The following is a 57,671-nucleotide window of genomic DNA, read 5'->3' on the forward strand; positions in this document are numbered from 1 at the left end:
ATCATCATCTCTGTATTCAGAAATCGCCAGACGTTGAATGTCGATGAGATCAGTCTCCTGAAACTATAAGTGTCGCGCACAAGCATGGATGCAAACTTTTATCTTTGGCTGATTCCGCTGGTCCCGCTGCTCGGCGCGGCCATCAATGGACTCACGGGAAAACAGCGGTCGGAACGCGGCGTCGCAGCGATTGCCGCTACGTCGGTTGCGATCTCACTGGCCCTGTCGCTGCGCGCTTTCTTTCTATATAGCGGCACACCGGTAGTCGAATCTCACATGCCATGGATTTATGCCGGTAATTTCCATGTCGATTTCAACTATTATTTCGATCCGCTCGCCGCGGTAATGACGCTGGTGGTTACGGGCGTCGGATTGTTGATCCACATCTACGCCGCCGGATACATGTCTGGAGACGCGGGCTTCTACCGTTTCTTTGCCTATCTGAATCTCTTTTTGTTTTTCATGCTGACGCTGGTGTTGGCAGGAAACTACTTATTGCTGTTGGTCGGATGGGAAGGCGTCGGACTCTGCTCATATCTGTTGATCGGCTACTACTTCCGCAAGCCGGAAGCCGCCGACGCGGGCAAGAAGGCATTTCTGGTTACACGGCTGGGGGATCTAGGAATCGTCGCCGCAGTGCTGCTGATCTTTAAGACCTTCGACTCTCTGAACTTTACTGAAGTCCTGCCCGCCGCCGCGCAGTTTGCCCCTGAGCACGGTGCGTGGGGACCGCTCACCATCATCGGCCTGTTATTTCTGCTGGGTGCAACAGGCAAGTCGGCTCAAGTCCCGCTCTACATCTGGCTACCGGACGCAATGGCTGGCCCCACGCCGGTCAGCGCGCTGATTCACGCCGCGACCATGGTAACGGCGGGCGTCTATCTGATGGCGCGCTCGTCCGCCATCTATTTGAATGCGCCTGACGCCCTAACCATGGTAGCGGTTATCGGAGCGGTCACGGCCCTCTATGCCGCCACCATCGCGGTAGTGCAGACCGACATTAAAAAAGTGCTCGCCTATTCCACTATCAGCCAGATTGGATATATGGTCATGGCCTGCGGTGTGGCGGCATTCAGCGCGGCGGTGTTTCATCTGATGACCCATGCGTTCTTTAAGGCGCTACTCTTCCTCGGCGCGGGCAGCGTCATCCACGGCATGGGCGGCGAGCAGGATATTAACAAGATGGGCGGCCTGCGCAAATTCATGCCATGGACGTCGATTACCTTTCTTATTGCCTGCCTGGCTATTGCCGCTCTGCCCCCGTTCGCGGGTTTCTTCAGTAAGGATCAAATTCTGTGGGAAGCGTACTCAAGCGAACACGGCGGCCTGGCCTTCTGGATCATCGGAGTAACCACTGCGGCATTTACGTCCTTCTATATGTTCCGGCTCTACTTCTTGACGTTTCACGGGCAGCCCAGATTTGAGGCAACCGCGGCGCGTGCCCAAGGAGCGCATGGAAATGGCCACGGGGGCCATGCACCGCATGAGTCTCCCGCGACTATGACCATACCGCTGATGATCCTCGCAGTGCTGTCAGTCGCCGGGGGCTGGATAGGCATCCCCGCATTGCTCGGCGGTGGCGACCAATGGAATCACTTCATGGCCCCGGTGTTTACACAAGCCGCTGACGTGAATCATGCTGCCGCGCATCATAAGGCTTCGACAGAGTATCTATTGATGGCTATTTCAGTTCTGATATCTCTGAGCGGAATTTCTCTGGCCTGGTGGTTCTATGGCCGCCAGCGGAGCCGCGATGAGGCCGCTGCGGATACTCCCGGAGCCCTGCGCACTCTGGTAGCAAACAAGTATTACGTCGATGAGGCCTATCAGTTTTTGTTCGTTCGCCCACTCGTTACTTTTTCACGCGACATACTCTGGCGCGCGGTGGACCAGTGGGTGATTGATGGCGCGGTGAACGGCGCGGCCACCGCCACTCGCGGTCTTGGCAGTGTCGCGCGCAAATTGCAATCAGGGAACATCCGGTCCTATGCCGGATGGGTAATCATCGGAGCGCTGTTGCTGATCGGATATATGGTGGGCTATTCGGGTTGAGATGGTTTGATATTTTCTAGTTGGGACATGGAACTGCTGGCGCATACATGAACTTTTTGCTCAATGTTGTTTTATTTCTTCCCGCCGCTGGCGCAGTCGCGCTTCTGGCAATTTCGCGCCGCCGTCCGAGAGCGGTCCGCATGGCGGCACTGGTCTTTTCGCTGCTGGCATTCGCTCTTTCAATCCCCCTGGCGCTGTTCTTTTCGCCCAGCACCAGCGGGATGCAGTTCGTCACGGACATGCCCTGGATCACCTCTCCATCCATTCGGTATCACATTGGGATGGACGGCCTCAGCTTGTTTCTGGTTTTGTTGACCACCTTCCTAACCGTGCTGTGCGTGCTGATCTCCTGGCGTTCCGTGAATGAGCACGTCAAAGAGTTCCACTTCTTTCTATTGTTTCTCGCGACTGCTGCGATGGGCGTCTTCGTGTCTCTTGATCTGTTCCTCTTCTACGTGTTTTGGGAAGCGGCGCTAGTGCCCATGTATTTCCTGGTGGGTGTCTGGGGACACGAGAATCGGATCTACGCCGCACAGAAGTTTTTCCTCTACACAGTCGCGGGATCGCTGCTGATGCTGGTAGGAATTTTGTGGCTCTACCAGCGCTTCGGCACATTCGATTACGAATACATTATGGCCGCCCTGACCAGCGGCGCGGTCCGCTTCAGCAACACCGAGGAACTGTGGCTCTTCCTGGCCTTCTTCATCGCATTCGCCATTAAAGTCCCCATGTTCCCGCTGCACACCTGGCTCCCTGACGCGCATGTGGAAGCGCCCACGGCGGGCTCCGTGATGCTCGCCGGCGTCATGCTCAAGATGGGCACATACGGCCTGATCCGCTTCTGTCTGCCGCTTTTCCCCAATGCGAGCCATAGCCTGGCTCCTGCCATCAACGCGCTGGCCATCATCGGGATACTCTACGGATCACTGGTTGCCCTGGTGCAGCCGGACATGAAGAAGCTGATTGCGTATTCATCGATCGCGCATTTAGGCTTTGTGGTTCTGGGGATTTTTTCTTTCAATCAGGCCGCGCTGGAAGGCGCGACTTATCAGATGGTCAACCATGGCGTATCCACCGGCGCGCTCTTCCTTCTGACCGGAATGCTTTATGACCGTGTGCATACGCGTCGCATCTCCGATCTGGGTGGACTCGCCACGCCGCTTCCCCTGCTCACGGCCATGTTCCTGGTGACCACTCTTTCCAGCATTGGCCTGCCACTGCTGAATAACTTCGTCGGTGAATTCCTGATTCTTGTCGGTGTATTTGACCAGCATGTTACTTCTGCAATCCTAGCTTCGGTGGGAGTATTTCTTTCCGCCGCATATATGCTCTGGATGTTCCAACGCGTATTTTATGGCGAGCCGAAACCGTCTTATTCCGGATTGCTCGATTTGGATCGACGCGAAAAATTAATCCTGTTGCCAACCGTTGCGCTGATGCTCTTTATGGGGATCGCCCCATCATTTTTCCTGCAGAAGATGGACCTGCCAGCCGCCAAATTGATGGATCGACTGGGCCAAGTCCAATTGGAAGTCCGCAAGGACTCATCGAGCAAGGATGCACCCGCGCCGGATCAGACCGGATACCAGATCGCCAAGGGGGAACATGACCGCCCTTGATCTGGCCGCCATACTGCCCATTGGAATTCTCACCATCACCGCCATCATCTGCATGATGATGGGAACCGTGCGCAGAGAAACCGCGGCTTCCCTGTGCAGCACGATTTCGCTGGCCGGACTGGCCGCCGCGTCAGCCGCAGTGATCTATCAGCGAAGTTACAGCGGCTTGGCCTTTGTGGACACTCTCTCCGTGGACCCCTACGCCAGATACTTTCAATTATTGTTCCTGGTGGTAGCCGCGCTGGTTGGATTGGCTTCCCGCGAATATCTGTGGCGCGAAGGCATGGCCATTGGGGAATACTATGCCCTGATGCTGTTTGCCACGGCGGGAATGTGCCTGATGGCGGCGGCCAACGACCTGATGGTTATCTTCATCGGCCTGGAAATTTCCTCATTATCGAGCTACATTCTTGTCGGCATGCGGCGCAACGATGCGGCTTCCAGCGAGTCGTCGCTCAAATATTTTCTGCTGGGATCATTCGCCACCGCCTTCTTCCTGTATGGTGTCGCGCTGCTATATGGCGTAAGCGGCTCCACAAAACTAACCGCGATTCGCGCCTTCCTCTATGGTGGACAGAACGCCATTCCCGCTTCCGCAGCCTTGGGGGAACATCCTGTACTGGAAACTGCTGCAATGCAAAGTCAGTTCGGATTCACCGGCTCAATGGATTTACTGCTCGGCGCTGCCATCGCCCTGATTTTTGTCGGACTGGCCTTCAAGATTTCTGCCGTCCCGTTTCAGGCCTGGACCCCTGACGTTTACCAGGGCGCGCCCGCGCCGGTGGCGGCCATGCTATCGACAGCGCCCAAAGCCGCCGCGTTCGCAGCCTTCATCCGCATCTTCATGGTGAGCCTGGGAGCCAGCGCGGCGCAGTGGTCGCATCTGCTGTGGGCGACCGCGCTGCTGACCATGACGGTGGGAAATCTGGCCGCTCTTTGGCAATCGAACCTCAAGCGCCTACTTGCCTACTCATCCATCGCTCATGCTGGGTACATGCTCGTGGCCTTCACCTCAGGCTCCACCGATGGTATCACCGCGATTCTTTTTTACCTGGTCGGCTACGCCTTCATGAACATCGGCGCATTTATTGTGATTACTCACGTGGCTGGTCCCGGGGAGCGGTTAACAGAGTTGGACGACTATGCCGGGTTGGGATTCCGTTCGCCTGCCCTGGCTGCCTTGCTGACGATATTCATGCTTTCACTCATCGGAATCCCGCTCACCGCAGGATTTTTCGGTAAGTTCTACATCTTCCGCGCTGCGCTGGATTCGGGTCTGCTTTGGCTAACCATATTCGGCGTGTTGAACAGCGCGGTAGCTGCCTATTATTATCTCCGTATACTCGTGGCCATGTATATGAAGCAGCCAACCGACTCCGCGGCCCCAGTCGCTGATATGCCAGCTGGCGTACGAACAGCGGTAATTGTCTGTGCGGCTGCTACTCTGCTAATTGGCGTACAACCGCGCGCGGTGTTGCGGATGGCTGAGTACGCCGCGCAATGGCTGCCGCAACTTTAATTCGTTTGTTTGAGGCCTGCGATGACTTCCAAGACCAACAAGAAACCTCGAAACATCTATCACGATCGCGCTGTCGAGATCATGCCTCGCAAGCAACTGGAGAAGCTACAGGACCGATTGTTGCGCAAGCTCCAGACAGTTTCGCTGCAGAGCAATCCCTTCTATCGGGCAAAGTTCAAAGCGGCGGGAGTTCGTACGCCCGTTCCCTTGAGCCGACTCTCCGATCTGCCCTTTACCACTAAGTCCGAGTTAATGGCGGATCAGCTTGCGCATCCGCCGTTTGGTTCGGACCTGGCCTACCCCGTGGCCGATTACACGCGCATGCACCAGACGTCTGGGACTACCGGCGCGCCCGTGCGCTGGCTGGACACCGCTGAGAGTTGGGGTGCCTTTGTCGAGCAGTGGTGCTTTGTCTATCGTGGAGCAGGCATCACGCGCGGCGACCGAGTTTTCGCAGCGTTCTCTTTCGGTCCCTTCAGCGGTTTCTGGACTGGTTTTGAGGCTTCCTATCGCATCGGAGCACTGGCCATTACCGGCGGGGGGCAAACCAGTGAGCAGCGGATAGCCACCATGCAGGCCACTCAACCAACGGTCCTGATCTGCACTCCAACCTACGCACTGCGCCTGGCTGAAGTGGCGGTCACGATGGGTGTGGACCCGGCAAAGTTGGGGTTGCGAGCCAGCATCCACGCTGGAGAACCTGGCGCAGGGATTCCATCCACTCGCCGAAAAATTGAGCAGACTTGGGGAGTTCGCGCCTACGACCACTGCGGCATGACTGAGATGGGAGCCGTGGGATTCGAGTGCCAACACCAACTCGGCCCGCACGTCAATGAAGCGCACTTCATCCTGGAAGTCATCGATCCAAAAACAGGCAAGCAAGTCGGCGCAGGCGAGCGGGGCGAAATAGTTCTGACTAATTTGCGGCGCGCAGAGTCTCCTCTCATTCGATATCGAACAGGAGACTTGGCCGAGGCGACCTATACCCGTTGCTCATGCCGGAGAACATTTGCCCTGCTGCGCGGCGGGCTACTCGGACGCGCCGATGACATGATCACGATTCGCGGGATTAACGTCTTCCCGGCCGCCATTGAGAACATCCTGCGGCGGTTTCCAGAGATCGTCGAATTCCAGGGAGAAGTCACGCGCGAGCGGGAGATGGCGGAACTGACATTGCATCTGGAAACGGATCGTCTGAAGGATGCGCAATTGCCGGCATTCGCAGAGAAGGTCATCTCCGCTCTGCACGTCAGCTTGAACCTGCGGCCTGCGGTGAAATTCGCAGCAAGCGGAACCCTGCCGCGTGCTGAGATGAAGTCGCGGCGCTTCCGCGTGACGCCTGCAAAGTCGTGAGCGATGCCGGAGCGGGCATGGCTGAAGTTTGTGGCCCTCGAATGGAATGCGCTACAATCAGCGCACGCGCTGCGCGTGGAGTGAACCGAGAGTTTTATCAGAGCGGATGGCGAATATGGCGGAAAAATCGAACCTGGAATTAACCTTTGAAGCTGGCCTGGATCGGCTGGAGACGATTGTGCGCGATCTGGAGCAGGGCGACCTTCAGCTCGAAAAGGCCCTCGCCCTTTTTGAAGAAGGGGTCCAAGTCTCCGGCCACTGCCGCAAGAAGCTGGAAGAAGCGGAAAGTCGCGTGGAAATCCTTCTCAAGAAAGGGGACGGTAAAGTTGTCGCAGAACCCTTCCGCCCCGGCGATAGTGACTCGCCCTCCTAGCGATCCGGCCAGCTTCGGCGCCGGCTTTGCTGCTTATTGGGATGAGCAGAAGAAGCGCGTGGAAGCGCGGCTGAATTTGCTGGTTCCATCCGCCGACACCGCCCCTCCCCGCATCCACAAAGCCATGCGCTACAGTCTGTTTGCTGGCGGAAAGCGGCTGCGGCCCTTCCTGTGCATGGAGGCCTCCCGAGTGGTCGCCGATCAGGCACAGCCGAATCCTGATATTGAAGCGATCAGTTCCACTCTTGAGCTGATCCACACCTATTCGCTCATCCATGACGACCTGCCTGCGCTGGACAACGATGACCTGAGACGGGGACGTCCTACGTGTCACGTTCAGTTCGACGAAGCCACGGCAATCCTGGCCGGCGACGCGCTTCTCACTCTTGCATTTCACGTTCTGGCTACGCTGCCCGCCTCGGATTCAGAGATTCGCGCAAGGCTGGTGGCTGTGTTGGCGACTGCCGCCGGAACCGTGGACGGCATGATTGGCGGGCAAGTGGCCGACCTGGAGGCCGTCAGCGCGCAACCCACTCCGGAGATGGTCCATTACATTCACCGTTCCAAGACTGCTGCGTTGATCACGGCAGCGGTGGTGATGGGCGCCATCGCTGAAAATGCGTCCTCCACCCAGATCGAAACCTTGCGCCGGTTCGGCTCACAGGCGGGCCTGGCCTTTCAAATCATCGATGATGTTCTGGACGTGGAAGGAACCAGCGCGGCGCTCGGCAAGACCGCAGGGAAAGATCAAGCGCAGCACAAGGCCACGTTCCCAGCAGTGTATGGAGTTGCGCGATCGCGGGCAATGGCCTACGAGCGGCTGAGTGAAGCGAAAGAAGCGTTGGCCACGTTTGGCGAGCGGGCGAGCACGTTAAGACAATTGGCCGACTCGCTGGTCATTCGTAACACCTAACTGAAGTATCAAGTAGCGGTATAACAGCGAGCGGGCACAATAACTGATTGGCTAGGCTGGCATTCCATCCAAGCATGGCAACCTCATCCCCAAAAACACGTTTGGATATCGCGCTGGTCGAGCGAGGCTTGGTAGAAACTCGCCAGAAGGCCCAGGCACTCATACTCGCCGGTAAAGTTCTGGTGAACAAGCAGAAGATTTCCAAAGCTGGAGCCGCCGTCGCCCAGGATTCCGTGGTGGAACTCATCGCGCCGCCCATGCCTTACGTGGGACGCGGCGGACTGAAGATGGCTGCGGCCCTCGATCATTGGCATATCGATCCTGGTGGGTGGGTAGCCCTCGACATCGGTTCGTCCACCGGCGGATTCACCGATTGTCTGCTGCAACGCGGCGCTGCCCGGGCGATCGCGGTGGATGCCGGTACAAACCAGTTGGATTGGCGCTTGCGCAACAACCCGCGAGTGCGAGTTCTCGAAAACACCAACGCGCGGTATCTTACATTCGAACAGATCGGTGAACAGGTGGACATTGTCGTAATCGATGTCTCGTTCATCTCGGTAAAGCGCATCTTGCCGGTGCTCCCCGCGTTCTGCAAGGATGGCACACAATTGCTGGTCCTGGTGAAGCCGCAGTTTGAGGCTGGCCGTGAGCAGGTTGGCAAGGGCGGGATCGTGCGCGATGAGGCGGTGCGGGACGCCGTCGTGGAGTCCGTCCGCCAAGCGGTTTCCGCCGAAGGTTTCCGCCATCTGGGCCACATTGCCTGTCCCGTTTTGGGTGCGGAAGGAAATCAGGAGTATTTGCTGCACGGAATATTTGTGCGCTCCGCTGCACTGACCACTGCCGCCACGCCCGCAATTGAGCGATAATTAACGATCAGCTAGGCCACATGTATTTATCAAGATTTTAGAGAACCGACCGAGACGAGCAGGAGTCCAAAGGCTGGAACGGAATGTCGATACGAACCGTAGGAATCATCTCCAAACCGCGCAAGCAAAACTTGGCTGAGATCATTCCGGCTCTGGTGGTGTGGCTGCGCGGCAAAGAGCTCAACCCATTATTCGACCGCGAAACGGCGGCCAGCCTGGACACTGATCTGCGCAACCAACTCGCCGTTCCGGTGATAGCCCGCAATGAGCTGGGGGCAGCATGTGATCTAGTACTGGTCTTAGGCGGCGATGGAACTCTTCTGGCTGCGGCCCGCGCGGTCCGCAAGGACAATGTCCCGATACTTGCGGTAAACCTCGGCAATCTGGGCTTTCTCACCGCTGTTACCATGAGCGAGCTTTACGTCAGCCTCGAACAAATATTGAAACAAGAACATCAAATAGAAAGACGCAAGATGCTCACAATAGAGGTTATCAGTGGAGAGGTTGTAGCGGCTACCTATCACGCGCTGAACGATGCAGTCATGAACAAGGGCGCCATATCGCGCATCCTGGATTTTGAGACTCGGGTGGATGGCCGATTCTTGAATCTATTCAAAGCAGACGGGCTGATCATATCCACACCCACCGGGTCCACAGCCTATTGTCTGGCCGCTGGCGGACCGATTGTGCATCCGTCCGTGGATGCCTTCATCATTACGCCAATTTGCTCGCACACGCTCAGTAACCGGCCGCTGGTAATTTCTGACCAGTCGGTGGTCGAAGTGATCGTTAAGACGGAAGCTGAGTCGGTTTTCCTTACCGTGGATGGCCAAGTCGGCCTAGCGTTACATGCCGAGGACCGTATCCGCTGCAGACTGTCTGAGAGCCACATCGAACTGGTCCGGCCGCCCAACAAGGATTTCTATGAAGTGCTGCGCAGCAAGCTGAAGTGGGGGGAGCGGTAGGAAGCTAAGCAGCCTCCCTCCGCCAACGTTTGCGCCGTCCAGCGTGCCTGAATTATTTATTGAGAATCTTCCTGAAACCTTTTTTACCGTTCCACCGTTATCTGTACATCCCCGTTACGAGGCGGGCGCTCACCCCAGCCCAATCAACAACCGAGCGCCCGCCTTTTTTGTTTCTACACCCCGCCACAAGCTAATTTCTGGCACATCTCTGATCCTCACTTCCGGCTCAGTACTCCATCCATTACGAATCACTTTGACCACTTTCTTTCTCCACTAAGCTTGACACCTGGCCTAAAGTGCAATAAAGTTTGGCCACATGCAGGTTTGGTCTATTTTTCAGGAGCTCGCAAGGAACATCGGGGGCCTTACGGCTCGTTTAGCAATCTGGACTGACAAAGGAGAAATGAAAATGACTGGGAATCGAAGCGCCATGAATAGTGGACATTGGGCATACGTCCTTGTTGTATTGATGCTGGCGGCCAGCACGGCCACAAGCCAGCTCCCGACAGCAACCATTCTGGGAACCGTGAAAGATACCAGCGGCGCAGTGATCCCCGGCGCTAATCTCACCGTCCACAACACGGAGACAGGACAGACACGCGCCAGTGTTTCCGGCGCAGATGGCGCTTATAGATTCTCCGCATTGCCGGTAGGCAGCTACGAGCTGCGTATCGAGAGCGCGGGCTTCCAGTCCGAAGTCCGCAGTGGTCTGACGTTGGCTGTGAGCCAGGAAGCTGTGATTAATGTGGCACTGCAAGTAGGCGCCATTGAGCAGACGGTTGAAGTAACCGGTGAGGCCCCCCTGGTGAATACCACCAGCGGCTCGCTCGGCGGACTGGTGGATGAGAAGAAAGTTGCCGAGCTACCGCTGAATGGTCGCAACTATGTGGACCTTGCCTTTCTGCAACCCGGTATTCAGCCGGAACGTCGGACGGGCGGGGGACCGGTGATGGCCGGGCAGTTCTTCAGCAGCAATGGAGCGCCGCCGCGCTCGAATAACTTCATGCTGGACGGCGCGATCATGCAATCCAGCAACGACACCAGCTCGGCCTCCAGCACCAACGCCACTCTTGGGGTAGAAGGCATTCGCGAGTTTCGCGTGGTCTCCAACGCCGCCAACGCCGAATATGGAATGCGCATGGGCAGCCAACTGGTGCTGGTCAGCAAGAGCGGCACCAACGATTTTCATGGCTCGGTGTTTGATTATCTTCGCAATAGCGCGCTGGATGCCCGCAACTTTTTCGATAAAGTGACGGCCCGCACCCCGCGCCGCCTGCCCGCGTTCACCCGCAACCAGTTCGGCGGCTCAGTCGGCGGGCCCATTAAGAGCGACAAGACTTTTTTCCACGCCGTATATGAAAGCCTGCGCGAGCGCACCGGCCAGACGCTGACTTTCACAACCATTCCGCAGTCCTGCCGCACGCAGGGTTCGCTATGCACAAGTACTCCCTCATTTGCCGTACCCGTTATCCCACCGGTCATTCGTCCGTTGCTGGATCTCTATCCTGTGTCCAACCTGCCCAATGATCAGGTCACCTTCCCGTTCAATCAGCCGAGCGACGAGCACTACGGCCAGGCGCGTGTGGACCAGAATTTTTCCTCCGACGACAGCTTGTTTGTCCGCTATACGGCGGACAGCGCCGAGCGTCTGCTGGCACCTGGATTGGACGGTTTTGCCAGCACCCGGCCAAGCCGCTCACAGTTCGGAACGATCTCCGAGACACACATCTTCTCGCCCGCCGTGTTGAACACCTTCCGCTACTCGTACAGCCGAACCAAGCTGGCATCAGAGAATCCGACCTCGGAGGGAGCGCAGTACGCCTTTGTCCCCGGACAAGGGTTGGGAACGATCAATCCCGGCTCTGGCGTGTCAACTATTGGCAACGGCACGGACGCCAGCACCACCATCCAGAATGTGTTCACATGGAGCGATGACTTGTTTTACGCTCGCGGCGCGCACTCATTCAAGTTTGGCACGCTGATCAACCGCTTTCAGCCCTGGCTCAAAACCGGAACCAATGTGCGCGGCGTGATCCGCTTCGCCAATCTGCAAACCTTCCTGCAAGGTAATACCAACAACGTAACTGCCGTGACGCCCGGTTCGATTGTGGACCGCACCTACCGTTACACCACGTATGGTTTCTACGCGCAGGATGACTGGCGCGCGACTTCCACGCTGACCTTGAACCTGGGATTGCGCTACGAGTTCCACTCCAACTTTGTCGAGCGCTTCAATCAGGGTGCGGCGCTGCGCGACCTGGTCTCCGACCGGGACACCACCGTGGGCGATGTTTTTATCAACCCGTCACTCAGGAATTTCAGCCCGCGCTTCGGCTTTGCCTGGGACGTGCGCGGCGATGGCAAGACAGCGGTGCGCGGCGGCTTCGGCTTGCTCTACGATGTCGCCGGCGGATTCATGGCGGGACTGAAGATCTCGACCGTGGCCACCCCACCGTTCTCCAGCCAGAGCACGGTAAGTGTTACGCAGCCGCTCACGCTGCCCCTGACCTACCCAGCCGATGCTGTGGGCCGCGGCCTGCGCCTTCAGGACTACCACATGCAGCAGCCGCATCTGCTCTCCTACAACCTCACGGTGGAGCGCCAACTGCCTTTCGGCATGGGAGTGACTGCCGCCTACGCCGCCTCGCGCGCCATCAACATCCTGCAAGCCAAGGAAGGCAACCCGACCGTGCCGCTAGGTGTTCCACAAGCTGGGGCCTGCGTTGCACGCCCGGCGGGCACCGCGTATGTTCTCAACTCACCGAAGTGCTGGCTGGGCATCGGCATTGATCCCAGAACCAATCCCAACTGGACCAACATCGAGTTGGTAACCGCGGGCACCAGTTCCTGGTACAACTCCTTGCAACTCTCTCTGCAGAAACGGCTCAGCCAGGGACTGCAATTCCAAAGTTCCTTTACCTGGTCGAAGGCGCTTGATGAAGGGCAGCAGGTGATCGTCGGCGACACCAGCGATTATCCTTCAGACCCCACCGATCGCCGTGTAGATAAAGGCCCTGCTGGCTTTGATATTCGCGGCAACTGGCGCTTCAATGCCATTTATCGGATTCCAGAGATCGCCAGCGGCTGGAAAGGCAAGCTGCTAAATGGCTGGTGGACCAGTGGCATCTGGAGCGTGCAGTCGGGCTTCGCGCTGACGCCGGACCTGACTTCCAACCGCTCGCGCTCCAACAACAACAACGCCTTTGGAGGACCGAGCGACCGGCCTGATATTCTCCCTGGGCGCAACAATGAAAACATCACCAGGGGAACGACCGCGGGCTGCACCGGTGTAGCCGCCGGACAGAAACTAGGCACCCCGGACCTTTACTTCGATCCCTGTGCTTTCGCGGTGCAGGCCGCGGGATTTCTGGGCAACTCCGGCAAGGGCATCCTGCGCGGACCGGGCACCAACAACCTGGATTTCTCACTGGTCAAGGACACCGCGCTAGGCTTGCTGGGCGAGTCGGGCAAACTGGAGTTCCGCACAGAGGTTTTCAATATCCTCAACCGCACCACCTTTGACCTGCCGGCCGTAACCCTCTTTGCCGGCAGCACGGCAGCGACAGGCACCGGGGCCAACCTGCTGGCAGGCGGTGAGTCCGCTCTGAGCACCGCGGGGCGTATCAACGGAACGCGCACCACGTCGCGGCAGATTCAACTGTCCCTGAAACTGCTGTTCTAGCTTTTGGTAGCGCGGATTAATCGGAAGGGCCCGTCGTGAGGCGGGTCCTTTTTTCGTTTCTGGAAGTCGCATTCAGGCTAACGGAAATTCACAATAAACGGCACCGGAACTGTTTCGCCTCCGCCCGGTTTTGGTGAGCTGACTACCAGCGAATAGGTTCCCGCGCGAGCGGTGTGCAATGGGGTGAGCGTAATTTGAAGCTCTGTGGCGCTGATGAATCGCGTGGCAAGCGGCGCGCCGGCAAATGTGACCACGGTACTCGGCACAAACCCTCGGCCAGTCAGACGGACAATCACTTCCTGACCTTCATCGGCCACCGGAGGCTGAGCATCACGCAACTGCGGCGCAGGATTATAGAGATGCTTGCTCTCGCCTCCATAACGCGGAAATGGAAACTGGTAATCGCTATGAAACGCGGTGTCGGCGATCTCGCCATTCTGAACCACTCTGTTGATCCGCTTCGTGTTGCGTATGTCCGCCAGCGGATTGGCATCCAGGATCACCAGGTCAGCCAGCTTCCCTTCCTCGATGCTCCCGAGCTGATCCTGCAGCCGAAGAATCTCCGCGCCCCATAGGGTGGCGGACATCAGCGATTGCATGGGGGTTAATCCGGCATCCACCAATAGCTCCATCTCCTGATGCATGCTCAGGCCCGGCGTCGTCGCGGCGGCGCTATCGGTGCCGGAATAAATTTTTCCGCCGGCTTTCACAAAGCGGCTTAGGAATTCCTGCACGCGACGGTACCCTTTGGCGTACTGCTCCTTCTCAGCAGACGATTTCTCATCCGCCCAATGGTATTGCCCCAGCGTAACCAGCCGCTCATCCAGCGGAACATACTGCAACTGGGGATTGCTCAACAAGCGAGTGTCTTCCAGTTCGTGCTCACGCGTGCGGGGGTTGATTCCCTTCCACTCGAAGTGTAGCGTCGGGTTGATGTACACGTTATTTTTCAAAAGATCGGCAATGAGCGGATCAAATGCAGATGGGTCCATCCACTGATAGAGCGTGCTGTTCTTGTGCCCGGCTTCGATATGCTTGCCTTCAAATAACTTTTTGCCCTCCGGGCTGGTCATGGTGGCAAAGCCGATACCCACCATATGTTCGATACCGTCGATCCCCCACCGGATGGAGTCACGAGCGTCCAGTGAATGCGCGATAATCGAAATGCCCTGGGCATCGGCCTCGTGGCCTAGCGCCGTGAAGTATTCGCCCTTGGTGTCCTCGCGCAACTTGATACAATCGGCCGACTGCTTCACCTGCGCGACAGCCTGCTTGGCATCGGCGGGGCTCTTCATTGTTACCAGAACACGTTTCTCAACCGTGGGAAGATTCTCCTCCGCCGTCGAGCCATCCGTGCCGCCGATGTCCCCGCAGAAGTAAAAGCGCGGGCCGCGAATCTTCCCGCTATTGAGGCCACGCTTGGTTGCCTCCAGCCAATAGAGCGGGTCTCCCAGATCATTCACCGTGGTAACACCATAGGCGAGGAACAGCTCGCCCATATAAGGCCGGTAATGAACGTGGGAATCAATCAGCCCGGGGATGACGAACTTCCCGCGAATATCGATGGCAATAGTGCCAGCGGGTAGACGCGGCACGGCTCCCGCATCACCCACCCACACCTTGCTGATGACGTTGCCTTCAATCAAAATATTTGCATTCACCTGCGCAGGCTTGCCCGTCCCGTCAATCAGCGTTCCGCCCTGAAGCAGAATGTTCTCCGCGCCGGCTGACTGGAGCGCTAGCGTAAGCACAACAATCATCAAACAAGGCATGGCCCTGGAAAACAAGACGGCCCAACGACAGCTTTCACAGAAGCTTCTGCTGAATCGGTTCACGGAATCCTCCACATTAACCGCAGTAGCGGGTTATTCCTTTACGGGCAACACATGGATCGCTTTGATCACCAGCAACACTTCGTCGCCCTTCTTGAGCTGCAACTCTTCCACCGACTCGGTGGTCAGTACGGAAGCCAACTCGCCTGGTTTCGATACCCTGAACTTCACCAGCGACATGATGTCGCCCTTCTTCACGGATGTAACTTTACCTTGCAGATTATTCCTTGCTCCAAACTTCATGTGATCCTCCTTCGCGCGATTCCATCGGTTCTCCAACAAAAATCATCAAACAAAATGATCCTCTCACCGTGGATTCATTGTAATGCGTTCCCGCAACAATCGTCCGCACCATTACAATACTATTGTTCCTTACTTGCCGCCACCGAGCGTAACGTCAAATTCCGAAAGGGCAGACCATTGGCAGTTCCTGGTCCATTGAACGAAGCATCCTCCGCAACGATTGCGTCTCGCAGCCCCGCGGTCCGATCCACGGACAGCGATTGTATTGTGGTGGGGGCAAGCTTTGCTGGGTTGGCTTGCGCTACGGCGCTGGCCACCGCTGGACATCGCGTTACGGTACTTGAACGCAAAGCGGACGTTGCTGAAAAGTTGCACACCACGGGAATTATCGTCAAGGAAGCGGCTGAAAACTCTCCGATACTTGAAGGGCTGCCCAGCGAGATGGTCCGACGAATCAACGGGGTCAGGCTCTACGCACCGAATCTGCGGCACATTGACTTGTCTTCACCGGGCTACTATTTTCTGGCCACCGATACCCCGGCAGTGCTGCGCTGGCTTGCCCACCGCGCAGAAGATGCGGGCGCGCGAATCGCCTATCGCAAGGCTTTCGACGGGGCGGAGCGCATCGCCGAAATATTCAGCTTGCCTCATGTCGGAACTACGCGCTACCTGATCGGCGCCGATGGTCCTCGATCAATCGTAGCCCGTGAATTTGGCCTGGGCAGGAGCAGTGAGTTCCTGCACGGACTCGAGTACGAGTACGACACGGCCGGCTGCAGGACACTGCGATGCTTCATTGCTTCATCAACCGCCAGATCGCGCCGGGTTATATCGGTTGGGTTGTCGCTGGGGTCGGCGTCGTGCAGGTTGGCTTGGCCCTCCGCATGAACAATTATCGGGGAACTCTCGTTGAAGCCATGGAGCAGTATCTCAAAACAATAGCGCCCGTATTTGACTTCCGCGATCGCAAGCCTGTCTCGGTGCGCGCCGGAGGAATTCCCTGCGGCGGTTTGGTGAGTCCGCTATCCGCGAGTGGAGTCCTACTGGTAGGCGATGCCGCTGGCATGGTGTCGCCCGTAACCGCTGGTGGAATCCACACGGCGCTTAAGCACGGGTGGGCAGCAGGAGAAGCGATCTCCGAATTTCTCTCTGGTCGCGCTGCCGACCCGGCGGGTTGGTTCGTAAATTCGTATCCACGGTTTCGCATGAAGCGTGTTCTCCGAGCAATGTTTGATACGTTTCAAAGCGACACACTCTTCAATTTGTTGCTGGGAACGCCGCTGATGCGCGCTGCGGCCGAGTTGGTTTATTTTCATCATCAAGGGGTATTCAGGAAGAAGTAGCGCATTACCAGGAAGCGATGGGAGAGCGAAGTGTGTCAGAAGCAGTCTTGAATGTCGGCAAATAAACGTGTACTCTGAGGCCCACTTGGTGGGGATCAGCTGAGGTTCCGATGATAATTTCCCCCAGTTGCTCTAACAGAGAAATTTTATTTCACGCAAGAAAGAGGATGACCATGAGAATGAAATTCGTGATATCAGCCGCTATGCTGGGTGCCGTGCTGTGGATGGCGGGAAGCGGAATGGCGCAAAGCGCCGGTGGACCGACCGCCCCAAAACACGAAACTGGATACGCATTGAAGAAACCGGTATTTGGCGGTGCGTGCCCGACCTGCCCGTGGGGAGAGATGGGGGAGATCGTGCGCGAAGCAATGAAGGGATATGGCTGGGACGTCCAAATCTGCTATGTCTGCGCTGGCGGGCCGCGCGAAACGCGCATGGTGTCTGGAGCGATGATGCCCGAGCCGCGCGGCACAGGCGCGGAACCTCTGCCCAAAGGCCCCGTGGATTTCGGCGCAACCGGCTCGCAGTTCCTGCAGTGGGCTTATCTCGGCATCCATGATTTTGCCAAGGACAAGGAAGGGCCACGCAAACATCTACGCGTGATCGCGCACATCCAAGAGCCGACGTATTACGTGGTCGCGGTGAAGGCCAGTTCCGGCATCAAGAATCTGAGCGAAATTGTGGAAAAGAAGTTGCCCGTGAAGGTGCTGGCCACCACCAGCATCGGCGGCGATATTACGCCCACCGTGCTTGAATTCTATGGTCTCTCGAAAGAGAAGATGGCTTCGCAGGGCGGCGAGTTGCGCACGGAGAGCGGCGCCGAGCATCGCCAGGGTCTTGAGGTCATCATCGGCTTCGGGTCGATGGTCAACGCTCCGGAATACAACTTCTGGTATGAGCTGACCCAGAAGGAAGATTTGGTTTATCTGGAGATCGCGCCGGCTTTGCGCGCCAAGCTGGCGAAGGAGTTCTACCTGGTCGAGAAGACCATGCCGCAGGGATACTTCCGCGGCATCAATCGCCCCATTCAAACACTGGGGCGCACGGGCACCGTCATTTACGGGCGCGACGACATGCCGGACGATTTTGCCTACACTATCGCCAAGGCCATGGACGAGCAGCAGGAATTATTGCAGTGGAGTTCGATGAATTTTTCATACAACTGGCGAAATGTCTGGAAGGCATTTGATGTGCCGCTGCATCCCGGTGCGGCCAAATATTATCGCGAAGTGCGCTACATGAAGTAGCCCTGAGTTTCATGTGAGTAAAAAGAGAAATAGGGTGGCGAATTGAATCGCCACCCCCTTGTTATTGTGATTGTTGTCAGGCCTAGTTGTCGCCCTGCTCGATGCGAGCGCGCCACGGAGTTGCATCCGAGGGGAACTGGAATCCCACTGCGGGCCTGTTCCACTTCTTGGCCATGTCCTGATGCAGAAAACGCGTTACGCCGCCCACCACGGTAAGCTGCGGAACGATGTCAGGAATCGCCGCGGTAGTAGCCGAGAAGAAATCCTTGTTCAGTACGGTAAAGTCAGCATACTTGCCCAGCTCCAGCGTGCCGATTTCCTTCTCCTTCAGCATGTATTGGCCCGCCCAAGTGGTAAACAACTTCAACACCACCACGCGGTCCAGCCTCTCTTCGGGCAGAACCACGCGCCCATTCACTTCGCGCGTGATCAGGTTGTTCATGGTGCTGCCCACGGCGCCGCCCTCGAAATGGCCGACTACGGTGAAACCGTTGTCCAGCCACTTCTTCACCGGCATCATGAAGGCTTCGGCTTTCGGCCCGTAGTCCTGAATGTATTCCTTCTCGCGGACCAGGCGCGGCGGATTGACGTTGATGATGATCCCGTATTCCTTGATCTTGGCCATCACGTCCGGCACGTAGCCAAGCGCTTCAACGTGCTCGATGGTGGGCCGCAGCGCGCGAATATCGGCGGCGGTCATGTTGGTTTCCTTGACGACCTTGTCCATCAACTGCGTGAAGCGGCGCACGCCGTCGCTGGCAAGACCATGCACGCCGGCCAGACGCCATCCAGCCTTGAGCGCGTTCTCCAGAACGTCCCAATAGAGGATGCCCGCCTTGGGGCACAGCTCACGCATCTTGATGACCGCCGGCGCGGGAAGATCAGGACCCAGACAGGATTGCGGAAAGCTCGAATCCCACAACTCGCTGGCCACGCCGTGAATCCACAGCGTATCGTCGCCCAAGCCGGTCAAATTGCCGGAGTAGCCGTAGAACTTGCGAACGAAAGCGGGATCTTCTGGCTTACGGTGAACTTCGTACAACGCGCCGAAGCGGATCGGCATATCCAGTTCGCGGCGGATATAAGTTACCGTGTCCATGATGCGCGGATTGTGAACACGCGAGGCAAACGTGGTGATGCCCTGCGAGATCAGTCGTTCCCATCCGCGGCGAACCACTTCGCCCAGCCGGCGCTGCGACTGATTGCGGTAGAAAACATTCCAAGTCAGCGCCGTCTGCTCTCCGACAGCGATAATGCCGCGCTGCACGGCTTCGGGCACGTCGGTGATCTCCGCCGCCGCATACTCATCAAAGTTCGGCATAAACTTTCGTGCGATCTCCCAACCCGCGTCATTCATGGTCGCGCGGCTGGCCTGCTGTACGATCACGGGATTTTTCGGGGCCAGACGATTCAGCCGCTCACGCGGCTCCAGCTCGCCGCGCACCACCCAGGAGAAGATGCGGTTCGAACTGATGTCTTCCTTGGAATTCGCCGTGATGCCGATGTGAATCCAGTCGCCGTCTTTGGATTTGGCAACCGAATCCGTGATGGCCTTCTCCACCACCATCCGAGTTGATTCAATGTCCTTGCCGGCCATTACATTCATCTGAATGCCATTGTCCGGCGAGCGCACGCCCATCTGTGCGGCCACGCCGCTGCCGAAGTTGTGATTGTGAGTGTCGATCAGGCCGGGAATCATGGTCATCCCCTCCAGATCGGTAACTACCGTCTTGGGACCGGCCAGGGTGCGAATGTAGGCAGAGGTATTGAGCCCTACAATGCGGCCGTTCTTCACTGCGATGCCTTCGTAGGTGTGTCCTACACTGGTGTTATAGCCGTGATCGTCCATGGTGACGATCTTGCCGTTGACGTAGATGGAATCGGCGTAACCGTGGTCAGCCACTTCTTGCGGCATGGCCATCTGCGCCGCCAACATGCCCGGCAGTGAGACCAGCACTGCCAGAATGGCGACTCCAAATTTGCTTGCGTACTTCTTTCTTTGGTTCATGAAATGGAAGCTCCTTTGCTCCGAATAAGATTGCCCCGTTCAAACTCTGCAAAACCGCACACGCCCAGCAGCCCGCCAGACGTCCAGTATTTCAAAACAAACCTTGTTGGAATGAATTCATCCGTAGAACGCCGTGGCGAATATGATATGACTTGCTTGCACGCGCGTCAATCGCCTATTGCACGCTCTACTGCCGCACACTCGACTACCGCACTCTTCGGCATCAATCTCCGCCGCGGCCCTTTTTCGCGTCCTCGGGAGTGCCGCGCAGCCAATATGACCGGTCCCCCTGATACCCAACCGTCGCAAGGCCCGCAGCCGTAGCAAAGGCAGGCTCGGTGTAAACGGGCTTGCCGCTCACCATTGTCAACACCGGGTCCAGTCGTCCGATCTCTGCCTCCGGCACCGTCAGGTAGTCCTTGTCGAGCACCACCAGATCGGCGTACTTGCCCACCTCAATAGAACCCAGCAACTTTTCCTTTAGCGTGTAGTCAGCGGCCCAACGCGTGTAAGCATAAAGAGCCTCGGTGCGATTGATGCGCTGCTGCGGCCCCCACAACTTGCCGGTAATGTCTACGCGGGTGACCGATGCCTGCAATGCCGTCATCGGATGGAAGGCGTGTTGATCCAGCTCCATCACCGTGCGCAGTCCCTGGTCTATCAACCGCCGCAGCGGCACCACCACGTCCTGCGCGATGTCGCCGAATATCTCCTTGAACGCGCCGATATCGCCGCGCTCCCCGGCATAGATATACTTCGGCCCGCAACTGAATTGGATGCCCAGCTTCTTGGCGCGCGCGGCGTGCTGGTCGCTCAAGTAGCGGCAATGGTCAATCGCCCAGCGGCGGCCGGGCAGGTCAGGATACTGCTTGGCGAGACTCTCGGCGATGTCGAAAAAATCGTCGATGCCCCGGTCTCCACCGGTGTGCATCCCCGCAATACGGAAGCCGTACTTTGCCGCGGCCTTCAACAGATCCGCGTCGCGGTAATTGGCATCGGTCAGACGGCAGAGGCCATTGGGCCCGTAGAACTGATAGCGCCACAGGAAGAAGTTCTTGGCTTCGCGCGGATAGGGCTTGCTCACGCAGCTTCCCGCCAAACCTGGCGTCGAATCAATACTGATCAGTGAAAGGCCGACGGTCCACAGCATGTCGTCGCCCGAACCCCACATGCGGTCGCCGCTCCCGCCCTGCAGGCCTACAATACGACTGACGATGGCGTCGGGCACCACGGAGCGCGCCGCCGTCTCCATGGTGTAGGCCATGCGGATGGGCATCTCGCCGCGCGCATGCAGCCAGCTATAGGCGGCCACCGAGTCTGGGTCCATACGCGCTGACACCGTGGTCAGTCCCTGTGCGGCCACTTCATTCATCTCCATCGCATAGTAAGGTCCGTACTCCGCTGGAACGGTTGGTGTGGCAAATTCATATTCAATGGTCTGGTCGGCGACGCCGCTGATCCATCCCGTGGGCACTCCCTTCGCGTCCTTGTGAATGCCCGGCAGGTCCGTGCCATAACGGTCGATGATCGGCTGCAGCGCCTTGGTGTTAACAAAGCTGTCGCCAGTGGGGCTGAAGAAGATGCGCGCGATGCGCAGTGGATGGTTGGGGACCACCTTGTCAAGATCAAAGCGGGTGATCTCGCCCTTCTGCACCGCAATCGGGAAGACCACCGCCGCCGGTGAACTAGCCCCGCCCGCGCTACCGCCACTCAACGAAGTCTTGATCCACTCGCCGGGCTTCTTGGTGCTGGCCAGCGCGCGCAGAGCCGACAATCCCTGATCGCGAGTAGGCCAGGCGATGGCCGCATCTTCGTCGGTGCGCCGGGTCGGGAAGAAGTGCGCCGCATACTCATTAATGTGGTCGTGCGTATCGATCAATCCGGGAATCACCGTGCGGCCCGCCAGGTCAATCCTCTTGGTAATCGTTCCCGCATACGCCAACGCTTCCTGGTTGGTGCCCACCACCTGGAACTTGCCGTTCCGAATAGCCACGGCTTGCACGGTGCGGTAGTTGCCGATGTTGTCGCTATCCATGGTGAGTATCTTGCCATTGGTCAGAATCAGATCGGCAAAGGGCTCCGCGGCACGCCCCACTGGCGGAAGCGCAACCAAGGTGGCTAGCGCCATCCCCAGGAACATAAATGGACAGAGTCTTGTCGATGTGGTCTGGCGCATTACGCGTTCCCCCTAAATCGAATCTCTCCGCCACGCAGGCGGACAAGATAGGACGAAGTACCCAAACAACTCGCCGCGCGCTTCCGGGCGCGACTATTATCACACAAAAGCAATGTCCAACATGCCGTGTAAATCATGTGGCCGACTACATAGAATGGAAGGCATTCGGGGAAGCGTGGACGATGCTATAATCACGCTCTTGCGTAGCGCAGGATTGATCCCTAAATTCGAGGCTGACTCCAGATGAAACTATCCGACAACTTCCAGATTTCCGAATTCACCCGCAATGATAAGGGGCTTGCCAACGACGCCCCCGGCGAAGTAATCCCGCTCCTGAAAGAATTTTGCAATGACGTGCTGGAGCCCATCCGCACGCGCTTTGGGAAGGTGCGCATCTCCAGTGGATTCCGTGGCGTGGAGCTGAATAAACTGATTGGCGGCACCGCAGACAGTTATCACTGCGCAACTTCAACACGGTGCGCCGCCGACATCCAGACGCCCGGCACGCAACTCCAGGAAGTATTCGATTGGATTCGCATGGAGTCCGGTATTCCCTTCGACAAAGTTATTCTGGAGCGCGGCAAAATCCAGTCATCTGAAACCGACGACTGTATTCATATCCAGTACCAAAAAGAGCCGCAGAGGCTAGCCTACAGCGGAGCGACGCAGGGCCAAAGCTCATACACGAAGGTTGACGTGGCTTAAGTTGGCCGACCGAGCTACCAGCCTACTCCGCGCCCAGGCGAGATCATCTGTTCGCAATCCACTCACTCCAAAAACAAAACGACCGGCACTCACCCTAATCTTGGTGAAGGCCGGTCGCCGGTTTGGCCGCGGACCGCGGCTGATTTACATTTGGAGACAGCGTTCCAGTGACTCGCTGTCTACCTGGACCCAATTACATCCTCAATTACATGGAGGTCCCGCCGGACGGGAAGTCTCCTGTCTTGGTGGTGAACTGAATCGGCGTCAGCGTGTTGGAATCCTCGAACGTCAGGATCTTCTCCGGCACGCCGTCCAGCCCCAGCTCCTTCCAGCGACTGGCGAGGTGATCGTACATCTCGCGCCGAATGCGGTTGCGCGCCGAGAACGTCTTCAGGAACTTGTGCTCCTTGCACGCATTGATCAGCGCCTTCGATCCCCAGGGCCGCTCCTCGGGAGGATTCTTGGTTGGATCAAGCCAGGTCGACCATGTCTCGCGCAGAATGTCGATGTCCTTCTCCATATTGCTGCGCGTGGCGATGGCCCACATCACCTGATGAATGTCCGTGCAGTCGATGTCGTCATCGACCACGATGATCAGCTTCGAGTAGTACGCGCCGCTGGGCAGTTGCGCCGCCAGCGCCGCCGTCTGCGCGGCGTGTCCAGCATAGCGCTGCTCAATCGACACCGCGGTGATGCCGAATCCGCCCGCACCCTCGGGGAAGCAGTAGACACCCTTCACGCCGGGCAGTCCCACCTTATCGAAGTCCGTCCAGATGGACGCGCTGCGCGCCAGCGCGTAGATGATGCCCAGCTCGTTCGCCGGATAGTCCGCCATCAACGCGCAGGTGAGGATGGGGTTCTTGCGCATGCGGATGCGCTCCACTTCAATGTACGGAGTGTGCGCTTCGGGACGGCCATAGTAGCCAGTGAACTCACCGAACGGACCTTCCACTCCAACCTTGCCCGGACGCATGAAGCCTTCCACAATAATCTCCGCGGAGGCAGGCAGCTCCAGCCCGGTCAGGTCGCTGATGAACGTCTTCACAGGCTCATTCCAAAGGCCTCCCGCGTAGTCGTACTCGCACTCCGTCTTGGGCATGGTGATGCAGCCCACGGCCAGCAGCGCGGGGTCGGGACCATACACCGCAGCCACCGGAAAGTCCTTGCCCTGGCTCCAGTAGCGCTCGCTCATCAGACGCGCGTCCTTGCCGGGCGACCAGTAGACGAACAGCTCGTTCTTCGACTTGATCATCTGTCGATAGGTGCCGAGGTTGATGTGGTCGTCCTCCAGATCGCGCGTTACCAGCACGTCCCATGTGCCCAGATAGCGGCCGCCATCGCGGGGCCACATCTTCGGCGCGGGGAAGTCGAACAGATTGATGTCCTTGCCCTCGAGGATAATCTCGTTGACTGGCGCCTGCTCCGGCTTCACCTGGACCGGGGGAATCTTCTTGCCGAACTTGGCCTTGCACAGCTCGATCAGCTCCTGCATGCTCTTGCCCACGGGCAGGCCCATGGCCATGGCCACGCGGTCCTGGCCGGTGCCGAACATGTTCATCAGCGCCGACGACCCGTGCTTGGAGTCCTTCACGTTGGTGAACCACAACGCCGGCGCGCCTTCCTTTTGCGCCACCATGTAGTTCAGCGCGCCCATCTCCTCATTCCAGTCGACCGGCGCAGTGATCTTCTTGAGCTGCCCCATCTTCTCGCACTCTTTTATAAAGTCCCGAGTTGTCTGCATTATTTCCTCCTGATCATTTCACCCTCGACGGGTCAAATTATGCCAAATCCCGAATGTCCATTCACGCCAAAATTGACCAAATTTGCGGCAGAGACCAAAGTGCACACTTTCACGGTTCTGACCAAAGAACGCCGCAATTCACGCGTGTCCCAGATACGCCATACGCGCCGTTTTTTCCGCCCCACAAAATCCGCGAAATCTGCGGATAATTCCGGGATGCGGTCGCGCCGCCAACCATCTTTATAATTGACTCCGCCGCAAAGCTCCAATACATTGTAAATTTAGTACTAATACTTTTTTCGTATTAATCGAATTTTGCCGCGCCTTCTGTCAGAGCCGCAACCGGGAGGGAGTGGTCGTTCAGGGGGCGACCCGGTCCCAGCAGCCACCGCTCCCTTCCGGTCGCGGCTCTGTTGCGATATGGAGATCACACACATGGAACTCCGCCAACTCCGCTACTTCCTCGCCGTCTCCGAAGAACTGCACTTCGGACGCGCCGCGCGGCGCCTGCACATGAGCCAGCCGCCGTTGAGCGCGCAGATCCGCCAGCTCGAGGAGGAGATGCGCATCCAGTTATTCTACCGCACCAAGCGCAAAGTGGAACTCACGGAAGCGGGCCGCGTCTTCGCGCGAGAAGCCCGCCTCATTTTGCAGCAGGTGGAGCTGGCCACGGGACTCGCCGCCGAGGCCAACCGCTCCAAGCAGAACCGCCTCGTAGTGGGATGCTCGCCGGCCAACAGCGAAGTGGTGGTGCGCATCCTGAGCGCGGTCGCGCGACGCAACCCGGCGCTTGCCATCACCGTGAAGAGCCTGCCCACGCCGCAGCAGATCGAGGCGCTGCGCAACAGCCAGATCGACCTCGGCTTCATCACCATCCCCGTGCCGCACGAGGGCCTCGCCGTGGAGCCGCTGTGGAAGGAGCCGCTGGTCGTCGCGCTGCCTCGCGCGCACGCACTGGCCTCGCGCGGCCGCATCGCATTGCGCGCGCTGGAGCGCGAGACACTCATCCTCTTCCCGCTATACATGAGTCCCGGCCGCTACGAGTCCATCGCAGACATGTGCCGCAAAGCCGGCTTCAGCCTGAACGCCGTGCATGAAGTGGACAACATCCACACCATGCTGGAGATGGTCAGCGCGGGAATGGGCGTGGCTCTGCTGCGCGCCTCCGCCCGCCTGATCGAAAACCCGCTGGGTCGTTCTCTGAAACACCCGCTTGGAAACCCGGTCGAAAAGAAGTCGCCGGGCAATCGCGGCATCGCCTTCCGCGACCTGCAACACTCCCCACTAGTCGAGACCGCCCTAGCCTACCGCCCCGACCACAAGATCGCCTCCCTGCCCGAGTTCGCCGCCATCGCCCGCCAGGTCAGCAGCCGATTCGCGTAGAACCAATCCCAGCAATTCAGCCAACACCCTAGGGTGTGCCCACTATTCCTTGATATGATACCTACTGGAAATCGACCAGAGGGAATTAGCCGAACCGTTAAATTACTTATGAGACTAGCAACACAAATGAAGCAAGCGCTGCTTTTTCCTGGCCTTGAAGATACGCCCACAAAAAAGACCGACACAACTTCCACTTTCCAAAGCAATTTAGCATTGCCGATTCATAGGTGGTTTCGGTATTCAGCCGGTTTTTCCGCAGCTTGGGCTAAAGAACTAATTGACAGAGAAAAGGCCAATGGAAGAAAGCGGGTTCTAGATCCATTCGCCGGTTCCGGAACGGTTTTGTTGGAAGGCGAGCAGAGCAATGTTTCAACCATCGGAGTGGAAGCACATCCTTTTGTCTCCCGAATCGCCAGAGCGAAACTACACTGGAGATAGAATCCGGAAACTTTTCGGAAATTTTCCCTTTCAATCCTTGAAGACGCCAAGAGGCAAAGCGCGCACATTGAGGCAATTCCCAAGCTCATCGAAAAATGTTTTCCTCCAGTGGCGATTGACCAACTATACTCACTGAAACGCGCATGGGTAGCCGCATCTGATAACTCCCCGCTCTCTGATCTCGCATGGTTAGCCATGATCTGCATCATCAGGTCGTGTTCACCAGTAGGGACGGCGCAATGGCAGTACGTGCTTCCCAACAAATCCAAGGCCAAGTCGCTCGAACCTTACGCCGCGTTTGAAGCCAAAGTATGGGAATTCTCAAACGACATGGCCATCCGCCAAAGTATGACCCACGGTCCCAAGGCAAAGCTCTATCACGAGGATGCTAGAAACAGTTCTTCTCTTCCTGACGGATGGGCCCAACTCGTTGTAACGTCTCCTCCGTATGCCAACAACTACGACTATGCAGATGCGACGAGACTCGAGATGACGCTGATGGGTGAGATTCAAGGTTGGGGGGACTTGCAAGATGCAGTCCGCAAATATCTGGTGCGTTCTTGCACACAGCACGTGGCCGAATTGAATGGGGAGACGAAGCCCATTCTGGAAGATCCAAACCTCGACCATATCCGGGAGGACTTGACGGTTGTCTGCGATTCGTTGGCAATCGAGCGGGAGATCCACGGCGGGAAAAAATCGTATCACACCATGATTGCCTCATACTTCAGCGACATGGCAAAAGTAATGCGAGCATTGCGTCGAGTGACGGCCAGCGGGGCGTTGGTCTGCTTCGTTGTCGGCGATTCGGCTCCTTATGGAATCTATGTTCCAGTGGAAAAATGGCTGGGGAAGCTTGCCGTCGCAGCCGGGTTTAAGTCTTATCATTTCGAGAAAACCAGAGATAGAAACGTGAAGTGGAAGAACCGCAAGCATCGCGTCCCGCTCCACGAAGGCCGCCTCTGGATAAATGGATAATATGGCGGAATCACCAGCCCATAAATTCGGACAGATAATCGGCGACTTAATAGAGGCGGCCGTTGAGCCTCTGTTGCGGCGGTTCGCCGAGGAACACAAACTCTTTCTCGATAAAAAGGGGCCTCGGCCGGCACGGAGCGGCAGCAAGTTGAGCTGGACCGACGCTCACGGCAATACCCACGATCTTGACTACGTCCTGGAAAGAAACGGTAGTCATGCAAAAACAGGTCAGCCAGTCGCGTTCATTGAAACCGCCTGGCGCCGCTACACGAAACACTCCCGCAACAAAGCGCAGGAGATTCAGGGCGCGCTGATACCCTTATTGGAGACGCACAAGCACCATGCTCCTTTTATCGGGACAATCCTCGGTGGAGTTTTTACCAAGGGCGCGTTGAGCCAACTCGAGTCACTGGGATTTTCCGTTGTCTACTTCTCGTATGAAAGTGTAATTTCGGCTTTCAAACGTGTCGGTATAGTTGCGTCTTTGATGAAAAAACTGCTGATGCTGAGTTTGCAAAAAAGATTAGGGCATGGAAATGGCTGAGTAAGGCCAAGCGCATGCGTGTAGCCACAACTCTGATTGAAATCAACGCAGAACAAGTTCAAAGCTTTGTGGATAAGCTCAACCGCGCGGTCACAAGAAAAATCAAATCAGTGCGCATCCTTCCACTTCACGGAGCAGCTGTGGAATGGAATTCCATTGAAAAGGCAATTGCTTTCGTCGAACAATACAACGAACTCTCAGCGCCTCAACCGATCGTGAAATACGAGGTCCAGATTCTGTACAGCAACGGAGACCGAATCGAAGGGCAATTCGCAGACAGAAAAGATGCTATCCAATTCCTCCGCGGCTACGCGCACGGCGCCTAAGGTTAGGCTGATCCATTTAGGATGAATAGCACTTTTCGGAGTACACCGAACACACTGGAACATCACGGCTGTCACGAATCCGCCGGATGCACTGGCGGGATACCTCTGCCAGCGCCCCGCATTATCCCTTCCCCAAAAATTTAAATACGGATATTGACAAGCGGCGGTGAAGTGAGCGAAACTGGTTATTCCTTATTGCAAGTCATTTGCAATAAGGAATCCTGCAAACAAATAGTGGGGCAAGGCGAACACGGAATATCGTACGGGGATAAACGCGCGGCCTTATTGCAACACATTTGCATTTAGATGCTGCGCGGAACAGAAGGAGAACGCAACCTATGAAGGCAGGTTTCAGCGCAGGGTTACAAGGTCAGCAGTTCCGAGTCATGACTTTTGGGGGAGTCTGGACGCGAGGCATCGTCTTAGCTGTCGTCCTGGCCGTCTCCACTCCGCTTCGGGGGCTGGGGGGACTGGCGGCGATGGCGCAGAATGCTCCGGACACTTCGGCCAACGCGGCGGATCGCGCCACGCTGCGCGACACTGAGGTGCGCGGCGTAACGCTGCGCGGAGTCGTACTGGATTCCTCTGGCGCGGCCATCGCTGGAGCAGCGATCACTGCCCGGCCTGAACAGTTCCCTGAATATGCCTCCGAAGAAGCCATCGAACCGAATGCTTCAGGCGCGAGCTCTACCGTCTCCGATAGCAACGGCGAATTCACGTTGCGGCTGGCTCCCGGCAGATACGCGTTGCGCGCCTCGGCGGAGGGCTTTCAGGAACATTCGCGGATCGTAGCAGTCACCGCAGTCGCCGCCGACAGCACCGGACTTTCCACGCCCACGGCCACGATTTCGGCCACGCCCGCGGCCGCGCTCGCGAATGAGCCTATAGTGGAGAATATGCTGGTGATTATTCTGGCGATTGCGCCGCACAGCGAGACCGTGCTGGTGAGCGAGATGACCGAGTACCTGTCGCCCACCATCGGCAGCGCGACCAAGACGCTCACGCCGCTGCGCGACGTTCCGCAGTCGATCACCGTGGTCACTCGCGAGCTGATTCGCGATCAGGCCATGCAGAACCTCGGCGACGTGGTGCGCTATGTGCCCGGCATCGCCTACCATCAGGGGGAGAACAATCGCGACGATGTGGTCATTCGCGGCAACCGCTCCTCGGCGGATTTCTTTGTCAACGGTATCCGCGACGATGTCCAGTATTACCGCGACCTTTACGATTTGGAGCGTGTTGAGGCGTTGAAGGGACCGAACGCGATGATCTTCGGTCGTGGCGGAGCGGGCGGAGTGATCAACCGCATCACCAAGGAAGCCGCCTTCGCCCCTCTGCACGAGATCACGCTGCAAGGCGGCTCGCATGGTAATAAACGCATGACGGCCGACTTCAATCAACCACTCGGGGATCAGCTCGCGCTGAGGATCAACGGCATGGCGGAGGATTCCGGCAGCTTTCGCAACTTTGTCGGACTCGCGCGCACCGGCATCAGTCCAGCGCTCGCCTACATGCCCAGCCAGCGCACCAAAATTACCTTTGGATACGAACATTTCCGCGACCGCCGCACCGCCGACCGCGGCATCACGTCGTTTGAGGGCCGTCCCGCCAACGTGCCCATCGAGACGTTCTACGGCGATCCGAAGCAAAGCAAAGTGCGCGCCACGATCAACCTGGGAACGGCGGCCATCGATCATCAGGCGGGGCGGCTCGGCATCCGCAACCGGATGCAGGCCGGCGGGTATGACCGCTTCTATCAGAACTACGTCCCCGGCACCGCCACCGCGGATAGGCAGTTCGTCGCGCTGACTGCTTACAACAACTCGACCGCGCGGTTTAATATTTTCAACCAGACCGACGTAACCTATCGCCTTTCGACCGGACCCATGCACCACACGCTGTTGGGAGGCACCGAGTTGGGACGGCAGGTAACCGACAACTTCCGCCAGTCGGGATTCTTCCACAACACCTCAAGCTCCATTCTCGCGCCCTTCTTCAATCCCACCATCGACACGCCGATCACCTTCCGCCAGAATTCGAGCGATGCGGATAATCACCTGCGGGCGCGCGTGACGGCGACTTATCTTCAGGATCAAATCGCGGTTTCCCGTTACGTGCAAGTCATTGCCGGGGTGCGCTTCGACCGCTTCGAGTTGCGTTATCAAAACAATCGCACCACCAATAGCAACAACGCCATTCTGGACCGTGTGGATCATCTGGTCTCGCCGCGCGCGGGAATTGTGGTGAAGCCCGTTGAGCCGCTCTCCCTCTACGGAAACTACAGCGTGTCGTATCTGCCCAGCTCCGGCGATCAATTTTCGGCACTGACGACAATTACCCAGCAGGTGAAGCCGGAGAAATTTACCAACTACGAAGCCGGCGCGAAGTGGGACATTCATCGCGCCTTGTCGCTCACCACGGCCGTCTATCGTCTGAACCGCACCAACACGCGCGCGACCGACTCGAATGACCCCACGCGCATTGTGCAGACCGGCAGCCAGCGCAGCAACGGTTTCGAGGTGGGGCTGGCGGGCAATGTCACGAGCAACTGGAAAATTGCGGGCGGGCTTGCCTGGCAGGATGCGTTCGTCACCAGCGCGACCACGGCGGCGCGCGCTGGCGCGCAAGTGGGGCAGGTGCCGCATCACACCTTTTCACTGTGGAACAACTACCGGATCATCCCGCGCATCGCAGTCGCCCTGGGCATCCACCATCGCGGCGACATGTTCGCGGCCATCGACAACACGGTGGTGCTGCCGGGCTACACGCGAGCCGATGGGGCCGTCTTCGTCTCGCTCACCGAGCGTGTGCGCCTGCAAACGAACATTGAGAACCTGTTCAACGCGGTCACCTTCGCCAACGCCGACAGCAACACCAACATCTCACCGGGCGCGCCTCGCGCCGTGCGCGTGGGACTGATCGCTCGCTTCTAAATCGTTTTCTGGTGTATCCGAGCCGCGCCAGTGATGAAGCGGCCACCATGCGGATAAGCCCGACCAAGTTGCCGTTGTAAGCAACGCCCCGCAAACGGGCACGGGTTTTCCAACCCATACCGAATCGCGTTACCTACATGGTGGCCGCTCCATTACTGGCGCGGCTCGGATCAGCGATTCGCCACGTCGAAGCGGCGGGTGGAGAGGAATTGCTGGATGCGCTGGTGGTCGGCGGCGGTGATGAGCGCTTCGGCGTGGTAGAAGTCCACAACGTCCTTCAACTGAAAAATGCTGTGCAGGTCGAAGCCTTCTTCGCGCAGGCCGTCGCCTTGGCCGCGGTCAAAGAAGACGATGATGCGCGTCAGCGGGACGCCTTCGGCGCGGAGCTTTGCGGCGGCGGCGCGTTTGGTGAGACCGCTGGCCACCACGTCGTCAATCAGGTTGTATTCGCGCTCGACGCAACTGTCACCGCCAGCAGGAGCATCGACTGGCGCAGATTCGCTTGCCCCTGGAATTGTGGCTGCGGGCCTCGTGGGCGCGCCCTGAACGCCATCAATATGGCGTTCAGTAGCGCGGCTCGGATCAGGCTTCGCCTGATGAGGGCCAATCCAGAAACTTTCTTCGTGGCCTGGATAGCGCTTGGCTTCCTTGCGCAGCAGCGCGAAGGTGATCTCCGGCGCCGCGGGATTCTGCCAGGCGTGGAGCGCGGTGGCCAGCGCCAGCGGCGTGGCCGTGTCGGGAATGCCGATGACTATTTGCGGTATCGGCTGCGGCGCGGGAGAGCCAGCGTCTCCCGGCGTGAGCGTGAGTTCTCCATCGGCCCGTTTGCTGACGCGCGCGGCACTGGCACTATCCTTGGCCCGCTCGCGAATCTTCCCCGCGAACGCGCCGCCGATGCGCCATAGCACCTCGGGATGCGCGTAGAGGTTCTCGCGCATGTTGATGTAGATGGGCGAGCGCAGGCCGACGCGTCGCTCGACTTCATCGCCTATCAGCACGCAGCCGGCGGCGAACAGATCGCGCAGCAGTGTGCGTTGATCAGCCGTGTACGGCGCGTTGGGCGTGGTGGCGTTCATGTTGGAAAAAACGGTGTTAGGTTGTTAGGGATTAGGTGTTAGGGATTGGGGAGTGCGGCAGCGCCTTAATCCCTAACAGCGAACCCCTAATCCCTATTTCTTAAAGAATCCACCCAGAATCGCTTCGTGCCACAGCAGCGCGCCGACGGGGGCGATGCCCAGCGGCAGGCCCTCTTCGGCGGCGGTGTAGCCGTGCGTGCCGGCGTCGAGCTGCACCAAACGAACTTTCGGCGCGGGCCTCATGGCGGCGTAGCTCGGCAGATAGACCTTCTCGTAAATCTGCGGGTCATGGTCGCGGCTGTTTTTGGCGATGTTCAGATAGAGCGGCGGCACGGGCTTGACGCCGGGGCCGGAGAGTTCCTTGAGATATCCGACGTAGCGATCGACCAGCTTTTTCGTCTCCGCCTCGCTCATCTTCAGACGCTTGGCGGCGGCGCGCGCGGCGTCGGCAAGCTGCGGCGGCGAATCGAAGTGGATGATGTTCTCGGCCTTGAACTGCGCCTCGTGCGTCTCCTTCTCCCAATCTTCGAGCACCTCTTCCATCACCATCGCCAGACGCTCCAGCGCCTTGGTGCCCTCGCGCTGGATCAGCTCATAGCCGTAGTAGCGCGCCGTATCGCGCCAACTGCGCACGCGCAGGCAGTGGAAGCCGGCCTCCCAGGTTTCAGCGATGCCCTGAATCTCGCGCGTCATCTTGCCGTAGAGCGCGCCAAAGGGCGAGCTTTCCATGCCCAGGATGCCGGCCATGTTGGGCACGCGCTGGCTGAAGATCATCGTGAAGGGGCCGCCGGTCGAGTGGCCATGCGCGTAGACGGAAAACTGCGCGGCGGGCAGGTGCTTAGCGAGCAGCGCGACGCCGCCGTCTTCAAACGCGGCGGGCCATCCGGCCATGCGGTCGTAGAATTCCGTGCCGGGCTTGGCGCAGGCCAGGAACAGCGTGCCCCAGCGGCGGCGGCGGGCCTCATCGCGATCCTGCACCACTTCATATTGGTCCTTGCTGATCTGCTGGCCGCGCAACCACATCGGCGTGCGCATGGTGCCGTCAGCGCCGATGGTGTCGCCGGGCCAGTCGTGATTAGCCACGTCGAGATTCAGCCGGCCGGGATAGGACATGTTGACAACCTTGTAGCCGAACTTGGTGGCCAGGAAGCGCGCGAACTTGTCCATCGAGCGATGGTCGCCCGAGCCGCCGTGCAGCATGAACACGCCGACCTTCTTGCCGTCGGCTCCGACGGTAATCTTCGCCGCGTCAGTGGGCTCGTAGATCACCGCCGCGATGTCCCAGTCGAGGCCCAGCGACTGGATGCGCAGCACTTCCTCGTGCGACTTGATAGCGATATCCGGCAGAGCCATGACGCGTTTGGAAATCTCGACCAGCTCGGGCCGCGCAATCGCGCCCCAGTCGGCGCCGGCGACGCTCTTGAAGCTCAGGTTCAGCGGCTCGGCGGCGCGGGCGGGGCCGGCGGCAAGCGCCGCGAACAAGGCAATGATCAGACGAGTGCTACGCATAAGAGCAAGTTCCTCCCACCACAAAAGTCAGTCATCTTTATTGTATGCGAAGGCGGGCCAATCCGAGCCGCGACAGTAATGGAGCAGCCACAATGTCCGATCATCGATGAGCGTTCGCTTGGAACACATCGCCCGCCACACGTCTCTTTGCTTTCATTTGATTTGCCGACGGATACGCATGGTGGCCGCTCCATGACTGTCGCGGCTCGGATCAGGCACCCCGCATCCTTGACACTGCCAGGCCGGTCCATTAGATTACCAGCAGAACTTGTGTGGACATTGACGTCTTGCCGTCGGTCTGGTTCGGTCTTAGACCGCCATTAGGAGGAGTTCATGTTGAGGAAAACGTACGCGTTTCTATTGCTGCTCACCGTCGCGCTGGCTGCGCCGACTGGAGCGCAGATCACCACGGGAACCATCTCGGGTACGGCGAAGGATGCGACCGGCGCGGTGCTACCCGGCGTCCAAGTGGTCCTGCTGAATGAGGACACAGGTTTGTCGCGCACCGTCGCCAGCGATTCGGCGGGGCGCTACAACGCGCCCATGTTGAGTCTGGGCAACTATAAAGTTACCGCCACGCTGGAAGGTTTCCAGACCGAGGCGCGCAGCGGCATCGTGCTGAACGTGGGCCGCGAGGCCGTGGTTGATCTGCAACTTTCGGTCGGCTCCGTCTCGCAGACCATCGAAGTAACCGGCGAAGCTCCGCTGGTGCAGACCACGGAAGCGACCGTTGGTTATCTCGTCGAAGACCGCACCATCCGCGAGCTGCCGCTGAATGGCCGCGACGTTACGCAACTCATCCTGCTCAATCCCGGCGTGGTCTCCGCTGTCAACTCGACAGCCAATAGCGGCACGGTGGGCTTCGGCAAACGCATCTCCATCTCCGGCTCGCGCGGCGAGGACAACGCCTACCTGCTCGACGGCAGCTATATCAATGACTTCAGCCGCCACATCCCCGCCGGGCCCAGCGGCGCGCTGCTGGGCGCCGAGACGGTGCGCGAATTTCAGGTGCTGACCAATTCCTTCAGCGCGCAGTATGGCCGCGCCATGGGCGGCGTGTTCAATGCGGTGTCGAAATCCGGCACCAACGAATTTCACGGCAGCATCTATGAATATCTGCGCAACAGCGCGCTCGACGCGCGGGACTTCTTCGATCCGCAAAAATGGCCGCTGCGCCGCAACCAATTTGGCGGCACCATCGCCGGGCCGGTCATCTCTGACAAGGCATTCTTTTTCACGGCCTATGAGGCCATGCGCGAGTCGCTCACGCAGACGCAAACCAACATCGTGCCCACCGCCACGGCGCGCCTGGCGACCACATCACCAAAGTCCGCGCCCTTCATTCCGTTCTTTCCGCTGCCCACGCCCGGCGGACGCGTGCTGGCCGACCCGTTGATCGGCGAGTACCGCTTCCCCGCCGTGCAGCCCACGCGCGAGGATTTTGGCCAGGGCCGTTACGATCAGCAGCTTACTGAAAACGCCTCGTTCTTCGGACGCTTCACCATCTCCAACTCGAATCGCTCGCGCACGTCGGACTATCCCGGCAACGTGTCGGATCAGAATTTGAACTCGCGGCTGTTCACGCTCTCCGAGACGCAAATCATTTCACCTCGCGCGCTGAACACCTTCCGCTTTTCGTTCAACCGCGTCGCTCCCGTGGCCAGCACCACCGGGTTCGCCAGCGTTCCCGGAGTGCCCACCGTGCCGGGACAGGCGCTGCCGGGCATCGCGCCGGGCAGCGGCATCACCGGATACAACACCAATGTCACGCCGAAAATTCAGTGGACCACCAATCGCTTCAACGAGCAGGACGATTTCAGCCTCACGCTCGGCGCACACGCGCTGAAGCTCGGCGGCATGGTCGAGCGGCTGCAGTTCAACGCCGACCAGCCCAATCGCGGCAACGGCACATGGACCTTCGCCAGCTTCGCGCAGTTCCTCGCCGCCGTCCCCAATAACTATCGCGGCACGCCGCCGCAGACCGGGCGCGGCTCGGTGCGCGGGATGCGGCAATGGTTCTATTCCCTCTACGCGCAGGACGACTGGCAGGTGCGCCCCGGCCTGACGCTGAACCTGGGCGTGCGCTGGGATGACTCCTCGGTGCCCACCGAAGTCAACGGCCTCATCGCCAATCTGCGCCACCGCGAAGACCCGGCCACCTCGGTCGGCGATCCTCTGTGGAAAAACAAGATCGGCAATCTCGCGCCGCGCCTCGGCTTCGCCTGGACGCCGTTCTCGAGCGGCAAGACTTCCGTGCGCGGCGGCTTTGGATTGTTTTACGTCCCGCTTGATCCCGGCGTCTGGTTCCGCTCGATGGCGCGTGTCGCGCCACTATTTGCCGAGTACGATTTCCAGATCGCCGCCAACGACGCGGCAGCAGGAACCTTTCCCGACGCGGCGGCGGCCATTGAAGCGGCGCTACGCACGCGCGCGCCCTTCGGCACCGTCTATGTGTTTCAATACGACGACATCCGCACGCCGCACACCATGCAGTACAACCTGAATATTCAGCAACAGATTGATTCCAGCAGCGTGCTGAGTGTCGGTTACGTGGGCAATCGCGGACTGAACCTGACGTCGCTCGAGAATTACAATCAGGCCATCGCCACCTACAACGGACGGTCGCTCGAAACCGCGCCGAACCCTGTGCGCTTCAATCCCAGCTACGAATGCATCTGCTACTACAACAACACCACCGACTCCTGGTACAACGCGCTGACCGCCTCCTATCAGCGGCGCTTCGCGGCGGGCTTCCAAACGCAAGCGTCGTTTACATGGTCGAGGACCATCAATGAGAATGACGGCAACAACACCGGGCAGAATGTTACGTCAAGCGACTTCCCCATTCTGAAATACACCTACGACGGCGGCGCCAACCGCGGCTTGAGCGGCTACGGAATTCCCGTGTCGCTGACCACGAACTACTCCTACGACCTGCCCTTCGCCAAGGGCGCGTCCGGAATCGCCAAGCATCTGATCGCCGGTTGGCAGTTGAGTGGAATCTTCACCGCGCAGCGCGGCCAGCCGTTCACCGTAACCGCCGCCAGTCCCACGGCGCTGGCCGCCGGACAAATCACCATCCGCTCGCCGCAAGCCGCCGCTGGGCGCACGGGCGAAGACATCAGCAGCGGCGCCTCCACGGGATGCACCTCCGGCGCGGTGGTCATCGCTCCCGGCCGTGCGCTCGGCGGGCCGGATCTTTTCTTCGACCCCTGCGCTTATGATCTGCCCGGCGCGTTCGAGCTGGGCAACGTGGGACGCAACACGCTGTACGGACCGGGCCTGGTTAAGTGGGATTTTTCGCTGGCCAAGAACACCGCGCTGAGCGATCGCTGGAACATGCAGTTCCGCTCCGAGTTTTTCAACCTCTTCAATCACGCCAACTTCGCCGGCCCAGCCGCCAGCGCCTTTGCGGCAGCCGGCACTCGCGTAGGCACGACCGGAGTCATCTCGCGCACGTTGAACCAGAACTGGCGGCAAGTCCAGTTCGCGCTGCGCCTGACGTTTTAGTTTTTAACAGAGCCGCGACAGTGAGGGAGCGGTGGTTGGTACTTCCCATGAAGGAAAACCAACCCCCGCTCCCTCACGGTCGCGGCTCTGTTACTGCGCCAGCCACATCAGCGCCGCGAGCAAACCGCCGGCTAACTGCTTGGGCTTCTCCACATGGCCGTAGTGGGTCATGGGCACATCAAAAACCATCACGCGGATCGGGATGCCGGGGTTGGCTTTGCGGAATTCGTTGGCCACTTGCAGTTCGCGCGCCTTGGTGGAGTCCTTGTCCCAGTGCCCGTCGTCAAGCTGCGCCGTGGTCCAGATCATCTTCGTATAGCCCACCTCGGGCGACTTCATAGTCGAGAATAGATCGCGAATCACCTCGTCAGGATTCACGCCTAGCTTATTGCCCTTCAGCGTTTCACGGATTTGCGTGGCGGCATTTTCGCGCAGATTGTCGGCGCTGTTGTGCTCCATGTCCTGAAGCGGCTGCTTGAACTTCGGGCGGCGGCGCTCTTCCAATCCCATCCAATGCTCGGCCATCGCTTCGCGCGACTTGCTCGCGTCCCAGACGGGATTCAGCGGGCCAAGATATCCACGCGCGTGCCCGCTATTGGGCCGCGCGCGCAACTCGCGCACGTGCAGATAATCGTCCGCGCCGCGCTCGCCGCGGAACTCCTGCATGGCCGCCAGCGACGCCGGTCCTCCCGTGCCCCATCCGAGCGACAGCCCGCGCAGGCGCGACTTCAGACGGTCTTTCAAGAGGAACTGAATCTCCCCTCCCGTCGAATGGCCCACGATCACCACCGGGCCCTGCACGACTTTTTCTATGATGGCCGCCACGCCGTCAGCCACCACGCGGAACGTGTACGCCGCGTTACGAAACTTCAGTTCGTCGGCGGAAACATCGCGGTCCAGCACATAGCCGGGGATGCGCTCCTCATATTTCGCCTCACTCCAGCCGCCGTGGCGGAAATTGCCGGGGATGGTGACAATCAGCGTCGGGACGCGCTGCGCGAGGTACTGCCCCAGGCCCGGCGCGTTGAGCGGATCGACGAAAAACTCATACCAGTTGGAGGAGCCGCCGTTGATGATGACCATGGTCGGCAAATTGGGACTTACGGGATGGAGCGGCGTCAGCATTAGGCCGGGAATGTCCCACTCGATGCCGTAAACTTTGTAGCGAACCTCATGCCACTTGACGCGATAGCCGAGCTGGGCCTCAGAGATCGACTCCAGCTTGCGCGGATCGAACGCGCCGCCGGGCGCGGCGTCGGCCAGCGCCTTCACCGCCGCGCCGCCGTCGGGCAAATCCCAGCCGAGGCGATTGAACACCTCAGGCGTGACGGCGTGAAACGGCTTGTTCTCGCCCAGCATCTTGACGACTTCGTCTTCCGCATCACCTACCGCCGCGGTGCGCGCCGATAAATTCCAGGCAAGTGAAAAAAGCAAGGCGAGCATGGCGGTCGCCAGAATTCGAATATTTCTGTTTTTCATGAGTGCCTCCTGCTACCAACGCGTTCTATATTATATAGTGTGCCGCGCACTTGCCGCCAAGTATACCAATATACCCGGCGCGATTTGGTATCATGAAATTAGTTTGTGGTAAGAGGTGTCGTCCATGAAGAAGTCCGATCAGGAATGGAAGAATGCACTCGATTCGCAGCAGTTTCACGTCTGCCGCATGAAGGGAACCGAGCCACCGTTCACCGGCAAGTATTTTGACAACCACGAGCCGGGCATGTACAAGTGCGTCTGCTGCGGCTCGGACCTGTTTGACGCCACCGCCAAGTTTGACTCCGGCACCGGCTGGCCCAGCTTCTGGGAGCCGGCCTTTGGCGCCAACGTGAAAACGGAGACGGACCAGACCCACGGCATGACGCGCACGGAAGTAATGTGCGCCCAGTGCGACGCGCATCTCGGCCACGTCTTCCACGATGGCCCCAAACCCACCGGCCTGCGCTATTGCATCAACTCAACATCGCTGGCATTTGAGAAGAAGTAAGAAAGGGTGTAGGGTGTGGGGAAACCCTAGCGGCGCCGCCCCCACATCCAACGCCCTACACCCTAAAGAATTACGCGCTCGTCGCCGTCGCGGCGCGTGGCCTTTTCGCGGTCGAGATATTCCAGCAGCGGGATGGCGTATTTGCGGCTGACGCCGGCCAAGTCCTTGAACGCCGTAACATTGATGCGCGGACTTTTCAGTTTGTGCTGCGCGAGGCGCTGGCGCAGGTCCTGCAGCGCGCTTGCGTGATAGACCAGGTCTTCGCTCACGCGGATCAGCACCTTCTCCTGCAGCAACAATTTAAAGACGCGGTCGGTGCGCTGGCGGTCGAGCGGCACGCGGTCCAGCACCTCGCGTATCGATGGGACGGATAATCCAGCGGCCTCGAAGGCTTTCGAGATTTGCCGCTTCGATTTCTCTTCATCATCCTTCAACACAATCTTGTGCGCGGCCAGCCGCGCCGTCTCACCGCTGATTACCAGCGTGCCCGCATCCGCCATCCGGCGCAGCACGGTTTCTGCAATTTGCGAGTCAGCACGCCGGAAGACTTTCCCGCGCACCGCTTCGATCGACATGCCAGGCTGCAGCGGATTGGCCTGATGAAACTTGAGCAGCAGTTGCAGGACCGCTTCCTGCAATCCAGCCAGATATGCGGCATCAGCGTATCGAATCGGCTGCTGCGTGCTTTGCTGAGCCAGCTTCACCAGCTTGCCGGCGGAGCATAACGCTTCGGCGGCGACGCTGGCCTCCTTGTCCAACCATCCGGTGCGCGCGACGGCGGCAACCAACGTGATCGAGCGCGAGGGAGTGCGCGCGACGAGCAACGCGAGAATTTCCTGATGACTCCCCTGCTCAATCACCGAGAGGAAATTGCGATAGGCCGCGTCGCGCTTCTGGCGCGTGGGAACGCTGTCGGGCGGCGTCAGGTTATCGAGTACGCGTCCGCCGCCGATGGTGATAACTGGAGACAGTTTGCGGATGATGAAGTGATCGCCGGGGAGCAGTAACAGCGGCTCGCGCAGGCGGAACTGGACGTAGCCGGAGCGGCCCGGATCGAGTCGCAGCGCGGTGTCGTCGCCGGACGACGGGGCCTCTTCCAGAATCACAGCGGTGGCGATGATCTCGGAGGTGGCCGAGTGGAAATGGACCTGCGCGCCATTTTTTAGCGCGATGGCCGAGGGCAGCAGATTCAAGATACAGTCGGCGCGGCGCGTGGGCTGAAAGCGGCCCGGCTCAGTCAGCGTCATGCCGCGCAGCAACTCGCCTGGTTCAGCGCCACCCAGATTCAACGCGGTGCGCTGCCCGGCCAGCGCGGTGTCCTCGGCACGCCCATGCACCTGAATGCCGCGCACGCGGAGACGCTTGCCAGTGGGCTGGACTTCGACCTCGGTGTCCTTCTTAACTTTTCCCGAGACCAGCGTGCCGGTGATGACCGTGCCGAATCCTTTCATAAGGAACGAGCGGTCGATGGGCAGGCGGAAGTGTCGCGAGGAATCCTTGGCGGGCGCTTCGCCCGCCGCGCGCGCCAGCTCCACGCGCAGTTGATCGAGTCCCGCGCCGGTCTTGGCGCTGACGGGGACCACGGGCGCATTGGCGAGAAATGATCCGGCGAGAAACTCTTCCACTTCGAGCTTCGCGAGATCGAGCCGGTCTGTGTCGACTAAATCAGATTTCGTCAGAACCACCAACCCGCGCTGAATTTCCAGCAGGCGGCAGATGTCGAAGTGCTCCTGAGTCTGCGGCTGGATGCCCTCGTCGGCGGCGATGATCAGCAGCAGCAGATCGATGCCACCCACGCCCGCGAGCATGTTCTTGACGAAGCGCTCGTGCCCCGGCACGTCCACGAAGCCGAGACGGTATTGCTCTTCCTTTTGATCTTCGTTTTGATCTTTGCCAGGCCCTTTCAGATCGAGCGTGGCGAAGCCGAGGTCAATGGTGATGCCGCGCCGCTTCTCCTCTTCCAGGCGATCCGGGTCCGTGCCCGTCAGCGCGCGGACAAGCGCGCTCTTACCATGATCAATATGCCCTGCGGTGCCTACGATGATCGATTTCATTTATTCTGCCGTCACTCCAGCCGGGACTCCCGGCAACAAATGCGAAGAGATTGATTGTATTCCAACAGCCGTGAACAACCAAAAAATAAGACGCATAGTGAAGCGGCTGACGGGGATGGGAGTTTTTCGCGTATGATGGCCGATGACGGTCGCGCCGGTCATATTCAGCATGAATACTGAGACAATCCATCCATCCATCACCAATCGTTGGAGGCAGGAGCTTCCTGCATGGCTTGCGGGCGGAGCCTGCGCCACGATTACCATCTCCATCGCGGTGTCGCAGATTCTGCTGGCGGCTAGCGTGCTGGCGATTCTCTTCAGGCGCGACCATAAGCGCGGCCGGGAGCGTGGCATGCTGCCCGCCACATGGGCTTGGCCGCTGCTGGGCTTCATCCTCTGGACTGCGCTCTCACTGGCATTTTCCGACGCGCCATTAGCCGGACTCTCTCAGATCAAGAAGCTGGTGCTGCTGGCCGTGATTCCCATCACCTACACAGCCTTTACGCGCGCGTCCCAAGTTGACTGGACGTTGCGCGCGACGCTGCTCACCGGAACGGCGTCGGCGGGGTGGGGGCTGATCCAGTTCGTTGGCGATTATCGTTACATCGCGGCGCAGAACCTGCCCTTTTATGAAAACTACATCACGCATCAGATCACCGGCTTCATGAGCCACTGGATGACCTATGGCGGACAGCTCATGCTCCTCATCATGGGCGTGGCCGCTATGATTTTTTTCAGGCAGGGCGGTCAACGCGCTTGGGCGCTGATCGGATTCTCGTTGACCAGCACGGCGCTCCTCGCCGCCTTCACGCGTGGGGCGTGGCTCGGCGCGCTGGTGGGATTTAGCTATCTGGTCTACTCGTACCGCAAGTGGCTGGTGCCACTGATCCCGGCGGGCCTGCTGATACTCTATCTGGCCGCGCCGGATGCACTGCGGAAGCGCGAGCAGTCAATTGTGGAGCCGGGGTCGGACTCCTCCATTCAATCGCGCTTGGTGATGGCCCGCACCGGGCTAGCGATGATCGTTGCTCATCCTCTATTCGGCGTGGGGCCGGAGCGCGTTGCGCCGATGTTCGAGCGGTACCGGCCGGCGGGGATCACTCTGCCACCAGCCTGGTATGGACATCTGCACAACAGCTTCATTCACTTCGCGGCGGAGCGCGGCCTGCCCGCGCTGGCATTTTTCGTTTGGCTGATCGTAGTGATTCTGCGTGCCAATTACCGTCTGACATCGGCGCGCAACGCAGCCACGGCTGCGCTGGCGCGCACGGCGGTGGCGGCCACGCTGGGGATGATCGTGTTGGGTGCCTTCGAATATAACTTCGGCGACTCGGAGGTGCTGATGCTCTACCTATTTTTCGTTACGCTGCCGCTGGCCGCCAGCAGGCTGGAATTGGACGATATCAAAACAGAGCCGCGACCGTAAGGGAGCGGGAGTTGGCGCTGCGGTGGCGGGTATTGAATGTACGAACGAACCCCGCTCCCTTACGGTCGCGGCTCTGTTTTGCATCACGCCTGGCGTGGGAGTATTTTGCGTGGAACGATCGAAACATCTTTTCAGAGAATATTTGCTGCCGCTCATGCGCATCGCGGCGCAGGACCGCCTGCTGGACGTCGGCTGCGGCGACGGCTGGGCCTGCCGCATCATGGCCGGGTTTGCCAGCAGCGGTACGGTGGTGGGTCTGGACGCATCCACCGACCGCATCGGCGAGGCGCGCAGGCACTCAGTGGGTTTCGAGAATATTCTCCACATCGCCGCCGAGGCCGAGGAAAATCCCTGGCAGGATGGCTTCTTCACTCACGCCGTGATGATCGACACTTTATATCGCGTGAAGGACCCGGCGGGGGCGCTGCGGCATACCCATCGCGTGCTGGCGCCCGGCGGCGCGTTGTGGATACTCAATCAGATCGCTCATGAAAATGGCACCGCCGCGCTGATCGAAGCGGATGAGGAAAGTTCAAGCAAGCTGTTGCGTGCGGATGAGTACGTCGAGATGCTGCGGAGTTGCGGGTTCGTTGAACCCGCCTGGCAACTTCTTCCAGCACCGGATGGCGCCGGCGCATCCAGCGCTGAGCTATTCAGCGTTTTGATTACTGCAATCAAGCCGGTGAGCTAATCAAGAATATCCCGAACCCGCATGCCCGAAGGGCATGACCGTGAATAGCCGCAGGTGAAACCTACGGTTCAGAACGGACAAATGTGGTCCAACCCCGAACGGGGTTGACTTCGAATTTGTTAGTCCGGCCCCTTCAGGGCCGCTCGTATTTTGGGAACCCGCAGTCCGTAGGTTTCACCTGCGGCTATTCACGGTCATGCCCTCCAGGTAACTTCCGAGCAAGTAGTTGCCCTTCGGGCAACCGCCATCACGCGGCTTTTTCGTAGTCGCAGGCTTCGTTGGGGCACTCGATGGTGGTCGAGTCCTTCACGGTTTTTTCCAGCAGATACTCCGAGCCACACTTCGGACAGGGTTGCGGCAGCGGCTTGTGCTTCAGCGTGGTCTTGCATTTCGGATAGCGATTGCAGCTATAGAACGGCCCACGCTTGGAGCGTTTCTGCACGATCTCGCCGTCCTTGCACTCGGGGCACTTCACGCCGGTGGTGTCCTGCTTGATGTACTTGCACTTGGGATAGCCGCTGCAGGAAGTGAATTCGCCGAAGCGCCCCTGCCGGATGACCAGCTGTTTTTTGCACTGCGGACAGTTCTCATCAATGGGCACGGGCGGTTTCGACTGCTGTGTCTGGCCGATTTTTTTCGTGGTCTTGCACTCGGGGTACCCGGCGCAGGCGTAGAACTGGCCGAAGCGTCCACGCTTCAAGACCATGTCCTTGCCGCAGTTCTCGCACTTCTCGACCGGCTCGCCGTCCGTCGCGCCATCAGGCACCGCGCCTTCGCCCAACTCGTTGACATCCACGGCTAGATCGCGCGTATTGGTGCACTCAGGATATCCCGTGCAGGCGATGAAGCTGCCGTTGCGCCCCCACTTGATGACCATGGGCTTGGCGCAGCGCTCGCAGATTATATCCGTGGGCCGCTCCATGCGCTTGATGTCGACCATCTCTTTTTCGGCAATGGCCAGGTCCTTGGAGAACTTCGCATAGAAATCCGTCAGGGTATCGACCCAATCCTGCTTGCCTTCCTCAATCTCGTCGAGCGACTCTTCGAGACGCGCCGTATAGGTAACATCCAGGATGTCGGCGAAATTGACGATGAGCAGTTCGGTTACGACCATGCCCAACTCGGTCGGCATGAATTTGTTCTTGATCTTCTGAACGTACTCGCGCTCCTGAATGGTACTCAAGATTGTCGCGTACGTGGAGGGACGTCCGATGCCCTTCTCCTCCAGCTCCTTCACCAGACTCGCTTCGTTGTAGCGTGGCGGCGGCTCGGTGCTGTTCTGCTTGGGCAAAACTTCCTCGAGGCGCAGATTCTCGCCAGCCCGCACCATGGGCAGGCGGCGGCCCAGCTCATCGTCCTCGTCGTCCTTGGTGTCCTTCGATTCTTCGTAGACCTTCAGGAACCCATCGAACTTCGGCACCGATCCGGTCGCACGAAACTCGTAATCGCCGGCTTTGATCTCAATGGTGGTCTGGTCAAAAATGGCCGGGGTCATCTGCGAGGCCACGAAGCGCTGCCAGATGAGCCGGTAGAGTTTCAGCGCGTCGTCATCCAGATACTTGGCCATGCTCTCTGGAGTGCGGTCGGCAGAGGTCGGACGGATGGCTTCGTGGGCGTCTTGCGCGCCTTTCTTACTGCGATAGAAATTCGCCGAGCCGGGCAGATAGGCGTCGCCGAAATTCCCGCTGATCCATGCGCGCACTTCGTCGAGAGCGCCGCCGGAAACGCGGGTGGAGTCGGTACGCATGTAGGTGATCAGGCCGGTGGGGCCCTCTTCGCCCAGCTCCACGCCCTCGTAGAGTTTCTGCGCCAAACCCATGGTCCGCTTGGCGGTGAAGCCCAGTTTGCGCGCGGCGTCCTGCTGCAGACGCGCGGTAACAAAGGGCGGCATGGGATTGCGACGCGTTTCCTTGGTCGCGGTGGAGGCCACCACAAACTGCTGCTTTTCAAGCTCCGTGCGCAGCGCGGCGCCTTCGGCTTCGTTGCCCAGGCGAATCCTGCCGCGCTCGGCCTGAGCCTGAATGCTGCCGGACTTGGACTCCCCGCGAACGATGTAATCTTTCCCGGCGCGACGGATCAGGCGCGCTTCGAATGGCGGCGGCGAGCCGGCGGCCACGCGCGCGGCGATGGTCCAATACTCTTCCTTCTGGAAGGCGCGAATCTCCTGTTCGCGCTCGACGATGAAGCGCATCGCCACGGATTGCACGCGGCCGGCGGAGATACCCCGGCGCACTTTGTCCCACAGCAGAGGGCTGATCTTGTAGCCCACCAGACGGTCGAGAATGCGGCGCGTTTGTTGCGCGTCCACCAGCTTGGCGTTGATCTCGCCGGGATTCTTGAAGGATTCCTGAATCGCCGACTTGGTAATCTCGTTGAACAGCACGCGATGAATGGGCACGCCGGTCGAGAGTTCCTCGGCCAAGTGCTGGCAGATGGCCTCGCCTTCGCGGTCGGGATCAGCGGCCAGATAGATGGCGGTGGCGTTTTTGGCGGCGGCGCGCAGCTCGGTGAGAATCTTGGCGCGCGACTCCAGCGGCTCATAAGTGGGCTGGAAATTCTTGTCGACATCCACGCCGAGGGTCTTGCTCGGCAGATCTTTCACGTGGCCGAGCGAGGCCTTCACCACATAGCCTGGTCCCAAATATTTATTGATGGTCTTGGCCTTGGCCGGCGATTCCACGACCACCAGTATCTTGCCCGAAGGTTTCCTGGGGGTCTTGCCCTTGGGTGTCTCCGGGGGATCACCCGCCACGGAAGTTTTCAGGACGGACGTTTCCCCTGCTGCTTTTGACGCCGCTTTCTTCGTGGTGGATTTCACTGCCGCTGCTTTTGCCATCTCGATTCGATCCTCGGACCTTTCACTTCCACTAATACATCAATTAGAACGTCTTTACAAAATTCTTCCCGGGCAACTGCCGGATCAGGCTCTTGAATTCAAGCTCCAGCAGACTTGCCAGCACTTCCGACGATGATAGGTTCGGGAGCGTGTTCAGGACTTCATCAATATGTACCGCCTCTTCCACTTTCAGCAAGTCATAAATTGCGCGCTCTGTTTCCGAAATAGATTCCGCGAATAGAGATGCGCGGCTGGCGGCGGGAGATGCGGAATTCTTTCCCAGCCCGTTTTCCGCTGAGCTTTCGAGCAGGCGCAAGCGCACCTGAGATGGCAGGTCCTCCAGCACATCCTGCCAGTCCTGCACCAGTTTCGCGCCCTGTTTGATGAGCAGATGCGGTCCCCAACTATTTTTATTGGTAACCGATCCGGGCACCGCAAACACTTCGCGATTCTGTTCCATCGCCAGCCGCGCCGTGATCAGCGAGCCGGAGTGCTCGGCGGCCTCGACCACCAAAACGCCCGCCGACAATCCGCTGATGATGCGATTGCGAATCGGGAAATTCTGCGGCGCGGGGAACGTCCCCAGCGAAAACTCGGAGAGCAGCAACCCCTTCGCGGCAATCGTCTCGTAGAGTTTCTTGTTCTCCGCGGGATAGACCACATCAATGCCCGAGCCCATCACGGCAATCGTCTTGCCGTTGGCGTCGAGCGCGCCCTGATGCGCGGCGGCATCAATGCCGCGCGCCAAGCCGCTGATGATGCCCAGTCCGTGCGCGGCCAGATCGGTCGAGAGGCGCTGCGCCATGGCCCGGCCATAAGCCGTCGGGCGGCGCGACCCGACCACGCCGACGAGGTCCGCATCCAGCAGCGATATATCGCCCATTGCGTAGAGCAGCAGTGGCGGATCGAAAATCTCGCGCAGCTTCTCGGGGTAGCTGGCATCCTGAAAAGTCAGACACACCGCGCCCTTCTGCCGCGCCGCCTCGGCCTCTCGCAGCGCCTGCTCAAACGACGTACCCGTGGCCAGCGCGCGCGCCACGTGAGTGGGCAAGCCCAGCGCGTCCAGCTCTGTGAGCGACGCGTGGAAGACGCCAGCCGCCGAGCCAATCTCGCTCACCAGCCGCTGCGCCGTGCGGTTACCCAGCCCCGGCACGAAGCGCATGGCCAACAAGGAAACGAGCTCTTCCTCCGCAGCGTCACGGCTGGGATTGCTCGCAGGAACATGCTGTTGAGAATCTTTTGACAAAACGAACTGAATCTAGCGGAGTTGGATTCCAATTGTCAAGGGAGTTCACGGCGCGCTATGCATAACGTCGCTCAAAGCACTCATGAAAATGGGAAGTTTCCCTCGCCCATTCGGAAGTTACAGGACATATCCATCCAATGGTCTCAAGAATTTTCTTGACGTCCAATTACAAATCTCTTCCGAGGATAGTTTCGTGGTGAGCCACTCGATTTCTGAGGGATCGAATTGAATTCAACCGCTTATGCACAACCTTCTGGTCAACCAGCTTTTCTCGGAAAGCCTTCGATAGCTGACCGCGGTTCCAAATTTCAATTCGGTATTGGTTGCTTGTAACGGCAGTCTAGAATCCGAAAGAAAGTTGGGCGACTATACGGTCGCTTTCGACTGCCTTGTTTAGTCTCCTCATCTCCTCTTTTGCAGACTTTACCTGCTCATTCTGAGGATATCTCCACTCGATATTGTTGTACCACTGATCGGTCCGCAAGCTCGTAGTCAGAGTCTGCTGGAACGAATTCCTCAAGACAATTTCCAATCCTTGGAGAATTCCGTAGATGGCTTCCGAAAGGTGTGAGTTTCTCTCGTAGAGCTTTATGGCTCGACGGCGATCGTTATTGGCCCGCTCTAGGTATGGCGCTAGCCGCGAAATGGAAATTAACTTCTGGAGCCGATCGAGTTGGGCATCTGAATACTCAAACATATACTTGATAATCAAAAAGAAAATGCGCGACAACATCTATGTAGACTGCGGTGTCACCCCTTAGCGGCTAATCCCGGTAATGTGCCCGTGGTAATGGTTTCAGTCAAGCCGCCCTTGTGGGGCGGCTTGATTTATTTACGGCCAAGGTGAGCACGGACGGGAATTGTAGCATAGGGTCAGCGTTCAGTCGAAAACCAGCTTTCCCAACGCGCCCGCCGGTGGTACATTAAAGAACTGGGCACACGGCTTCATCGCAAGCCGTGCAGTAGAGCCAGATTATCCCGGCCAACCCTCCCGCTCAATCGCAATCGGCGGAACAGGCTGAATCTTAGCTGACTATAAGGAGACGCAATGGACCCGCGTGTAGATATTTTTTGTCATATTTTACCGAAGAAGTACGATGCCGCTCGCTGGGAGCGGGTGGGCAAGACCAACTTCGTCAAGCACAGCCCCTCGCACCTGAAGTATGTTGCAGGTGGCAAGACGCAAGATCAGGAAAATATTAAAGTCCTGATGGACCTCGATGCGCGCTGGCGCATGATGGACCAGTTCCCTGGATATCGCCAGGTGATCAGCGTGGCGTCGCCGCCGGTCGAGGCCGTGGACCCGGACGACAGCGAATATCTGGCCAAGCTGCTGAACGACGAGATGGCCGAGCTGGTGCTCAAGTATCCCGACCGTTTCGCCGGCGCTGCCGCCTCACTGCCCATGAACAAGCCCGAGGCCGCCGCCAAGGAACTGGAGCGTTGCATCAAGGACCTGAAGCTTTGCACGCTACAGATTTTCTCGAACGTCAACGGCAAGCCGCTCGATCTGGTTGAGTACCGGCCCATCTTCGAGATCATGGAGAAGAACAATCTTCCCATCCTGCTGCACCCGGCGCGCGCCATTGACCATTGGGATTACCCCACCGAAGCGGACTCGAAGTTCATCATCTGGCAGGTCTTCGGCTGGCCGTACGAAACCACTGCGGCCATGACCCGCATCGCCTTTGGCGGCGTGCTTGATGACTACCCGAACCTGAAGATCATCTGCCACCACTCCGGCGCGATGGTGCCGTTCTTCGCCGGGCGCATTACCTCAATGTACCGGATGCTCGAGCCGCTGATCGTTGCCGAGCGCAAGGGCCGCCCCTTCAGCAAGCCGATCATCGAATATTTCCGCGCGTTCTACGCCGATGTCTCGACCTTCACCACTTCTTCCATCGAGTGCGCGGTGGACTTCTTCGGCGTCGATCACGTCATCTTCGGCACCGACGCGCCGTTTGACTTCGAGGGCGGTCGCGCGTCGGTCCGCGAGTGCACGGACGCCATCAACAACTCGCGCCTAAGCGCGGAGGATAAGTCCCGCATTTTCTCCGGGAACTTCGAGAAGCACTTCCGCCTCCCGGCCCGGGTTGCAGCGAAAGTGTAACTTGCAATAAGTTAGTTAACTAACTGAAAAATATAGAAAAACAAAGCGCAATTCGCCGAATAATGGCGGGTCGCGCTTTGTCGTTTTAGAGCAGAAAGGTCTGCTGAAAGGGATGACTCAACAACGAAATTGCGGCGCTATTTCCTCAGACATTTGGCGACAATGCCAGCGGTGGTTACCAAGGTGGTCAGGTCGCGGATGGTGAAGTCAGCGCCGGCCGTGGTTGGAGATTTGCCCTTGCGAGAAATCTGAATCACCCCGACGGCCTTGTTTTCCGCCAGCAGGGGCACGCTCATAATTTTTTGTATCGGCTGTAGATCAATCTTGGGGGTCTTATTATCTGGCGCATCCAGCGAGATGGATTCAAATACGGTCGGATGCTTTTGCGCCGGAAAATTATTGATCATCTCCGGGCGTTTCTCACGCACGGTGCGCGTGGCCAGCGAATTGGTGGTGCTCATCGGAATGCTGCCAGCCTTCTTCAGCTTGACAGGATAGACGAACGCCAGGATGGAGTCGTTCTGTACCAACTCCAGCACGGCGACCTCGTCCAATTTGACCGAGAACATTCGGGCCAGCTCTCTCACGATAGCTGTAACGTCATCCTCGGTCGGCTTGCGACCGGCTTTCACCATTCCGTCCACTAGCCGCGCAATCTCCGCGGCGGGCGTGGGAGCTACTGGCGAAGTGCTCATGTTGTGTGCTCCTATCGGTGCAGCTTCGGGGGCGATTAATATTATAATCCATCCGGACCGGCCTGTCGGCAGTGAAGTGGCTGACGATCGTCCCCACCTAAGTACCCTTCTCGTTTCACTCTCGCCTGCTCATTCTCCCCGCGGCGGTTTCCCGTATTGCCGGGCCTTCCAGGTAACTCCGGAACCGAGCAGGGTGCGGAACATCGAGTCAAAAGTGATGACCGCATAGATGCTGGCCGCAATCGGAGCCAGCAGTCCGAAGCCCGCGCCAATCCTCAAATACAGCAACACGGGCAGATGAATGAATCCGACCAGCAAATATTCGGCGGCCGCCAGCGAGACAGCCGTACTCTCCACGCCCGCAGCCCGGCCACCGCCCGTCATCCAGCGCAGGCCATACCAGCCCAGCACCGCCAGCGGCAGGAAGTTGGTAAGCAGATACCCGAAGCTGGCCGCCAGCAGCTTGGCGACGGAGAAGCGGTGCCCGGCAAAAGCGTTCTTGCGAAGCCCTTCCCAGATTTCTCCGAAACTCGTGTACATGCGCGTCGAGAGCAGGTCGCGCGTGGCCGCGGCGAAGATGCGATGTCCGGAGTGCTTCACCAGCCGCGCGGTGTTCAAATCGTCGATCATCTCGGACTGAATAGCGCGATAGCCGCCGAGCGAGGCCCACACACTGCGGCGCATTAGTATATATCCGCCGGAGGCCAGTGCCACACTGGCTTTGGGATCGTTTATTTTGCGCTGTGGAAAGACGGTGCTGATGAGCAGCGCGAAGCCGGGCATCATCATTTTCTCCCAAAACGTCTCACACTGCATGAAGGCGTAGATGGTAACCATATCCGCCTTTTGCTGCTCGGCGATCCACAGGCCGGCGCGCAACGCGCTGGGGTGATACACAATGTCGGCGTCGGTGGCTAAGACCCATTCGCTCTCTGGAGATTTCTCCGCCACAGACTGAAACGCAGTGTGCAGCGCATGGTTCTTGCCGATCCATCCGGGGGGGAGTTGCTCCTTCACGCGAATCAGCCGCAGGCGGTGGGCTTCCTCTTCGGGCAACGAGCGCGCCAAAGTTTCCGCCACATCCCCCGTCCCGTCCGTCGAGCCATCGTCCACCAGCACCACTTCGTAGTTGGCATAATTCTGTTGGAGCAAACCGGGGAGCGTCGAGGGCAGCATCGCAGCCTCATTGCGCGCCGGGACCATAATGGACACACGCGGCGTTTCGCTAAGTGGGAATGGCTCGCCGGAAGAAACGGAGTAGTGGCCACGGAAGTTCACGATATTCCACAGCAGCATCCCCACCCACAGGGCGATGCCCGCGATTAGTCCTGCCATCAGCCAGTTCAAGCGGTCTTCCTTCCTCTCGACGCCACAGCGTTGCCGCAACCAAACCGAGCCGCGAACGAACGGGCGCGGTCGCGGCTCGGTTACACCAGAACAGAGACCGCGCGGCGGCTCACTCTCGAATCAGCTATCATATATTGTGTTGAGGTTTGGTGTCGTGGCCCCGCTGTTTTCTTATGACAACCACGAACGTACGGAGTCTGCTCATGTTCGAACATATCCGGCCCCTGGATCCCCGGTCGGAAAAAATCAAGCGCCGCCTGCTGATCTTTATTCCCATCGTGCTGGCTCTATCTGGCTATGCCTTCTGGCAATTCAAAAACTACCCGCAGGAGAAGCACGCCCACCAGTTCTTCACCGCCCTGAGCGCAAGCAAGTATGAAGCAGCCTACCAGCTTTGGCAGCCCAGCCGCTACTATCACCTTGGGGATTTTCTGGATGATTGGGGCGACAAACGAACGGGCGGCCCGATTCGCCACTTCTACATTCGCCGCTCCCGCTCACGGGGAACAGGCGTGGTCGTCGACGTGGTCGTAAATAACGGCGAGACGCTGCGCCTGTGGGTAGATCGGGAAACCAAAAGCCTCAGCTTCCCGCCGTTTTGATTGGTGCGCCATTGCCGCGTGACAGTGCCGCGCGCGTCAGCAAGCGGGCCGCTGGAAAAACCACGCCCCGGCCGCCGATGTTTTCCCCACTCCGCATGCAACGCCATCATGAAACCCAACCGTCACCGACCGGGGCGTTGCGTTCCATCAGCCCGCTCGCTCAAGCGCGCGGCACTGTAAATCGGACAGCGATGTCGTCGAAGAGGGTGTAGAACACCGGGATGGCCAGCAGCGTCAGCAGGAAGCAAAGCGTCTGCCCACCGGCGATGACCACCGCGATGGGTGCGCGCGATCCGCTGCCCGGCCCGGTCCCGAAGGCGGTGGGGATCATGGCCACCACGATTGATACGGTGGTCATCAGGATAGGACGCAGGCGAACGCGGTTGGCTTCCATGATGGCGGCGGTGCGCTCCATGCCCTGCTCGCGGCGCAGGCGGTTGGTGAAATCAATCTGCAAAATGGAGTTCTTCTTCACAATACCGAACAGCAGCAGCACGCCGATCGCTCCGAACAGGCTCAACGATTTTCCCGCCAAGAACAGTGCGATTAGCGCGAAGGGAATCGCCAGCGGCAGCGACGCGAGAATCGTGATGGGGTGGACGAAGCTCTCAAACTGTGCCGCCAGCACCATGTACATAAAGATGACGGACAGCACCAGAGCGAGCAAGAAACTCTCCATCACTTCCTGCAGCAGCTCGCCGAAGCCGATGAACTTGTAGTCATAGCCCGCCGGCAGACTCACGGCCTTCACCGCGTTCTCCACTTCCGTCAGCGAAGCGCCCAGCGGCGCGCCCGTTACCATATTGGAGGAGAGCAGCACTTGGCGCTGCCGGTTGTAGCGCTCCACTTGCGCCGGACCCAGCCCGCGCGTTACCGCGGCCACGTTGTCCAGACGCACCAATCGGCCATCGGATGTGGGCACCATCAGCGCGCCGAGTGAAGCCGCGTTCAGGCGTTGCTCGGACTTCACGCGCAGGCGCACTTCGTACAGCTCATCGCCTTCCTTGTATTTCGTAATCGGCGCGGTGCCGGAGACCAGCAGGCGGATGGCATCAGAAATGTCCGCCACCGACACGTCGAGGTCGGCGGCCTTCTCGCGCGCAATCTCAATGTGCATCTCCGGGTTGCCCACGTTCAGCGAAGTCTCCACTTCCAGCAGCGTGGGAATCTGCTGCATTTTGCTGAGAATCTCGCCGGAGATGCGCGACAACTCGGCCATGTCCGAGCCGCGCACGATCAGATTGATGGGCGTCTGGCGGAACGCCGAGCTGCTGACCGCGCCCACATTACTGACGCTGATGCGCGCCCCCGCGATATCTTTCAACGCAGTGCGGGACCGGTCCATGATTTGGAATTGATCGAGAGGCCGCTCATTCATAGGCGCGAGCTTCACGTAAATCGAACCATCCGTAACCGTTCCTTGCCCGTCGGAATTCACCGTGGTCAGCAGATGCTCGACGTGCGGAACGGTATTCAGGCGCTGCTCGATCTGTTGCAGCATGGCGTCGGTGCCTTCCAGCGAAGTGCCTTCCGGCATGGTGATGTTCACCTGAAACTCGTCCTGATCGTCCCACGTAACAAAGTCCTTGCCGATAGCCATGAACAGCGGGATCACGCTGAAAAACGTAATTGCGCAGACGGCCAGCACGGCCAGACGGTGGCGCAGGCTCCAGGCCAGCATGATGATGTATTTGTCTTCAATCCAACGATAGATGGGAAACTGTTTTGAGTTTTTCTTTAGTTTGCCATCTGCATCCGTGCTCGTCTTCAGGAAACGCGAACTCAGCATGGGCGTCAGAGTAAAGCTGATAAACATGGAAATCGCGATGGATCCAGCCGCGGTGAGCGCGAAGCCACGCAGCCAGCGTCCGGCAATGCCCGCCAGATAGAACACCGGCGCGAAGACGATCAGCAGCGACAGCGTAGTGGCCATCACCGCCAGCGTGATCTCCTTGGTGCCCTCGATGGCCGCTTCCATGGCGGAGACTTTCTTTTCCTCGATGTAGCGAAAGATATTTTCGAGCACCACGATGGCGTCGTCGATGACAATGCCCACGGCGACAGTAAGGCCCAGCAGGGTCATGGTGTTCAATGTCATGCCCGCCCACTCGACGATCAGGAACGTGGCGATGATGGAAGTGGGAATGGCGATAGCGGCGATCAGGCTGGCGCGCCAGTTGCCCATGAAGAGAAAAACCACCAGGCTGGCCAGAAATCCGCCCAGCACGAGATGCTCGTAGATGGCATCCACAGATCCCTTGATGAAGACTGACTGGTCGCGAATAATGTCCAGCTTCAGGCCCGGCGGAAGCTGCGCGCGAATCTGCTCAATGCGGCCCTTGAGTGTGTCGATCAACTCGACCGTGTTTACGCCGGACTGCTTGCGAACTTGCAGGATGACGCCGGGCTGGCCGTCAAGACGAGCCAGATTGCGCGGCTCCTCATAGGAGTCCGTGACCGTGGCGAAATCGCGCACGCGAATGGCTACGCCGTTGCGCTGCGCCGCGACCACATCGCCGAACTGCTCCGCCGCCGTCAGACGGCCCAGGGTGCGCACGATCAATTCACGCTCGCCCTGCGCCAGCCGACCGCCGGGCGACTCCTGATTCTGCCGCCGCAAACTGCCCGCTACTTGATTAATGCTCAGGCCCAGCGAGTTCAGCCGGTCGGCGTCCACCTCAATCTGGATGGCGCGCTCGCGCCCGCCGATCAACTGCACCTGGCCAACACCGGCCAGGCCCTCAAGTTCCTGCTTGATGCGCTTGTCGGCAATCTCCGTCATTTCGCGCAGAGGCTTGTCGCCAGAGAGAGCGATGGCCAGAACGGGCGAGGCGTCCGGATCGACCTTCTCGATCAACGGAGGATCGACACCGTCCGGCAACAGCTTAATCACGTTGGAAACTTTGTCGCGCACATCCTCCGAGACTTCCTCGATGTTGCGATCCAGAACGAAGCTGACCACCACGATGGAGACGCCTTCGCGGCTCACCGAGCGCAGCTCGTCGATACCTTGAATCGTATTGACGGCCTCTTCGATGGGCTTTGATATCTCGGTCTCAATTTCCTCGGCGCTGGCGCCGGGAAAGGTTGTGGTGATGACCAGTGTGGGAAATTCCACGCGAGGGAAAAGATCGACGCCGAGCTTGCTGAAGGAAAACAGACCGAGCACGACCAGCGCCATGATCATCATGGTGGTGAACACGGGCCGCCGGACACTGACCGCTGCGAGACTCATGGCTGACTCCCGGATGAAGCAGAGGATGGCGTCGCTGTTACCTTTACGCCTTCGCGTAGACGAGCCATCTGCGAGACGGCGATCTGCTCGCCAGGACTGAGTCCTTTGATGATTTCGATTTTGTCGCCGTAGCGGTCGCCCAACTCGACCACTTTCTCTTTGATCGCCCCACTCTCCACTACATAGACTTTTTGTACACCGTAGAACGAAAGCACGGCGGTAGCGGGAACGCGCATCATCGGGTCCACTTGGTCGGTGTCGAGTATGGCGCGAGCAAACAGGCCGGGCCGCAGGCGTCGCGCGCCGTTCTCCACGCGGGCCTCCACGGAGAAGGTGCGCGACTGTGGATTCACCGCGCCGGCGAGACGGGTGATCTTTCCCAAAAATGTCTCGCCACTGTAAGCCTCCACAGAAACGCGGACGTCCGCTCCGGCTTTCACATAAGGGAAGAATCGCTCCGGAACATCGGCGCGCAGCTTCAGCGGATTGGTGCTGGCGATGGCCGCCAGCGGCGTCTGCTCGCGGACATACTGGCCCACCTCCACCAGCCGCTCGCGGATGGTGCCCGCGAAAGGCGCCTTCACGCGGGTGTTGGCCAGGTCCTGCTCGGCCAGTCCCAACTGGGCGCGCAGATTATCCACGCGAGCCACCAGGTTGCGGGCCTGTTCGAGCGCGGCGGAGTAGTTGGCTTGGCTGGTGCGCTCACGCGCCTCGGCGCTGTCGTAGGCGGCCTGTGAGAGCACGCCGTCGGTTTTGAGCGACTGGGCGCGATCAAAATTAGCTTTGGCGTCGGCGGCTTCGGCGACGGCGCGACGCACGCTGGAAGTTCCTGTCAGCTCGGGAATCTTCGCGGTCGCATTTTGCATACCCAGTTGCGCAAGGACTTCTTGCAGCGCGGCGCGCTGGCGAGCGACGGCCAACTCATACTCCGTGGCGTCCATCTCGATTAATATTTGGCCTTGCGCCACACTGTCGCCGAGATCGGCGCGGACGACTTTCACCAAACCGGATACTTCGCTCGACACAACCACTTCCTGATCGCCCGCCAGCGTGCCCACGATCTCCACTTCGCGGCGCACCGGCTCAGTGGAGACCACCAGCGATTGGATAGCCAGCGGCGCGTCCGGCACGACGGCTGTCTCTACGGCGGGCTTCGAGCAACCCGTGACCATCAGCAGGATGGCCAGCGCGGCGCAACAGCAAGCGGATGTTCTCCGGAAGAACCGGGATTGTTGCAGCGGGTAATGGCAGGTCATGTGTGAGAGATCTTTCTGGAGTTGAGCAGAGTACAAAGCGCATATCAACGACGTTCGAGATCAAGCCATGCAGCGCTGTCATTCCGAGCGCAGCGAGGAATCTGCTTTTCGCGCGCTACTGAAAAAGCAGATTCCTCGCTGCGCTCGGAATGAAAACAAAGTCGGATTTCAGGCTGCTCCGGGATGCGTAACGTTAGCTGGTGAGCGCCGCCAGACCAGCCTCGGCCACCTGCATGTCTTCCTTCCAGTGGCCGCCGGAAACGCCGATGCCGCCAACCAATTGCTTCTCAATTTTGATTGGATAACCGCCGCCGAAGATCACCAGGCGAGGGGTGTGGGTGATGCCGTGCAGGAGCGGTGGGTCGTCCTTGACGAAGTCGAACCACTGATGCGTGGCCACGCCGAAGCTGATCGAGGTCCACGCCTTGTTCTGCGAAATCTCGATGGACAGGACCGGCGCTCCGTCCATGCGGGTGTAGGCTTTCAGGTTGCCGCCTTCATCGCAGATGGCGATGCACATGGGCCGCTTCATCTCAGCCGCTTTGGCCTCGGCCGCGGCGAGCATCTTCTTGGCCGCCTCGGCAGAGATCGTCTGTTTGGTAATGGTATTGGACATCAACACTTTCCTCCGTGGGTTGTTGGGAGCATTAGGGTGCGCGGGCAAATACTTATGATATCTCTGATTGGCGTAAATAGTAAGAGCGAGTGGCGTGGACAGGCGTTGGGGAATGGCAACCTGGTCTGCTTGCTGACGAGGGCGGCTCTGTCACTTCACCAGGAAGTAGAAGGCGATGCCGAAGCCAATGACCGATACGATCGCGCGCACCAGCTTGGGGCCCACGCGGCGCGCCA

General features: G+C 59.0%; 39 protein-coding genes and 2 pseudogenes (2 of these 41 cut by a window edge). 24 read left to right on the forward strand and 17 right to left on the reverse strand.

The features are described 5' to 3' along the window. The 10 genes from nuoK to EXQ56_01115 all read left to right on the forward strand — a co-directional run. Positions 1–69 carry the 3' portion of an NADH-quinone oxidoreductase subunit NuoK gene (gene nuoK, locus EXQ56_01070; protein ID MSO19050.1) on the forward strand. 234 nt of this gene lie to the left of the window's left edge, so 69 of the gene's 303 nt are visible here — the last part of the coding sequence; its start codon lies beyond the left edge, outside the window; the stop codon is at positions 67–69. Between the two features lie 15 nt (positions 70–84). Then, positions 85–2,052 (forward strand): NADH-quinone oxidoreductase subunit L, encoded by a 1,968-nt coding sequence (locus EXQ56_01075; GenBank protein MSO19051.1) that lies wholly within the window; start codon positions 85–87, stop codon positions 2,050–2,052. Positions 2,053–2,099: 47 nt separating this feature from the next. Beyond that, on the forward strand, positions 2,100–3,671 hold the full coding sequence (locus EXQ56_01080; protein MSO19052.1) for an NADH-quinone oxidoreductase subunit M: 1,572 nt from the start codon (positions 2,100–2,102) through the stop codon (positions 3,669–3,671). Next, a complete protein-coding gene (locus EXQ56_01085; GenBank protein MSO19053.1) occupies positions 3,658–5,190 on the forward strand; it encodes an NADH-quinone oxidoreductase subunit N in 1,533 nt (510 codons plus the stop codon). Before EXQ56_01080 ends, EXQ56_01085 begins: the two co-directional genes overlap by 14 nt. Before the next feature lie 21 nt (positions 5,191–5,211). Next, positions 5,212–6,543, forward strand: a complete 1,332-nt coding sequence (locus EXQ56_01090) for a phenylacetate--CoA ligase family protein (protein MSO19054.1) — start codon at positions 5,212–5,214, stop codon at positions 6,541–6,543. Between the two features lie 115 nt (positions 6,544–6,658). After that, on the forward strand, positions 6,659–6,916 hold the full coding sequence (gene xseB / locus EXQ56_01095) for an exodeoxyribonuclease VII small subunit (protein MSO19055.1): 258 nt from the start codon (positions 6,659–6,661) through the stop codon (positions 6,914–6,916). Positions 6,917–7,040: 124 nt separating this feature from the next. Then, the gene (locus EXQ56_01100; protein ID MSO19056.1) at positions 7,041–7,829 is read left to right on the forward strand and encodes a polyprenyl synthetase family protein; all 789 of its coding nucleotides are present in this window, start codon (positions 7,041–7,043) and stop codon (positions 7,827–7,829) included. A gap of 74 nt (positions 7,830–7,903) precedes the next feature. Continuing rightward, complete coding sequence (locus tag EXQ56_01105) at positions 7,904–8,695, forward strand: TlyA family RNA methyltransferase (protein ID MSO19057.1); 792 nt, start codon at positions 7,904–7,906, stop codon at positions 8,693–8,695. A gap of 83 nt (positions 8,696–8,778) precedes the next feature. Next, positions 8,779–9,660 (forward strand): NAD(+) kinase, encoded by an 882-nt coding sequence (locus tag EXQ56_01110; GenBank protein MSO19058.1) that lies wholly within the window; start codon positions 8,779–8,781, stop codon positions 9,658–9,660. 316 nt (positions 9,661–9,976) lie between these two features. Beyond that, the gene (locus tag EXQ56_01115) at positions 9,977–13,342 is read left to right on the forward strand and encodes a TonB-dependent receptor (protein MSO19059.1); all 3,366 of its coding nucleotides are present in this window, start codon (positions 9,977–9,979) and stop codon (positions 13,340–13,342) included. 77 nt (positions 13,343–13,419) lie between these two features. Here the strand turns inward: EXQ56_01115 and EXQ56_01120 are convergent, their stop codons facing one another. Then, complete coding sequence (locus EXQ56_01120) at positions 13,420–15,114, reverse strand: hypothetical protein (protein MSO19060.1); 1,695 nt, start codon at positions 15,112–15,114, stop codon at positions 13,420–13,422. Positions 15,115–15,207: 93 nt separating this feature from the next. Continuing rightward, the gene (locus EXQ56_01125) at positions 15,208–15,417 is read right to left on the reverse strand and encodes a molybdenum-binding protein (GenBank protein MSO19061.1); all 210 of its coding nucleotides are present in this window, start codon (positions 15,415–15,417) and stop codon (positions 15,208–15,210) included. A gap of 54 nt (positions 15,418–15,471) precedes the next feature. Here EXQ56_01125 and EXQ56_01130 point away from each other — a divergent pair. Further along, positions 15,472–16,760 (forward strand): annotated as a pseudogene (locus EXQ56_01130) (NAD(P)/FAD-dependent oxidoreductase). Positions 16,761–16,870: 110 nt separating this feature from the next. Continuing rightward, entirely contained in the window at positions 16,871–18,007 is a 1,137-nt protein-coding gene (locus EXQ56_01135) for a TAXI family TRAP transporter solute-binding subunit (GenBank protein MSO19062.1), read from the forward strand. Positions 18,008–18,089: 82 nt separating this feature from the next. Here the strand turns inward: EXQ56_01135 and EXQ56_01140 are convergent, their stop codons facing one another. Further along, positions 18,090–20,015 carry a hypothetical protein gene (locus EXQ56_01140; protein ID MSO19063.1) on the reverse strand — a complete coding sequence of 642 codons (1,926 nt, stop codon included), beginning with the start codon at positions 20,013–20,015 and terminating at the stop codon, positions 18,090–18,092. Positions 20,016–20,238: 223 nt separating this feature from the next. Next, positions 20,239–22,191 (reverse strand): hypothetical protein, encoded by a 1,953-nt coding sequence (locus tag EXQ56_01145; protein ID MSO19064.1) that lies wholly within the window; start codon positions 22,189–22,191, stop codon positions 20,239–20,241. Between the two features lie 243 nt (positions 22,192–22,434). Between EXQ56_01145 and EXQ56_01150 the strand changes: the two genes are divergently transcribed. Then, entirely contained in the window at positions 22,435–22,896 is a 462-nt protein-coding gene (locus EXQ56_01150; protein MSO19065.1) for a hypothetical protein, read from the forward strand. Positions 22,897–23,101: 205 nt separating this feature from the next. Here EXQ56_01150 and EXQ56_01155 read toward each other — a convergent pair whose 3' ends face one another. After that, positions 23,102–24,637, reverse strand: a complete 1,536-nt coding sequence (locus tag EXQ56_01155; protein ID MSO19066.1) for a UbiD family decarboxylase — start codon at positions 24,635–24,637, stop codon at positions 23,102–23,104. A 420-nt stretch (positions 24,638–25,057) separates the two neighbouring features. Between EXQ56_01155 and EXQ56_01160 the strand changes: the two genes are divergently transcribed. From EXQ56_01160 to EXQ56_01180, 5 genes and pseudogenes are all read left to right on the forward strand, one after another. Further along, a complete protein-coding gene (locus tag EXQ56_01160; GenBank protein MSO19067.1) occupies positions 25,058–26,020 on the forward strand; it encodes a LysR family transcriptional regulator in 963 nt (320 codons plus the stop codon). 54 nt (positions 26,021–26,074) lie between these two features. Continuing rightward, a pseudogene (locus tag EXQ56_01165) lies at positions 26,075–27,436 on the forward strand (DNA modification methylase). Between the two features lies 1 nt (position 27,437). Continuing rightward, positions 27,438–27,980 (forward strand): hypothetical protein, encoded by a 543-nt coding sequence (locus EXQ56_01170; protein ID MSO19068.1) that lies wholly within the window; start codon positions 27,438–27,440, stop codon positions 27,978–27,980. Between the two features lie 14 nt (positions 27,981–27,994). Further along, complete coding sequence (locus tag EXQ56_01175) at positions 27,995–28,306, forward strand: hypothetical protein (protein MSO19069.1); 312 nt, start codon at positions 27,995–27,997, stop codon at positions 28,304–28,306. Positions 28,307–28,644: 338 nt separating this feature from the next. Continuing rightward, positions 28,645–31,239 carry a TonB-dependent siderophore receptor gene (locus EXQ56_01180; GenBank protein MSO19070.1) on the forward strand — a complete coding sequence of 865 codons (2,595 nt, stop codon included), beginning with the start codon at positions 28,645–28,647 and terminating at the stop codon, positions 31,237–31,239. Between the two features lie 170 nt (positions 31,240–31,409). On the opposite strand, the gene EXQ56_01185 is transcribed toward EXQ56_01180, so the two are convergent. Next, entirely contained in the window at positions 31,410–32,315 is a 906-nt protein-coding gene (locus tag EXQ56_01185) for a hypothetical protein (GenBank protein ID MSO19071.1), read from the reverse strand. Between the two features lie 93 nt (positions 32,316–32,408). Further along, the gene (locus tag EXQ56_01190; GenBank protein ID MSO19072.1) at positions 32,409–33,824 is read right to left on the reverse strand and encodes a hypothetical protein; all 1,416 of its coding nucleotides are present in this window, start codon (positions 33,822–33,824) and stop codon (positions 32,409–32,411) included. A 333-nt stretch (positions 33,825–34,157) separates the two neighbouring features. On the opposite strand from EXQ56_01190, the gene EXQ56_01195 reads away from it, so the two are divergent. Beyond that, positions 34,158–37,334, forward strand: coding sequence for a TonB-dependent receptor (locus tag EXQ56_01195; protein MSO19073.1), 3,177 nt, complete (start codon positions 34,158–34,160; stop codon positions 37,332–37,334). A 90-nt stretch (positions 37,335–37,424) separates the two neighbouring features. Here the strand turns inward: EXQ56_01195 and EXQ56_01200 are convergent, their stop codons facing one another. Further along, on the reverse strand, positions 37,425–38,813 hold the full coding sequence (locus tag EXQ56_01200; protein MSO19074.1) for an alpha/beta hydrolase: 1,389 nt from the start codon (positions 38,811–38,813) through the stop codon (positions 37,425–37,427). 124 nt (positions 38,814–38,937) lie between these two features. Between EXQ56_01200 and msrB the strand changes: the two genes are divergently transcribed. Further along, positions 38,938–39,321 carry a peptide-methionine (R)-S-oxide reductase gene (msrB, locus tag EXQ56_01205; protein ID MSO19075.1) on the forward strand — a complete coding sequence of 128 codons (384 nt, stop codon included), beginning with the start codon at positions 38,938–38,940 and terminating at the stop codon, positions 39,319–39,321. 62 nt (positions 39,322–39,383) lie between these two features. On the opposite strand, the gene selB is transcribed toward msrB, so the two are convergent. Then, positions 39,384–41,375, reverse strand: coding sequence for a selenocysteine-specific translation elongation factor (gene selB / locus EXQ56_01210; GenBank protein MSO19076.1), 1,992 nt, complete (start codon positions 41,373–41,375; stop codon positions 39,384–39,386). Positions 41,376–41,517: 142 nt separating this feature from the next. On the opposite strand from selB, the gene EXQ56_01215 reads away from it, so the two are divergent. Both EXQ56_01215 and EXQ56_01220 read left to right on the forward strand, forming a co-directional pair. Beyond that, positions 41,518–42,801 (forward strand): O-antigen ligase family protein, encoded by a 1,284-nt coding sequence (locus EXQ56_01215; protein ID MSO19077.1) that lies wholly within the window; start codon positions 41,518–41,520, stop codon positions 42,799–42,801. A gap of 109 nt (positions 42,802–42,910) precedes the next feature. Further along, a complete protein-coding gene (locus EXQ56_01220; protein MSO19078.1) occupies positions 42,911–43,492 on the forward strand; it encodes a class I SAM-dependent methyltransferase in 582 nt (193 codons plus the stop codon). 247 nt (positions 43,493–43,739) lie between these two features. Here the strand turns inward: EXQ56_01220 and topA are convergent, their stop codons facing one another. Beyond that, positions 43,740–46,328 (reverse strand): type I DNA topoisomerase, encoded by a 2,589-nt coding sequence (topA, locus tag EXQ56_01225; protein ID MSO19079.1) that lies wholly within the window; start codon positions 46,326–46,328, stop codon positions 43,740–43,742. Positions 46,329–46,371: 43 nt separating this feature from the next. Further along, a complete protein-coding gene (gene dprA / locus EXQ56_01230) occupies positions 46,372–47,490 on the reverse strand; it encodes a DNA-protecting protein DprA (GenBank protein ID MSO19080.1) in 1,119 nt (372 codons plus the stop codon). 1,132 nt (positions 47,491–48,622) lie between these two features. On the opposite strand from dprA, the gene EXQ56_01235 reads away from it, so the two are divergent. Then, positions 48,623–49,684 (forward strand): amidohydrolase, encoded by a 1,062-nt coding sequence (locus EXQ56_01235; protein MSO19081.1) that lies wholly within the window; start codon positions 48,623–48,625, stop codon positions 49,682–49,684. Positions 49,685–49,821: 137 nt separating this feature from the next. On the opposite strand, the gene EXQ56_01240 is transcribed toward EXQ56_01235, so the two are convergent. Together EXQ56_01240 and EXQ56_01245 are read right to left on the reverse strand one after the other, a co-directional pair. After that, complete coding sequence (locus EXQ56_01240; GenBank protein ID MSO19082.1) at positions 49,822–50,379, reverse strand: GAF domain-containing protein; 558 nt, start codon at positions 50,377–50,379, stop codon at positions 49,822–49,824. 129 nt (positions 50,380–50,508) lie between these two features. Beyond that, on the reverse strand, positions 50,509–51,726 hold the full coding sequence (locus EXQ56_01245; protein ID MSO19083.1) for a glycosyltransferase: 1,218 nt from the start codon (positions 51,724–51,726) through the stop codon (positions 50,509–50,511). A gap of 203 nt (positions 51,727–51,929) precedes the next feature. Here EXQ56_01245 and EXQ56_01250 point away from each other — a divergent pair, with 203 nt between their 5' ends. Then, on the forward strand, positions 51,930–52,328 hold the full coding sequence (locus tag EXQ56_01250) for a hypothetical protein (GenBank protein MSO19084.1): 399 nt from the start codon (positions 51,930–51,932) through the stop codon (positions 52,326–52,328). Between the two features lie 160 nt (positions 52,329–52,488). Here EXQ56_01250 and EXQ56_01255 read toward each other — a convergent pair whose 3' ends face one another. From EXQ56_01255 to EXQ56_01270, 4 genes are all read right to left on the reverse strand, one after another. Further along, positions 52,489–55,563 carry an efflux RND transporter permease subunit gene (locus EXQ56_01255; GenBank protein ID MSO19085.1) on the reverse strand — a complete coding sequence of 1,025 codons (3,075 nt, stop codon included), beginning with the start codon at positions 55,561–55,563 and terminating at the stop codon, positions 52,489–52,491. Then, positions 55,560–56,819 carry an efflux RND transporter periplasmic adaptor subunit gene (locus tag EXQ56_01260; protein MSO19086.1) on the reverse strand — a complete coding sequence of 420 codons (1,260 nt, stop codon included), beginning with the start codon at positions 56,817–56,819 and terminating at the stop codon, positions 55,560–55,562. Before EXQ56_01260 ends, EXQ56_01255 begins: the two co-directional genes overlap by 4 nt. 193 nt (positions 56,820–57,012) lie before the next feature. Next, on the reverse strand, positions 57,013–57,435 hold the full coding sequence (locus tag EXQ56_01265; protein ID MSO19087.1) for a heme-binding protein: 423 nt from the start codon (positions 57,433–57,435) through the stop codon (positions 57,013–57,015). A 150-nt stretch (positions 57,436–57,585) separates the two neighbouring features. After that, on the reverse strand, positions 57,586–57,671 hold the 3' end of the coding sequence (locus tag EXQ56_01270) for a sulfite exporter TauE/SafE family protein (GenBank protein ID MSO19088.1). The gene runs 679 nt beyond the window's last position; the window shows 86 of its 765 coding nt (coding positions 680–765); its start codon lies beyond the right edge, outside the window; its stop codon occupies positions 57,586–57,588.

Source organism: Acidobacteriota bacterium (assembly GCA_009691245.1).
Taxonomy (GTDB): domain Bacteria; phylum Acidobacteriota; class Terriglobia; order 2-12-FULL-54-10; family 2-12-FULL-54-10; genus SHUM01.

Coding starts and splice junctions, on each gene's coding strand:
- EXQ56_01155 (MSO19066.1), bottom strand. CDS start 24,637: ATGCAGACAACTCGGGACTTTATAAAAGAGTGCGAGAAGATGGGGCAG.
- EXQ56_01160 (MSO19067.1), top strand. CDS start 25,058: ATGGAGATCACACACATGGAACTCCGCCAACTCCGCTACTTCCTCGCC.
- EXQ56_01075 (MSO19051.1), top strand. CDS start 85: ATGGATGCAAACTTTTATCTTTGGCTGATTCCGCTGGTCCCGCTGCTC.
- EXQ56_01105 (MSO19057.1), top strand. CDS start 7,904: ATGGCAACCTCATCCCCAAAAACACGTTTGGATATCGCGCTGGTCGAG.
- EXQ56_01240 (MSO19082.1), bottom strand. CDS start 50,379: ATGAGCACTTCGCCAGTAGCTCCCACGCCCGCCGCGGAGATTGCGCGG.
- EXQ56_01175 (MSO19069.1), top strand. CDS start 27,995: ATGCGTGTAGCCACAACTCTGATTGAAATCAACGCAGAACAAGTTCAA.
- EXQ56_01180 (MSO19070.1), top strand. CDS start 28,645: ATGAAGGCAGGTTTCAGCGCAGGGTTACAAGGTCAGCAGTTCCGAGTC.
- EXQ56_01250 (MSO19084.1), top strand. CDS start 51,930: ATGTTCGAACATATCCGGCCCCTGGATCCCCGGTCGGAAAAAATCAAG.
- topA (MSO19079.1), bottom strand. CDS start 46,328: ATGGCAAAAGCAGCGGCAGTGAAATCCACCACGAAGAAAGCGGCGTCA.
- EXQ56_01135 (MSO19062.1), top strand. CDS start 16,871: ATGATAATTTCCCCCAGTTGCTCTAACAGAGAAATTTTATTTCACGCA.
- EXQ56_01260 (MSO19086.1), bottom strand. CDS start 56,819: ATGACCTGCCATTACCCGCTGCAACAATCCCGGTTCTTCCGGAGAACA.
- EXQ56_01145 (MSO19064.1), bottom strand. CDS start 22,191: ATGCGCCAGACCACATCGACAAGACTCTGTCCATTTATGTTCCTGGGG.
- EXQ56_01080 (MSO19052.1), top strand. CDS start 2,100: ATGAACTTTTTGCTCAATGTTGTTTTATTTCTTCCCGCCGCTGGCGCA.
- selB (MSO19076.1), bottom strand. CDS start 41,375: ATGAAATCGATCATCGTAGGCACCGCAGGGCATATTGATCATGGTAAG.
- EXQ56_01185 (MSO19071.1), bottom strand. CDS start 32,315: ATGAACGCCACCACGCCCAACGCGCCGTACACGGCTGATCAACGCACA.
- dprA (MSO19080.1), bottom strand. CDS start 47,490: ATGCGCTTCGTGCCGGGGCTGGGTAACCGCACGGCGCAGCGGCTGGTG.
- EXQ56_01190 (MSO19072.1), bottom strand. CDS start 33,824: ATGCGTAGCACTCGTCTGATCATTGCCTTGTTCGCGGCGCTTGCCGCC.
- EXQ56_01265 (MSO19087.1), bottom strand. CDS start 57,435: ATGTCCAATACCATTACCAAACAGACGATCTCTGCCGAGGCGGCCAAG.
- EXQ56_01200 (MSO19074.1), bottom strand. CDS start 38,813: ATGAAAAACAGAAATATTCGAATTCTGGCGACCGCCATGCTCGCCTTG.
- EXQ56_01195 (MSO19073.1), top strand. CDS start 34,158: ATGTTGAGGAAAACGTACGCGTTTCTATTGCTGCTCACCGTCGCGCTG.
- EXQ56_01140 (MSO19063.1), bottom strand. CDS start 20,015: ATGAACCAAAGAAAGAAGTACGCAAGCAAATTTGGAGTCGCCATTCTG.
- EXQ56_01085 (MSO19053.1), top strand. CDS start 3,658: ATGACCGCCCTTGATCTGGCCGCCATACTGCCCATTGGAATTCTCACC.
- EXQ56_01125 (MSO19061.1), bottom strand. CDS start 15,417: ATGAAGTTTGGAGCAAGGAATAATCTGCAAGGTAAAGTTACATCCGTG.
- EXQ56_01120 (MSO19060.1), bottom strand. CDS start 15,114: ATGCCTTGTTTGATGATTGTTGTGCTTACGCTAGCGCTCCAGTCAGCC.
- EXQ56_01255 (MSO19085.1), bottom strand. CDS start 55,563: ATGAGTCTCGCAGCGGTCAGTGTCCGGCGGCCCGTGTTCACCACCATG.
- EXQ56_01215 (MSO19077.1), top strand. CDS start 41,518: ATGACGGTCGCGCCGGTCATATTCAGCATGAATACTGAGACAATCCAT.
- EXQ56_01235 (MSO19081.1), top strand. CDS start 48,623: ATGGACCCGCGTGTAGATATTTTTTGTCATATTTTACCGAAGAAGTAC.
- EXQ56_01150 (MSO19065.1), top strand. CDS start 22,435: ATGAAACTATCCGACAACTTCCAGATTTCCGAATTCACCCGCAATGAT.
- EXQ56_01170 (MSO19068.1), top strand. CDS start 27,438: ATGGCGGAATCACCAGCCCATAAATTCGGACAGATAATCGGCGACTTA.
- EXQ56_01100 (MSO19056.1), top strand. CDS start 7,041: ATGCGCTACAGTCTGTTTGCTGGCGGAAAGCGGCTGCGGCCCTTCCTG.
- xseB (MSO19055.1), top strand. CDS start 6,659: ATGGCGGAAAAATCGAACCTGGAATTAACCTTTGAAGCTGGCCTGGAT.
- EXQ56_01110 (MSO19058.1), top strand. CDS start 8,779: ATGTCGATACGAACCGTAGGAATCATCTCCAAACCGCGCAAGCAAAAC.
- EXQ56_01090 (MSO19054.1), top strand. CDS start 5,212: ATGACTTCCAAGACCAACAAGAAACCTCGAAACATCTATCACGATCGC.
- EXQ56_01115 (MSO19059.1), top strand. CDS start 9,977: ATGCAGGTTTGGTCTATTTTTCAGGAGCTCGCAAGGAACATCGGGGGC.
- msrB (MSO19075.1), top strand. CDS start 38,938: ATGAAGAAGTCCGATCAGGAATGGAAGAATGCACTCGATTCGCAGCAG.